Genomic DNA, 57,206 nt, shown 5'->3' with positions numbered 1-57,206 from the left:
AACTGCTCAAGGGCGAGCACAGCAAGAACGTCGGTCCCAACATCGACTCCTGGAGCGAATTCCAGCCGCTGGGCGTGGTCGCCGGCATCACGCCGTTCAACTTCCCGGCGATGGTACCGCTGTGGATGTATCCGATGGCCATCGCCTGCGGCAACACCTTCGTGCTCAAGCCCTCCGAACGCGACCCGACCTCGGCGCTCTATATCGCCGAGCTGGCGCTCGAGGCGGGGCTGCCCGCCGGTGTGCTCAACGTCGTCAATGGTGACAAGGAAGCCGTCGACACCCTACTCGACGATGCCCGCGTGCAGGCCGTCAGCTTCGTCGGCTCCACACCGATCGCCGAAACCATCTACCAGCGTGCCAGTGCCAACGGCAAGCGCTGCCAGGCCCTGGGCGGCGCCAAGAACCATGCCATCGTGATGCCCGATGCTGACATGGATAATGTGGTCAATTCCCTGACCGGGGCCGCCTTCGGCTCCTCCGGCGAACGCTGCATGGCGCTGTCGGTGGCCGTGGCCGTGGGCGACGAGGCGGCCGACGCCATGATCGGCAAGATGCAGGAGCAGATGACGTCCCTCAAGGTCGGCCCCTTCCACGACGCCGAGAACGACTTCGGCCCGGTGATCACCAGGGCCCATCAGGAGAAGGTCTGCGGCTATATCGACAGTGCCGAGCAGCAGGGCGCCAGGATCGTGGTCGATGGTCGTGGCGTGCAGGTACCCGGCCATGAGGACGGCTTCTACGTGGGCGGCACCCTGATCGACAACGTCACCCCCGAGATGACCTGCTACCAGGAAGAAATCTTCGGCCCGGTGCTGCTGGTGGTGCGCGTCGACTCCATGGAAGATGCCATGCAGTTGATCGACGATCACGAGTACGGCAATGGCACCTGCATCTACACCCGCGACGGTGAAGCGGCGCGTTACTTCAGCGACCGCATTCAGGTCGGCATGGTCGGCATCAATGTGCCGCTGCCGGTGCCGGTCTCCTACCACAGCTTCGGTGGCTGGAAGCGCTCGCTGTTCGGCTACCTCGCCGCCTACGGCCCGGATGCCGTGCGGTTCTACACCAAGCGCAAGACCGTTACCCAGCGCTGGCCATCGGCCGGGGTGCGAGAAGGCGCGCAGTTCTCCTTCCCGTCTTGATATGAGTACCGCTCCGCCTGTTGAGCGGGGCATTGTGACTCAGTCGTTGTCCTGATAACTGGCGCCGGCGCCTTCCCGCGAGGCGTCGGTGGCTTCCACCAGCATGCGGCTGGCCAGGTGCTTGAGGCGCGCCCAGACGGTTTCATCCACCTCGATGCCTTCCGTCAGGGATTGATGGCGGCTGGCCAGCAGGGTGGATTCGTCGTGGTGAGCCAGCAGGTCGTACCGATAGTCCGAGCGCATGGCCGGCAGCAAGTCGACATGGTTGGCCATGACAATGGTGATGGCATTGTTGGGTTCGTTCTCTTCCGGTATTTCCTGCACGGCATAGACGCGGATCTCCGGGACCGCACTGTTGGCGCGAAAGCCGACGACCTGTTCGGTCAGCGGTTGTTGGGCGTTGCGCCAGAAGGCGGTGACGTTCATGCCGCGTCCGGCCAGTCGTGCCAGGTAGCCCATGATCAACTGGCGGTTGTGACAGTGGCGAACCTTGATGACCGCCAAGCCGCGTGCCCGTGCCTTGGCGAAGCCGAGCTCCAGCGACAGGGTGGAACTGCGCAGCACGCTCTGGCCATGACCGTCGATGACCGCCAGGTCGCCATCCTGATAGAGCACGCTGGGCAGGTCATCGGGGTCATCCTCGAGCAGGAAGTCGAGGCCGCGACTGAGGGCGGCCAGGCCGCCGAGACCGAAACACTGCATCCAGGCGACCATGTCCGCCGCGTCGGCGGCGTCGCCTTCCTCGAAGCCCATGCCGATGAAGGCTTTGAGGCACAGGCCCTGCAGCTCGTTGTAGGATGCCTTCATGTTGGTTCCCCTGCAGAGTGGTCTATCCGTTTGCGGGCCCGTGTCAGCGGGCCATGGCGGTCTCTCCCGGTGACTCGGGTTCCAGCGGGAAGCTCCAGTCATCGAAGTCCTGGAGGTCGTGGGACTCGGCATTCAGCTCCTCGACCAGGGGAGCGCCCTGAAACAGGGTGATGCGCACCCAGCGGTCCGACTTGGGGTCGAAGCGGCTGGCGCCGAAGAACGACAGCTTGGTACGCAGCAGATGCATGGGCTTCATGTCGCGATGCCAGAGGTTGGCGCGAATCTCGCCGTAGGCCGTATCCACCATGGTCTGGATGCGACGCACGATATCCTTGTGACGCGGATGGGCGATCAGGAACTCGACCACCAGCGCCCGGGGGTTGGCCTCGAGAAACTCGCTCAACACGCCATGGGTGTGCTGTACCCGCGGGGCAATGGCCAGATGAAGCTCCTTCTCGGCACCCGGCTCCTGGTCGCGCACGCCCAGCCGGGGTTCTTCCTTTTCCACCGAGCGATACCAGAACCAGTAGCGGGCTTCCGGGGTCTTGAAGTCCTCGTTCAGGGCCCAGTCGTAGCGGGTCTCGATCAACTGCTTGAGTCGCACCAGGGGCATGTCCGGGGTCATTTCCAGGCGCTCGATGACGCCCATCTGGTCTTCCAGATAGTCGACCCGCTCCGGGTAGAGTTCGATCAGTAGCGTATGAATCAGCTCCTGGGTCTCGAACGGTAAAGTGCGAGCACTCCAGGCGGTCAGCTGTTGCCAGAGGTCGTCCTCCAGCGGCATTTCTTCGAGCCAGGCGATGACTTGCGGCAGGGCCGCCACGGTCTGTGCATTGCGCACGCCCTGTTCGGTGTCTTCGGTGACGGTCTGCTTGAAATGTCGCATGGCGCGCCGCGTCAGTACCAGGAGTCGCTGGCGCCGGTTTTCATCCGGGGCCTGGCGCAAGGCGGTCATCAGGGCGCTTTCGCGGCAGGTCACCCACTGCTGGACCAACTGCGGGTGATTGATCAGGAAGGGGGCCATGCCGAGCCCGGTGGAGTTGCCGATGCCCAGGTAGCGACGCAGTTCGCTGGCCAAGGGCACGGCGTCGCCGGGGGCCTGGTGACAGGCAATATGCTCGACCTGCTGAATGGAGAAATGACGCAGCAGGTAGACCGCCATCATCTGCGCCGAGAAGGGGCGATGGAAGTCGGCGTTGTTCTGCAGGCGCACGAAGTCGGCGATGCCGAACTTGCCATTGCCGTAGACGGCGGTGGTCCGGTAGAGATAGCCGACTCGCGTGATCTGGCCGGGGTCGGGCTGGCGGCCGCTGGACAGGGCGTCGACGAAATGCGCGAAATTGCGCAGGCTGCGATTGGCGCGTGACAGCACCAGCAGGCGCGGGTGCTGCCGGCCGGCTTCCTGCAGAGGCACATTGGCGGCCATTTGCTCGAGCAGCCCCTCGTCCACATCGCCTTCCACCAGGCCGAAGGTCACGTCCCAGGCCTGGGCGATAACCCGATCGGAGCGCTGTTCGGGCTCCAGGTGCTGGGAGAAGATCACGCCGTGGTAGCGGCCCTGAGGTGTCTGCAGACGGTAGATGGCCACGCCATGACCGGCTGCATCCAGATCGAAACGCGCGCAGCTCACCTGCCAGCGCTGGCGCGCCATCTGGCGCACCAGGCTGCGCACGAAGCTCAGACGGCTGGCATGCAGGCTGCCCAGACGCTCGAGTGTCATCGCTTCGTCGGCAGGGCGCAGCGCCACCGGGGTGGCGCCGTGAGTGGTGACGTCAAGCATGGTCATGGTCCAGCACGCGTCGAGTGGAAAGGCCCTGAGCCCTCGCCATGGCATAGGCGGCCTGTGGCCCGGTCCACAGGGAGGGCAGCAGTACCAGGGAGACGGGAATGGCGGTAAGCACGATGAACTGCTGCAGCACGCTGATCTGGCCGGCTCCCATGTACAGCAGGATGCCCGCCATGAGCGCCATGGCGATGCCCCAGAAAGCGCGTACCAGGGCATTGGGTTCATCATGCCCGGAGCCTACGACGGCAATCGCATAGCTCATGGAGTCGCCGGTGGTAGCCACGAAGATGGTCGTCAGCAGCAGAATCGCCAGGGCCATGACGGTACCACCGGGCAGGGCCTGGGCCACGGTCAGGGTGGCGACATCGAACTGGAAGTTGTTCAGTGCCTCGGTGAGGTCGATGGCGCCGGTGAGCTGGTAATGAATCCCCGAGCCGCCCAGCAGGGTGAACCAGACCGTGGTGGCGATCGGGGCCATGACCGCCACGGCCAGGATCATCTGGCGGATGGTGCGGCCACGCGAGATGCGCGCCACGAAGATGGCCATCAGCGGACCATAGCCGATGAACCAGGCGAAGAAGAACACTGTCCACCATTGCATCCACCAGGCCGGCGCGGTCTCGGCGGTCATGGTGGCCATGGTGAAGAAGGACGTCAGATAGGTACCGAAGCCCTGGGTGAAGGCATTGGTCAGGAAGAGTGTGGGCCCGAACACGAAGATGACCGCGGCGATGGCCAGGGCCAGGAAGACATTGAAGCGGCTGAGGATCTGGATGCCTCGCTGAATGCCGGTCATGGCCGAAGTGACATAGATCGTGGCCAGGGCGGCCAGCACGATCAACTGGGTGGCGAAGCCTTCCGCCATGCCGAACAGGTCATGCAGGCCGAAGCTGACCTGGGTGGCCAGAAAGCCGATGGGGCCGACGGTGCCGGCGACCACGGCGATCACGCACAGCGCATCGATCACGCCACCGAACCAGCCGCTCATGATGCGTTCGCCCAGCACCGGATAGAGCAGGGTGCGCGGCTGCAGCGGCTGCCCCTTGTCATAATGGGCATGGGCCAGCACCACGGCGGTCAGCGAGCCGAGCACGGCCCAGGCCAGAAAACCCCAGTGCATGAACGACTGGGCCAGGGCGCCGGCGACGGCCTCGGGGGTGCCGGCCTCGGTGGAGAAGGCCGGCGGCGTGACCACGAAGTGATAGACCGGCTCGCCGGCGGCGAAGAAGACGCCACCGCCGGCCAGCAGGGTACACATGATGATCGAGAGCCACTTGAAGGTGCTCAGTTCGGGCTTGTCGAGATTGCCGATCTTGGCGCTGGCCGCCGGCGCGAAGGCCACGCCCATGGCCACGAAGAAGGTGATCAGCAGCAGCAACTGGAAGTAGGCGCCCAGGGTACGCGCCGTCCAGGCGAAGCCGTTGCCGATGGCGTTGGCGACCATCTCGATGTCATACAGTGACAGGCCGACGAACAGCAGAATGAAGCCGATGCTGAGTGTCAGCACGATGGGGTCGCCCAGCCGGCATGGCGAGGCGGACGTGGTGTCGTGAGTCTTGGCGTTGTCTCGTGTCATCTTCGTTGCCCTTTGCTGTCGGGCCTGGGCCCTTGTTGTTGTCAGTCAAGCAGGCGATGTTCTGTGGTCGGAGCTGTCAGGCCACGGCCCCGGCCGTCGAGGCGGGGACCGCGGTACCTTGCAGCAGCTCCAGCCAGTTCTGCCCCATGATGCGATCGATCGATGCCTCATCGAAGCCACGCCGGCGCAGTCCGTCGATCAGGTTGGGGAAGTCGCGATTGTCGCGCAGCCAGGCCAGCGGCTCGGGCCAGCCGGCGTTGTGCTGGCTGCCTTCGCCGTAGTCCATGTCGCGCGACCAGCGGCCGTTGCGCATCCATTCCAGCACCGAGGTGGGTTGCCCCTGGCACAGGTCGGTGCCGATGCCGAGGTGCTCGATACCCATCAGGTCGGCGGTGCGCGCGATCATGTCGCAATAGTCCTCGAGGCTGCAGTCCGGCCCGTTCTTCAGGTGGAAGGGGTAGGCCGAAAAGCCGAGCAGGCCGCCCGACTCGGCAATCGCCTCGAGCACCCGGTCCGACTTGTTGCGCTTGGCGTCGCGAAAGAAGCTCGGGTTGGCGTGGGAGATGATGACCGGTTGCTCGGAGAGCTCCACGGCCTCCAGGGTCGAGCGTTCGGCACTGTGCGACATGTCGATGATCATGCCCACGCGGTTCATCTCGCGGATGACCTGGCGGCCGAAGCGGGTGATGCCGCTGTCGTCACTCTCGTAGCAGCCACAGGCCAGCAGGCTCTGGTTGTTGTAGGTCAGCTGCATGATCAGCAGCCCCAGGTCGCGCATCAGCGCGACCATGTCGATGTCATCCTCGATGGGCGAGCAGTTCTGGGCGCCGAAGAAGATACCCACCTTGCCCGCCTGACGCGCCCGCTCGATATCACCGGCCTCGCGGACCGGCATGATGAGGTCATCATGCGCCTCGAAGCGGCGGTTCCATTCGCCCATGCGCAGCAGGGTTTCCCGAATGTTCTCGTGGTACACCAGGGTCGCGTGGACGGCGTCCACACCGCCCTCGCGCATCTGCTCGAAAATTTCCCGCGACCAGTTGGAGTACTGCAGGCCGTCGATGATCAGTCTTTCCTGCGACATGTTGGCCTCCTCGGAGCGGTTTATTGCAGCTTGACGTAGCTGGTCTTGACCACGGTGTAGAACTCGCGGGCATAGCGACCCTGCTCGCGGGGGCCGAAGCTGGAGTTCTTGCGGCCGCCGAAGGGCACATGGTAGTCCGTGCCGGCGGTGGCCAGGTTGACCATCACACAACCGGTCTCGGCGCGGGCCTTGAAGTCGTTGGCCAGCTTGAGGGAGTCGGTGATGATGCCCGCGGTGAGGCCGAACTGGGTGTCATTCAGGGTGTTGATGGCCTCTTCGTAATCGCGCACCTTGATCACGCTGGCAATCGGCCCGAAGACTTCTTCACGATTGACCGCCATGTCATTGGTGGTCTCGGTGAACAGGGTCGGCGCCATGAAATAGCCGTCGGTGTCGCATTCGACGCGCTCGCCGCCGAAGGCCAGGTAGGCGCCATCCTGCTGAGCGCGGGATACCCAGGCCAGATTCGACTCCAACTGGCGGGCATCCACCGCCGGGCCCATCTGCACGCCGTCTTCCAGCGCATGGCCGACGCGAATGGTCTTCAATTTGGCGACCAGCTTCTCGACGAAAGCATCATGCACCGTCTCGGTGACGATCAGCCGCGAGGAGGCCGTGCACTTCTGCCCCGTGCCGGAATAGGCGCCGGCATAGGCGGCTTCTACGGCCAGGTCCAGATCGGCATCGTCGGCCACGATCAGGGCATTCTTGGAGCCCATCTCCAGCTGGCACTTGACCAGGTTGCCGGCAGTGGCGGCGGCCACGCGGCGGCCCACGTCCAGCGAGCCGGTAAAGCTCAGGGCGTGAATGTGGGGACTGGAGATCAGGGCATCGCCGACGCTGCTGCCGGCGCCCATCAGCAGATTGAAGGTACCGGCGGGCAGGGTCTGGCGGCTGATGATTTCGGTCAGTGCCCAGGCGCTGGCCGGCACCAGGTTGGCCGGCTTGAAGATCACCGCATTGCCGAACGCCAGGGCCGGCGCGATCTTCCATACGGCGGTGGCCATGGGAAAGTTCCAGGGGCTGATGATGCCGACGATGCCCACTGGCTCGCGGCGGGTATCCACCTCGATGCCCGGGCGTACGGAGTCGACCCGTTCGTCGATCTGGCGCAGCACCTCGGCCGCGTAGTAATGGAAGAACTGCCCGGAGCGGTAGACCTCGCCGACCCCCTCTGCGAGCGTCTTACCTTCCTCTCTGGCCAGCAGGCGACCCAGTTCATCCTTGCGCGCGATCAGCTCGTCGCCGATGGCCATCAGCACGCTGTAGCGCTGCTCCAGACCGCTCTGGCGCCACTCGGCCAGCCCTTGCTGTGCCGCGCTGATGGACTCGCCGACCTGCTCGACACTGGCCTGTGCATAGTGGCCGATGATGTCGGTAGTGTCGGACGGGTTAACGTTGGCAATGCTGTCTTGGCCTTCAATCCAGGCGTCGTTGATGAAGAGAGCGTGAAGGTGAGACATGGAAACCTCCTTATAGACGTTGCCGTCATGCTAAGGAAGTGCTCAAGATAAGAATAATCAATAATAAAAATATATTAATCAATTTTTCTTACCATGAGAGGTCATCATGCTGCCCGAGCTCAAGATTCAGCCCCTGCGCTATGTTCTGGCGATCATCGATACAGGTGGCTTCCACGCTGCTGCCCGTCAGTTGCATCGCACCCAGCCGGCCATTTCCATGGCGGTACGCGAACTCGAGCGGCAATTGGGCGAACCACTGTTCGAGAAAGGCAGCAAGGCCACTTTGACGCCCTTCGGTGACTATTGCCTGCCGCGCTTTCGTGAGCTGATTACCCAGCATGATCGCCTGAGTCGCGAGCTGGCCGCCCAGGTCCACCAGCAGGATGGACATGTCGACATGGCGGCGGTGCCGTCGGTGGCCAGCCGCCTGATGCCTCATCTTCTCAATGACTTCATCCAGCGCTACCCCGCCTTGAGGGTCAGTTTGCAAGACGGCAATGCGGATTTCGTGCGGCAATTGGTGGTGAGTGGTGATGTCGAGCTGGGGTTGACCAGCCTCTGGCAACAGGATGCCGAGCTTTCCTTCACGCCTCTGATGCGCGATTCCGTCGGGGTGGTATGTCGCGATGACCATCCATTGGCCGAGCGTCACAGTCTGAACTGGGAGGAGTTGCAAGGCCAGGTGCTGATTCGCAATGGTACTTCGCGCCTGCTGGAAGGTACCGAAGCGGAGCCTTTGTTATCGCAGAGCGCCTTCGATATTTCCAACATGATCTCGCTGACCGCTATGCTGGTCGCGGGCATTGGTATTACCACGCTGCCGCGTCTGGCATTTGCCGAGGAGTATGAGCGGCTGCGTTTCATCCCGCTGAAGGATCCTTGGGTCGAGCGCGAATTGGGCCTGTTGCGTCTTGGGAATCGCAGCTTGTCGCCAGCGGCCCAGGCCATGGAAGCCTTCGTTATCGAAACCCTTGGGGAGCGGCCGATCTCCGAGGTCGGTCGCTGAGTTTGGCCGTTCCTTGGCCTACAGCTATCGCATCGGACTCGAAGAGCGGATCGACGCCATAGCGTTGGCGTTCTGCGTTGTGCTTCAAGAGACGTTCGTTCTACATGATCGATGGTCGTCAGTCAGCCGGCCCGATCAGGTGCTTGACCTCCAGGTAGGCGGCAAGCCCCCAGGGGCCGAGTTCACGGCCGATGCCACTGTGCTTGAAACCGCCCCAGCCGGCTTCCGGCATCACCAGCTGTTCGCTGTTGAACCAGATGCTGCCGGCGCGCAGGGCGCGGCCGACTCGGCGGGCACGTTCGGTGTTGCCGGAAATGACGGTGGCGGCGAGTCCGAAGTCGGAGTCGTTGGCCAGTTCGATGGCGTCCGCTTCGCTCTCGACGCTGCGCGCGCAGAGTACCGGGCCGAAGATTTCCTCGCGCCACAGTCGGCTGTCGGTGGGTACGTCCCGATACAGTGTCGGCGCAATGAACTCGCCGTGATCCGGCAGGGTGCGATGCCGGGCGTCGCGTACCGCGACCAGTCCTTCCTCGGCGGCGATGGCCAGATAGGCTTCGACGCTCTGGCGCTGGCGGGCGCTGGTCATGGGCCCCATGTCGGTGTCGTCGCCCAGGGGGTCGCCCAGGCGGATGGCGTCGATGCGCCGACCCAGGGCGTCGTACAGGGCGTCGGCCAGCGAGTGGTGGACGATCAGTCGTGAGGTGGCCGAGCAGATCTGGCCGCTGTTGAAGTAGATGCCGGCCATCACCCAGTCGGCGGCCTGCTCCACCTCGGCGTCGTCGAGCACCAGGATCGGCGACTTGCCGCCGAGCTCCAGGGAAACGCCGCGAATGCCCTCGGCGGCGGCGTGCATCACCTTCTCGCCCACCGCGTTGCTGCCGGTGAAGGACAGCTTGTCGATGCCGGGATGCGCGGTGAGCGGGGCGCCGATGCCCTCGCCGTCGCCGTGTACCAGGTTGAGCACGCCGGCGGGCAGATCGATGGCCTCGGCGATCTCGGCCAGGGCCTGCTCGGGCAGCGGGGTGACTTCCGAGGGCTTGAAGACCACCGTGCAGCCGGCGGCCAGCGCCGGGGCGATCTTCCAGGCACTGGTCACCAGCGGGAAATTCCAGGGCGTGATCAGTCCGACCACGCCGGCCGGGTCTTCGTAGGTGCGTGCCGTGACGCCGTCCATGCCGTGTTCCACCAGGCGTCCCTGGCGCGCTTCCAGGGCCCGGGCCTGGCCGGCGTAGTAGCGATAGCAGGCGATGGCGTCGTCGAGGTCGATGGCGGTTTCGGCCAGCGCCTTGCCGTTGTTGGTGGACGAGAGCCGCATCAGCGCCTCGCGTCGCTGTTCCAGGTGTGTGGCCAAGGCCTCGAGATAGGGCGCGCGGCCATTGCCACCGAGTGCCTGCCAGGCCGGTTGGGCTCGCCGGGCGGCGGTCACCGCGGCGTCGACGTCGGCCGGGTCACCGGCGGTGACCTCGGCGATCTGCCGTTGGTGGTACGGATCGGTCACCGCCAGGCGGCGTTGGCCCTGGCTTTCGACCCACTGGTTGTCGATGAACTGCTTGGTCAGGCTTTGCATGGAAAAGCTCCGAATCCGGGATCAAGCGTGAACGATGGTGTCGGCCCAGGCGGCGGCGTCGACCTCGATCAGCAGGGGACCGTCGGCCGGCCGGGTGGCCAGGGCATGGGCCAGGTCGTCGGGGGTGACGACTCGCGTGGCGGCGCAGCCGAAGCCCGCCGCCAGCGTCTGGAAATCCGGTGCTCGAATATCCACCCCCAGTCGTTCGACGCCGGCATCGTCCATGAAACGACGAATCTCCTCATAGCCCTGGTTGTGCCAGAGCAGGATCACCAGCGGCAGCCGTTCTTCCACGGCGCAGGCCAGCTCGGGGAGGGTGAACATGATGCCGCCGTCGCCGACCAGTGCCACCACTGGCAGGTCGGGACGGGCGAGCTGTGCGCCCATCGCCGCCGGCAGGCCGTAGCCGAGGGTGCCGTAGCCGGTGGAGGCATTGAAAAAGCGCCGGGGCGCGGGCTGGGCAACCAGATGATTGGCGGCATAGGTGGTGGCGCAGGAATCGCCGACCAGGATCGCCTCGGGTAACGCCTCGGCCAGTGTGGCGAACAGCGGCACATAGTCGGCGAAGGCGGGATCCCGGGGCAGGTCGAGGGCATCCAGGGCGTCACGGGTACGCTCGGTGCCCAGGCGCTCGAGTCGTTCCGGGAAGTGAGGGGCCAGGGCGCTCAAGGCCAGGCTGGCGTCGGCGCAGATGGCCAGGCCGGCGTGCTGGTTGCGGGCCAGTTGCTCGGGGTCGATATCGATGCGGATCAGTCGGCCGGAGAGCTTGAATCCACCGTCGAACACCACGTCGTAGTCGGTTTCGCCGAGCTCGGTGCCGACGGCGAGTATCACATCGGCCTCGTTGGCCAGGCGGCGCACCGCCGGCAGCGAGGCATTGGCGCCGAGGTCCAGGGGATGGTCGTGGCCCAGCAGCCCCTTGGCGTTGATGGTGGTGACGGTGGGGGCATCGAGGCCCTCTACCAGGCGACGGGCCACGTCGGGAGCGTCTACGCAACCCCCGCCCAGCAGCACCAGGGGGCGTTCGGCCATGCGCAGCCAGGTGGCGGCTTCCCGGATGGCGGTGGCATCGGACGCCGGGGGTGTCGGGCGCAGGCGCTGCCAATGCGTGGGGGGTGTCACCGGGGCATCGAAGAGATCGATGGGGATCTCGATATGCACCGGGCCGGGCCGACGGCTCTCGAATACCGTGAAGGCCCGCGCCAGGGCTTCCGGCAGCCCCTCGGGGTCGAGCAGGGTATGGCTGAAGCGCGAGATGCCGGCCAGCAATTGCTGCTGGCTCGGCAGCTCGTGGAGCCGCCCCTGACCGCGCCCCAGGGTGTCGCGGCGATTGACGCTGGAGATCACCAGCATGGGCACTGAATCGGCCAGTGCCTGACCCATGGCGGTGGCGATGTTGGTCATCCCCGGTCCGGTGATGATGAAGCAGACCCCGGGCTTGCCGGTGGCCCGGGCATAGCCGTCGGCCATGAAGCCGGCGCCCTGCTCGTGGCGAGGCGTGATGTGGCGCAGGCCGCTGTCGTGCAGGCCGCGGTAGAGCTCCACGGTGTGCACGCCCGGGATGCCGAAGATGGTATCCACCTGGTAGGTGTCTCGCAGCAGGCGGATCAGCAATTCGGCGCAGGTCATGTCGTGTCGGTTGGCATCACTCATGAACAGGCTCCTCAGCCGACCAGCCAGTGGCCCATGACCACGATGATCGGCAGGGTGATGGCGGTACGCAGCAGGAAGATGACCACCAGCTCCCAGAGCTTGAGCGGAATCCTGGACTTCAGCAGCAGGGCGCCGATCTCGGACATGTAGATCAACTGGGTCAGCGACAGGCAGGCGATCACGAAGCGAGTCAGTTCGCTCTCGATGTCGCTGGCCAGCACCGCCGGCAGGAACATATCGGCGAAGCCCACCAGGGTGGCCGGCGCGGCGGCCGCGGCTTCGGGCACGCGCATCCACTCGAGGATCGGCACCATGGGATACGACAGCCAGGTGAACAGCGGCGTGAACTCGGCGAGCACCAGGGCCACCGTGCCGATGGCGATCACCAGCGGCAGCAGGCCGAAGAAGATGTCGGCGACATTGAATAGGGCCCGGCGCAGCAGTTGGCGCGCCCCCGGCGCCTTCTCCGCCCGGGCGACGGCCATGCCGAGGCTGTAGCGCAGCAGGCCGGCGGAGCCGGTACGTTCCTCGGCGATCTGGCAACCCGCCGGCTCGTAGTAGGTGTTCGGCTTGCGTGACAGCGGCGGAAGGCGCGGCACGATCACCGCGGCGACCAGGCCGGCCACCACGACCGTCAGGTAGAAGGGAATGAAAAGGTGGTTGATGCCGATGAAACTGGTTACCAGCAGGGCGAAGGCGATGGAGACGATCGAGAAGTTGGTAGCGATCACCGAGGCTTCACGCCGGTTGTAATAGCCCTGTTCGTATTGCTGGGTGGTGATCAGCACACCCACGGTGCCCGAGCCCATCCAGGACGCGGTGGCGTCGATGGCGCTGCGGCCCGGCAGGCCGAAAATCTTGCGAAAGGGCGTGCGGACCAGGCTGCCGATGAACTCCATGAAGCCGAAGTCGACCAGGAAAGGCAGCAGGAGGGCGGCAAAGAAGAAGAAGGTCAGCAGGACCGGCGCCAGGTCGTTGAGCATCACCCCGCCGGTGAAGGAAGCGGTGATCACTTCCGGCCCGACCTGGAAGAAGGTCATCAACGCGAAGAGGGCGCCCAGCAGGCGCATCGCCATCCACAGTGGCGCCACGTCGAACAGCTCCCCCAAGGCATTATCGCGGGCCCAACCGGGCTTGGCGAACTTGACCAGCAGGGTCAGCAGCGCCGAAGCGCACAGAACGACCGTGGCGATGGCCGGCAGGGCATCGCCGAGCATCGCCTTGAGGCCGTCGGCGAGCAGCCCCATGCCGATGTTGATGGTGTCGCCCGTCGAGAAGGGCACCAGGAACATGCCGATGCCGATCAAGGAGGGCACGAGGAACTTGAGCAGGCCGGCCTTGCCGATGGGGGCGCCGCCCGTCGCGGTATTCGGTGTGGAGTCGAGAGAGGAGGACATGGTGAAACCCTGTTTGGCGTTGTAATGGGATACCCGACCGATGAGCCGGGCAATAATGGTCGGGTGTCAGTCGCGGTGCTGGACGCCGGGCAGCACGCACAGCATTTCGTAGAGCAGGGTGGCGCCCATCAGTGCAGTGTTTCCGCTGGTGTCGTAGGGCGGCGCCACCTCGACCAGGTCGCCGCCGACCACGTTGAGTCCCTGGGCGCCGCGGACGATCTCCAGGCCCTGCTGGGCGGTCAGGCCGCCCATCTCCACGGTGCCGGTGCCCGGTGCCACCGAGGGGTCCAGGCCGTCGATGTCGAAGGAGATGTAGACCGGGCGGTCGCCCATCTGCTCGCGAACCTCGGCCATCAGGGGCGCCAGCGACTTGTACCAGCACTCCTCGGCGGTGATGACGCGGAAACCCTGGTCGCGGCACCAGTCGAAATCGTCGGCCGCATAGCCGGTGCCACGCAGGCCGATCTGGACGACGCGGTTGCTGTCCAGCAGACCCTCTTCCTGGGCACGACGGAAGGGGCAGCCGTGGGCGACCTCTTCGCCGAACATCTGCTCGTTGATGTCGGCGTGGGCGTCGATATGAATCAGTCCGACCGGGCCGTGCTTCCTGGCGATGGCGCGCAGCACGGGCCAGGTCAGGGTGTGGTCGCCGCCCAGGGTCAGCGGCACGCAGTCCTGGGCGAGCACGGCATCATAGTGGCGCGTGATGATGTCGAGGTTCTTGGGCAGGTTGAAGGTGTTGATCGGCACGTCGCCGATATCGGCCACCTGCAGGCTGTCGAAGGGCGCGGCGCGAGTCGCCATGTTGTAGGGGCGCAGCATGCGCGACTCGTCGCGGATCTGGCGCGGTCCCAGGCGAGTGCCGGGACGGTTCGAGGTGCCGATGTCCATGGGGATGCCCAGAAAGGCGGCATCGAGGCCGGTGGCGTCGTCCTGGGTGGGCAGGCGCATCATGGTGGAAGGGCCGCCGAAGCGCGGCATCTCGTTACCGCCGAGGGGCTGGTTGAAATCGCTCATGGTGGGCTTCCCGAGTCGTGGTGATTGTCACCCGAGTTCTAGCAGGAAGTGTGCCAGGATTTTATGTCCTGGTTTTTCAGGCGGTTATCGAATCTGTTGATTCAGTCGTGAATCGCTTTGGGCGACTGGATGATACACTTGTGGATCAACGATCCAGAAATGAATCGATACCATGAGCGAGCTCGACTCCCTGACCCTGCGCACCATCATCGAAACCGCCCACGATCACTTCTTCGTGGTCGAGGCCGATGGACGAATACGCGATGTCAGTCCGGCAGCGGCGGCGGTATACGGCATGTCCCGCGAGGACCTCTGCCGTACCACGGTCCAGGCGCTGGAAGCCGAGGGGGTGCTGCGTCCCTCGGTCAGCCTGGAGGTGATGCGCACCGGTGAGCCGGCTCAGGTGGCGCAGATAACCAGCACGGGGCGTCGGGTCATCGCCCAGGCGCACCCGGTGTTCGATGCCGGCAAGCTTGTCGCCGTGGTCAGTCGCTCGATGGACCTCACCGATCTGCAGCTGCTGCAGGAGGAATATGCGCTGTTGCAGCGGCGCTTCAACGAACACCTGAGGCGGGGTGGCGGTGAAGAGGCCGGCGCCGAGACCGAACTGGCGGACCTGGAGGCTCGAAGCGGCCTGATGCGCGAGGTCGCATTACTGCTCAAGCGGGTGGCGCCGACGGATGCCACGGTGTTGATGCTCGGCGAGTCGGGCGTCGGCAAGACCGCCTTTGCGCGGCAGCTGCATCGCTGGAGTCCACGGCAGGCGGGGCCCTTCGTCGATGTCAACTGCGGGGCGATCCCCGAGAGTCTGTTCGAATCCGAGATGTTCGGCTATCGGCAGGGGGCCTTCAGTGGCGCCGCGCCGGGCGGCAAGGCGGGACTGATGGAGCAGGCCGAGGGCGGCACCCTGTTCCTGGACGAGGTCGGTGAGTTGCCGTTGCCGATGCAGGCCAAGCTGCTCAAGGTGATCCAGGACGGCTTCATCACGCGACTCGGCGATACTCGAGCGAGGCGCGTCGACTTCCGCCTGGTGGTGGCCACCAACCAGGATCTGGCGCGTAGCGTCGAGGCCGGCCGCTTCCGGCTGGATCTCTATTATCGTCTCAACGTCATTCCCGTGACCTTGCCGCCGCTGCGGGAGCGCCGCGAGGATATTCCCGGGCTGGTCGAGCGCCACCTGCAGCGCCTCAACACGCGCTATGGCCGCGACAAGATCATCGCCCGGGATGCCTGGCAGATGCTGATGGGCCGGGAGTGGCCCGGCAACGTGCGCGAGCTCGAGAACTGGCTGGAACGGGCCTGGCTCTCGGCGGGGGAGGATGTGATCCGCCCCCGGGAAGAGGTCGGACAAGCGGGGGGCGTCGAGCGGGTCGTAGCGCCGGCGGAGGAGGCCCCTTCCGGACGCCGTGGCCTGGCCGAGGGGGAGACGCTTCAGAGCGCCCTGGCACGCACCGAGCGGGATATCCTGTCCGGACTCTGTCGCGAAGCGGGCTCGACCTATGCCATTGCCGAGCGCCTCGGCATCAGCCAGCCCAGCGTGGTGAGAAAGCTGCGGCGGCATGGGTTGCGCATCGAGCGTTCTCGTTGATAGGGGATTCTTGACCCGCCAATTTATCATGATAAATTGGCGGTGATGCTCGATCCCTGACCCAACAAGGACAACGACATGAGCCTACAAGAGCAGACGCTGCGCGAGCGCAAGCCGTGGTACCGGACCGTTCCGGATCCCATGGTGCTGATCTTCCTCATCCTGGTCGCCACCTATGTGCTGACCTTCTTCATTCCCGCCGGCGAGTTCGAGCGTGTCATGCGTGACGGCCGTACCGCCGTGGTGCCGGATTCCTTTCAGTATCTGAAGGATGTGGCGTCGATCCATCCCTTCGATATCTTCGTGGCGATTCCCAAGGGGCTGATTTCGGCCTCGCAGTATCTGTTCATCGTCTTCATCGCCGGCGGACTGTTTCACATCCTGCAAAAGAGCGGAGCCCTGGAGAACGCCATCGGGGTGGCCGTGCGCCGCGTCGGCGTCGAACGGCGCAACGTCATCATTACCGTGGGCACCTTCATCTATGGCTTCTTCGGGGTGGCCGTGGGCTTCGAGAACAATATTGCCCTGGTGCCCATTGCCGTGCTGATTGCCAGTGCCATCGGTTGCTCGAGCCTGGTGGGAACGGCCATGGCGGTGGGCGGTATTGGCGTCGGTTTCGCGCTGTCGCCGATCAACCCCTATACCGTGGGTGTGGCTCAGGGCATCGCCGAGCTGCCAACCTTCTCCGGTGCCTGGCTGCGCACCTTGCTGGTGGTGACGTCGCTGGCGCTGCTCTCGCTGTATATCTGCAAGCGCGTCACGCGCATGGACTTCGAAGAGTCGCCCCATGCCGAGGCGCTGAGCAAGCACCTGAGTGACTATCGCATGAGCCGGCGCGACTGGCTCACCCTGGGCGTGTTCGTCGGCGGCCTGGTGGCCATGCTGTTCGGTGTCTTCATGTCCGGCTGGTACATCAACGAGATCGCCGGCATCTTCCTGCTGCTGGCCATCGTCATCGGTGCCATCAATGGCCTCGGGGCCAATGGCATCGTCAAGCAGATGATGGAAGGCGCGGCCGGTGTGACCGCCGGCGCCCTGGTGATCGGCGTGGCGGCATCGATCCAGGTAATCCTCGAGCAGGCCCAGATTATCGATACTATCGTCAACTCGCTGAGCAGCCTGATCGAGGGGATCCCGATCATGTTCGCGGCGGTCATGGCGAGCGTGGTGCAGGGTGTGATCAACCTCTTCGTGCCTTCCGGCTCGGGGCAGGCACTGGTGACCATGCCGATCCTGGTGCCGGTGGCCGATCTGGTGGGCATGAGCCGTCAGTTGATGATCACCGCCTTCCAGGTCGGCGACGGCCTGACCAACCTGATCGTGCCGACCTCCGGCGGCACCCTGGCCATGCTGGCGCTGGGGCGGGTGTCCTATGCGCAGTGGCTCAAGGCCATCATGCCCTTCATGGCGCTGGTCTATCTGCTGTGCTGGGGCGGACTGATCATCGGTCACCTGACGGGCTACTGAGCATGACCTTGTCGCTGCTGCATGTGCATCCCGAGACCGGCACCGTGGCAAGCCTCGCCGCCACCGGCAGCGTGGCGGTGGGGGGCTACGTCAACCACTGCTGGCGGGGGCTCGGCGCCTGCGCCACTCAGGGCCTGGCGACCAACCCCTGGTATCCCGAAAGGGTGAAGCTCGGCCTGGAGAGGGGCCTGGCGGCCCAGGATGCCCTGAACGAGGTGGTCGCCGGGGACGCTGGTGCCTCGTACCGTCAGTGCCTGGTCATGGATGCCGCCGGCCGGCCGGCGCTGCACACCGGTAACGACAATCGCCCCGTGGTGGCTGCCGCGCGCTATCCCGGGGTGGCCGCCGCCGGCAACATGCTGGCCAATGACGGTGTGGCTGATGCCATGGTGGCGGCTTTCCTGGCGGCCACCTGTGACGATTCCGGCGCAGTGATGACGGGTGGCGAAGTGCCGCGTTTTCGCGAGACGCATGACGCCGAGCTGCTGGCGGCGCTGATCGATGCCCTGGAGGCGGGGCTGGCGGCCGGCGGCGATCATCGCGGCTGTCGATCCGCGGCCCTGCGCATCGAGTCCTTTGCCATGGCCCCGATCGACCTGCGCCTGGACTGGGTGGAGGCGGACCCCGTGGCCGAGCTGCGTGTCCTGGCTCGACGTGTCGAGGCCGAGAACTTCCAGGCGTTTCTGCGCTCACTGCCGCATCGTTGATCCCGACCGTCGGACGAGAACCGCCGCGCCCAGATCCGGAGTGATCGGGGCTGATCTGGAGAGTATATGTCGAAGCACGATCAAGGCGCCCCCCTGGGGCGCGAGTTACTGGCGTGGCTGGATGACGCCGCCACCCATTCCCTGCCCGGGCCGGGCGTGACGCGTCTGTTCTGCAGCGCGGAGCACCGTGCCGTACTCGAGCGGATCGCCGACTGGATGCGCGATGCCGGGCTCGAGCCGAGCCTGGACGCCTCGGGCAATCTGGTCGGCAGCAGCCCGCGGGCAAAGGCCGGGGAGCGGACGCTGATCCTGGGCTCCCATCAGGATACCGTCGTCGAGGGGGGCAAGTACGACGGCATGCTGGGCGTGGCGTTGCCGTTGATGGCGTTGAAGACGCTTCGCGAGCGAGGTATCGAGCTGCCCTATGGCGTCCAGGTGGTCGCCTTCGGCGATGAGGAAGGCACGCGCTTCCAGTCGACCCTGATCGGCAGCCGCGCCCTGGCGGGTACCTTTCAGCCGGAGAGCCTGGACGCCAGGGATGCCGATGGTGTGACCCTGGGCGAGGCGTTGTGCGACTTCGGCGGTGATCCCGACGCCATCCCGGCCCTGGCCCGCGATCCCGAGCGAGTGCTGGGCTTCTGCGAGGTGCACATCGAGCAGGGGCCGGTGCTGGAGCAGCGGGATCATGCCGTGGGCGTGGTGACGGCGCTGACCGGCATCGAGCGCCATCGGGTCACGCTCGCCGGCAAGGCGGGACATGCCGGAACCACCCCGATGCCGGGGCGGCGCGATGCCCTGGTTGGTGCCGCGGAGATGGTGGTGGAAGCCGACCGAGTGCTCAACGCCACCGAGCAACTGGTCGGGGTGGTCGGCAAGCTGGACGTGCGGCCCAACGCCGTGAACGTGATTCCCGCCGAAACGACCTTCACCCTGGAGTTGCGCTCACCCGACCCCGAGAGACGACGGGCCGGACGCGAGCAGCTGCTCGGCGCCTTCGCCGAGATCGCCGAGGCACGCGGGCTCGCGCTCGACATGCAGCAGACCTACAGCGCCGAGGCGGTGGACTGTGCCGACTGGATGATCGAGGCACTGGAAGCGGCCGGCGAGGCATGCGGTCAGCCCGCCGAACGACTGTTCAGCGGGGCCGGTCATGACGGCCTGGCGATGCACGACCTGACCGATATCGGGATGCTGTTCGTGCGTTGTCGCGATGGCCTGAGCCATCACCCCGACGAGGCCATCACCGCCGAGGATGCCGAGGCGGCCACCCGGGTGATGATGGCCTTCCTGCGCGGGCTCGCCGAGCGGGACTGACGCGCCTCACGCCTCGGACAGGAAATCCCGGCGAACCTGGGCTTCCTGAGCGTTCATCACCGCCTGGGCGGACAGCATGTGCTCGTGCATGATCCGCCTGGCCGCCTCGGCGTCGCCGGCTTCGATGGCATCCAGCACTTCGGCGTGGAAGCGGCAGCCGGTCTGGCCGAGATCATGCGTGGCGGGCTCGTAGAGCCGCCGATAGATGGTCAGGTCCGAGAGCACCTGAGTGGTGAAGCGGATGATGAAGCACAGCAGCGGGTTGTCGCCCGACAGCTCGGCGAGCATCAGGTGGAAGTTCAGCGAGTCGAGGTGCTGCTGGCGTTCCTCCTCGTCATCGCGAGCGGTGTCGGCATAACTTTCCAGGCTGGCGCGCAGCCTGGCCATGTCCTCCGGACCGACGCGACCGGCCAGCGACGCCGCCAGTTCCGGCTCCAGCGCCAGGCGGATCTGGTAGATATCGCGTATCGAGATGTCCTGGAAGAACAGGTAGTGGCTCAGCAGCGAGATCGCCCTGGTCTCGCTCATGGCCCGCACGAAGGCACCGCCGCCGGGGCCGGTGCGCGTCTCCACCAGCCCCTGGGCTTCCAGCACCCGAGTGCTCTCCCGCACGGTGCCCTTCGATACCTCCAGCCGCTCCATCAATTCCGCTTCACCGGGTAGCCGGTCGCCGGGCTTGAGCTGCTTCTCGACGATCCAGCGCTTGATGGTTTCCGCCACCTGATAGGGGCGCCGCTTGGTGGAACTACCTGCCATGAAGTCTGCCATCTGATGAACTTCGGGAAGCTAGAGGATAACAGAGCCGAGCGGGGCAGGGGGCACCCTGACCGAGGTGACGGCCATGTCGGGTCAAGGCTGAAGCGATGTCAGTATTTGAATAGGATTTTATGATTCACATGTAAGAATAAATATATTTTAACTAATCAAGTGCGGCTCATAAGGTGATCGACACAAGACAACAAGGAGATCCCTCCCATGACCGAGCCCGTTTTCGACAGAGAATACACCGATACGCTGGTGGTCGGTGGTGGTCAGGCCGGCGTGGCCATGAGCGAGCACCTGGGCAACCTCGGGGTGCCGCACCTGGTGCTGGAGCGTAATCGCATCGCCGAGGCCTGGCGCACCCGTCGCTGGGACTCGCTGGTGGCCAACGGGCCGGCCTGGCACGATCGCTTCCCGGGCCTGGCGTTCGACGATGTCGATGCCGATGATTTCGCGCCCAAGGAGCGGGTGGCGGCCTATTTCGAGGCCTATGCGCGCAAGATCGGCGCGCCCATCCGCACCGGCGTGGAGGTCAGCAAGGTCGAGCGCAACCAGGGCCGGCCGGGGTTCACCGTCGAGACCTCCCAGGGAATCATCGAGGCCCATCGCGTGGTGGCGGCCACCGGACCCTTCCAGCGCCCGGTGATCCCGCCGATCGCTCCCGACGACGATCGCCTCGAGCAGATCCATTCGTCCGAGTACCGCAACCCGCGGCAGTTGCCCGAGGGCGCCGTGCTGGTGGTGGGGGCCGGCTCCTCCGGGGTGCAGATCGCCGAGGAGCTCCAGCGCAGCGGCAAGTCGGTCTATCTCTCGGTGGGGCCCCACGACCGCCCGCCGCGCGCCTATCGCGGACGCGACTTCTGCTGGTGGCTGGGCGTGCTCGGCGAGTGGGATGCCGAGGTCATGAAGCCGGGCACCGAGCACGTCACCATCGCCGTGAGCGGCGCCGACGGCGGCAAGACGATCGACTTCCGCCGGCTGGCGCATCGGGGCATGACGCTGGTCGGCCGCACCCGGGCCTTCACGGACGGCGTGGCAACCTTCGAGGCCGATCTGGCCGACAACCTGGCCCGCGGCGATGCCAACTACCTGGCGATGCTGGACGCCGCGGACGACTACGCCGCCCGCAACGGCCTCGACCTGCCGGAAGAGCCCGAGGCACGGCGGATCCCGTCCGACCCGGCGTGTGTGACCGACCCGCTGCGCGAACTGGATCTGAAGGCGGCCGGCGTGACCGCGATCGTCTGGGCCACCGGCTTCTCGGTGGACTACGGCTGGCTCGCCGTCGACGCCTTCGACGAGCAGGGCAAGCCGCAGCATCAGCGCGGCGTCTCCAGCGAGCCGGGCGTCTACTTCGTGGGTCTGCCCTGGCTGTCACGGCGCGGCTCCAGCTTCATCTGGGGCGTCTGGCACGACGCCAAGCACATCGCCGACCACATTGCCACCCAGCGCAAGTACCTGGCCTACCACGAGGCGGCCAAGTGCCAGGACGCGCCCGGGGCAGCCGAGTCCTTCATCGACGCTACCGACGCAGCGAGGGTCAACTGATGCCGACGCACACCCGAATCCGCATGTTCAACACTCAGGAGACGTACCCCAACCAGGCGTTGGACAACGATCTCTGCCAGGCGGTGAAGGCGGGCAACACCGTCTACGTCCGCGGCCAGGTGGGCACCGACTTCGAGGGCCGGCTGGTCGGTCTCGGGGATCCGCGGGCCCAGGCCGAGCAGGCGATGAAGAACGTCAAGCAGCTGCTCGAGGAAGCCGGCTCCGAGCTCGGCCATATCGTCAAGACCACCACCTATATCACCGACCCGCGCTTCCGCGAGCCGGTCTATCGCGAGGTGGGCCACTGGCTCAAGGGCGTCTTCCCGATCTCCACCGGGCTGGTGGTGGCCGGCCTCGCCCAGCCCGAATGGCTGATGGAGATCGACGTCATCGCCGTGATCCCCGACGACGAGGAGAGCAACGCATGACCTTTTCCATCGCCGGCGTCTGCCGCCAGACCGGACAGTTCGGCACCGCCATCAGCTCCTCGAGCATCTGCGTGGCCAGCCGCTGTCCCTTCATCGCCCCCGGCAGGGGAGCGGTGCTGAGCCAGAACGTGACCAATCCCGAGCTCGGCCAACTGGGCGTGCGGTGGCTCGAGGAGGGGTTCGATGCCGAGAGCGTGCTGGCGCGTCTCCTCGAGCACGAGCCTCACCCCGAGTGGCGCCAGCTCCAGGTCCTCGACGCCGAGGGTCGCAGCGCGGTGCACAGCGGCGCCGAGACCCTTGGCATCCACGCCACCCGGCAGGGCCGGGACTGCGTGGCCGGCGGCAACATGCTCGCCGACGAGGCCGTCATCGACGCCATGGTCGTGGCCTTCGAGTCCCACGACGGCGAGCTGGCCGAACGCCTGCTGGCCGCCATGGACGCCGGCCTCGCCGCCGGCGGCGAGATGGGGCCGGTGTTCTCGGCGGGGCTCAAGGTCACCGACCGGGCCAGCTGGCCGGTGGTCGACCTGCGGGTCGACTGGCACATCGCCCCGCTCACCGAGCTGCGCATGGTCTGGGCGCACTACCTGCCCCAGCGCGACGCCTATGTGTTGCGGGCGGTGCGCCCCGACGACTCGCCGTCCTACGGCGTGCCGGGGGATGAGCGCTGATCGTCGTCCGCTGATGCCGGTCGGCGGCGGCCATGGCCCCATGGCCGCCGTCTTACCTCTTCCCTGACCATCCGGGGTTTCCTCATGTCCCAAGACAGCGTCATCGACCTGCTCGCCGAGCTGGTGGCCTTCGACACCACCAGCCATCGCTCCAACCTGCCGCTGATCGCCTTCATCGAGGCGTACCTGGCCCGCCACGGCGTGGCCTCGCGGCGGGTGACCGACGCGACCGGCGAGAAGGCCAACCTCTATGCCACCATCGGCCCGGTGGACCGCCCCGGCGTGATGCTCGCCGGGCACACCGACACCGTGCCGGTCACCGGCCAGGCCTGGCGTGTCGAGCCCTTCCGCCTGACGGCCGAGGGCGAGCGCCTCTACGGCCGCGGCACCGCCGACATGAAGGGCTTCCTGGCCGCGATGCTGGCCGCCGTGCCGGCCCTGGTCGAGGCGGACCTCGCCGTGCCCGTGCACCTGGCCTTCTCCCACGACGAGGAGGTGGGCTGCGTGGGCGTGCGCACCCTGCTCGCCGACCTGGCCCAGCAGCCGCTGCGCCCGGCGGCCTGCCTGGTCGGCGAGCCGACGTCCATGCGCCCGGCCACCGCCCACAAGGGCAAGCTCGCGGTGCGCCTCCACGTGCGCGGCAAGGCCTGCCATTCCGGCATGGCCCCCGAGGGCGTCAATGCCATTCATGCCGCCGCCCGGCTGGCCACCTGGGTCGAGGAGACGGCCGCCGCCAAGGCCATCCGCGGGCCCTTCGATGAGCGCTTCGCGATTCCCCATACCACCCTGCAGGTGGGCACCATCCAGGGCGGGGCGGCGCTCAACATCGTGCCCCAGGACTGTCGCCTGGACATCGAGATTCGCCACGTCGCCGGGGACGACCCCGAGGCACTGCTCGGCGAGCTGATGGCCGTCGCCGCCTCCCTGGAGGCCGAGATGCGCGAGACCTCCCCCGAGGCGGGCATCCGGCTGGAGCGCTTGAGCGAGTATCCCGGGCTGTCGATGGCCGACGACCACGCCCTGGTGGCCTTCATCCTGTCGCTGCTCGGCGCGAGCGAGCTGGAGCGCATCGGCTACGGCACCGAGGGCGGGCTCTTCCAGCGCGAGCTGGGCATCCCGACCCTGGTCTGCGGCCCCGGCAGCATGGCCCAGGGCCACCAGCCGGACGAGTTCGTGACCCGCGACCAGCTGGCGCGCTGCGAGGCCTTCCTGGCCCGGCTGATCGAGGCGCTCTCGGGACCCGAGGCGCGGCGACGCCTGGCCGCCGGCGAACTGCCGGTCGCCGCCCCGGCGTGAGTCGGTGCATCAGCTCCGAGCGAAAACGCTAACTGCGATAGCCCTGCCCAGGTCCTGCCGCCGGGACGCCCGGCCCCGGCAGCTGATATGCTGAATGCGATCGCCCCGCGCTCGTCGCGGGGTGGACCTCTTTCCCCGGCGGCGATGGCGAGTCGATGCGTCAATTCACCCTCAAGCAGCTGCGCTATTTCGTGGTGGCCGGCGAGCTGTCTAGCGTTACCCAGGCGGCGCGCAAGCTGCATGTCTCCCAGCCTTCGATCTCCGCGGCCATCCAGCAGATCGAGGAAGTCACCGGGCTGCAACTGTTCGTGCGCCATCACGCCCAGGGCCTGTCGTTGACGCCCTCGGGCAAGCAACTGATACAGCGCGCGCGCCAACTGCTGCGCGATGCCGAGGGCCTGGAGAAGTACGCGCTCTCGCTGGGCGAGGAGATCGGCGGGGAGCTGCGCCTGGTGGCCTTTCCCACCTTCGCGCCGGTGTTCCTGCCCCAGCTGCTGCGTCGCTTCGCCGACCGCCATCCCTCGGTGAGCCTCTACTGCGACGAGATGAACCAGGTGGATATCGTCCGCGGCCTCGGCCAGGGCGACTACGAGCTGGCCTTCACCTACGATCTCGAGGTGCCCGAGGAGATCGACTTCACGCCACTGTATCGCTTTCCCCCCTATGCCGTCGTGGCGGCCGATCATCCGCTGGGGCAACGCGAGAGCGTCTCCCTGGAGGAACTGGTGGCCTATCCCATGGTGCTGCTGGATTGGCCGCTGAGCCGCGAGTATTTCCTGTCGATCTTCACCCACCATGGCCTGTCGCCCGCCGTGGCCCACCGCGCCAAGTCCATGGACATGATGCGCGGGCTGGTGGCCAACGGCTTCGGCTTCTCGCTGTTCAACACCCCGCTGACCGCCCTCGAGGCCCTCGATGGTGGCGGTCTCAAGCCGTTGCGGCTGGTCGGCGAAGCGCGACCGCTGTCGATGGGCCTCGCCTGCCTGCGCGGGTTGCGGCTCAGCCCCGCGGCCGAGGCCATGCATCGCCTGGCCCGGGACCCCGAGGCCCGGGGCGAGGTCTTCGCGCGCCTCGGCGACGGCCAGGCCGAGCCGGCCGACGCCTGACCGTTCTACAGGGACGACTGCATCATGCATGACGCCTGCCAGGGAGGGCTTCCTGGTAGAGGCGCTTGGGCGCCTTGCATAGGAAATCATGATGCTGTTGTTCGAGTAATAATATTTTAATTAACCAAAAGGCCGGGGCTATCGTGACATCACGGTCGTGAGAGAGGCCGAGACGACCCCGACAACAATGACACTGACAACGGAGACCCTCCCGATGGCGGCACATGATCTGTCCTTCTGGCGAGACCTGCGCTCCCGGCTGACCCTGCCGGACGGGGCCTTCATCGACGGCCGGCGCGTCCAGGCCGGCGACACCCTGACCACCTGGAACCCGGCCACCGGCGAGGCGCTGACCGAGGTCGCGGCCTGCGGCGTCGACGACGTGGCACGCGCCGTGGCCGCGGCCCGGCGCAGCTTCGAGGCCGGCGACTGGTCGCGGGCCGCCCCGGCACACCGCAAGGCGGTGCTGCAGCGCCTGGCGGCGCTGATGATGGAGCACCAGGAAGAGCTCGCCCTGCTCGAGACCCTGGACACCGGCAAGCCGATCCGCGATGCCTTCGAGCTCGACATCCCCGGCGCGGCCGGCTGCTTCGGCTGGTATGCCGAGGCCACCGACAAGCTCTACGGCGAGGTGGCGCCCACCGACGGCGACAACCTGGCCACCATCACCCGCGAACCCGTCGGCGTGGTGGCGGCGGTGATCCCCTGGAACTTCCCCCTCGACATCACCGCCTGGAAGCTGGCCCCGGCGCTCGCCGCCGGCAACAGCGTGATCCTCAAGCCCGCCGAGCAGTCGCCGCTCACCGCCCTGCGCCTGGCCCAGCTGGCCACGCAGGCGGGCATCCCCGACGGCGTCTTCAACGTGCTGCCGGGCCATGGCCATGTCACCGGCGAGGCCCTGGGCCTGCACGCGGACGTGGACTGCCTGACCTTCACCGGCTCCACGGCCACCGGCAAGCGCTTCCTGGAGTACGCCTCCCGTTCGAACATGAAGCAGGTGTGGCTGGAGTGCGGCGGCAAGAGCCCCAATGTGGTCTTCGCCGACAGCGACCTGGACGCCGCGGCGAAAGCCGCGGTGCAGGGGATCTACTTCAACCAGGGCGAGGTGTGTTCGGCGAACTCGCGGATCCTGATCCAGCGCGACGCCAAGGACGCCTTCGTCGAGCGCTTCGTGGCCGCCGCCTCCGAGCTGGTGGTCGGCGACCCGCTGGACCCGGCCACCGACGTCGGCTCGCTGATCGACGCCGGCCACGCCGGCAAGGTGCGCGGCTACATCTCGCTGGGCCTGGAGGAGGGCGCCCGCCTGGCGCTGGGCGAGGCGCCCGGGGGCGAGGAGCGGGACGCCTTCGTGTCGCCGACGCTGTTCGAGGGCGTGACCCCTGAGATGACCATCGCCCGGGAAGAGATCTTCGGCCCGGTGGCGGTGCTGATCGAGTTCGCCGACGAGGACGAGGCGGTGGCCATCGCCAACGATTCCATCTACGGCCTGGCCGCCTCGGTGTGGACCGAGAACCTGTCGCGGGCGCACCGCATCTCGCGTCGTTTGCGGGCGGGCACCGTCTCGGTGAACACCGTGGACGCCATCGACTTCACCACGCCCTTCGGCGGCTACAAGCAGTCCGGCTTCGGCCGTGACCTGTCGCTGAATGCCCTGGACAAGTTCACCCAGCTCAAGACCACCTGGGTGCGCCTGTGAGTCGCCCCTGATTTCGCCCGCCGGTGCTTCGCCGGCGGGCGCCTGACCCGACAACAACAAGAGGGTGGATGACAATGCAAGATGCCATGTCCAAACCGGCGGCGGCCCCGGCCGCCAGCGGCAAGAAGGCCCGCGGCGTCCTGGGGCTCAAGTCCCTGATGGCCGTCGCGGTCGGCCTGGTGGTGTCCCAGGGCGTCATGGTGCTGATGCTCCAGGGCGTCGGGATCGCCGGACCCGCCTTTATCGTGCCGCTGGCGATCGCCTGGGTGCTGGCGCTGTGCTACGCGGCGTCCTTCTCCGAACTGGCCCTGCTGGTGCCCCGGGCGGGCAGCCTGAGCGCCTATACCGAGGTGGCCCTGGGGCACTTCCCGGCGATCCTCTCGGTGTTCTCGGGCTATGTGGTGGTGGCCATGTTCGCGCTGTCCGCCGAACTGCTGCTGGTCAACTTCCTGCTCGGCGTGCTCTACCCGGCGGTGGAGGGCACCCACTACGTGGCCTTCGGCATCCTCGGCGTGTTCACGGCGCTCAACCTGCTGGGCATCGATGTCTTCGCCAAGCTGCAGAACCTGCTGGCCTTCGCCATGGTGGTGGCCCTGACCCTGCTCGGCGTCAGCGCCCTGACCGGCGGCTTCGCCCCCCACGCCTTCCAGGCCACCGAGCTGGCCGCCGGCTTCAACCTGGGCGAGGGCGCCTTCACGCTGATCGCCCTGGCCATCTGGGGCTATGTGGGCGCCGAGTTCGTCTGCCCGCTGGTCGACGACGCGCGCCGCCCGGAACGCTACATCCCGCGCTCCATGTACCTGGGCCTGACGGTGATCTTCGCCGTCTTCGCCCTCTACTGCCTGGGCGCGCTCTTCTATCTTCCGCGCGATGTGCTGATGACCGCCGAGCTGCCGCACCTGGAGTATGCCTCCGCGACCTTCGGCGGCTCGGGCACCTTCCTGCTGGCCGTGGCGGCGATCACCGCCACCTGCAGCACGGTGAACACCTCGCTGGCCGCCGTGCCGCGCATGCTGCAGGGCATGGCCGAGCAGGGCCAGGCCTTCCCGGTGCTGGGCTGGAAGACCCGGTCCACCCGTGCGCCCTGGGTCGCCGTGCTGTTCACCGCCGGCGTCACCGGCCTGCCACTGCTGATCTGGGGCAACGATGCCGGCACCGTGGGCCTGCTGCTGATCTCCGCGGCCATCGCCTGGCTGATCGCCTATATCATCGCCCACGTCAACGTCATCGCGCTGCGCCTGCGCTATCCCGACGCCGCGCGCCCCTATCGCTCGCCCCACTATCCGCTGCCGCAGCTGATCGGCATCGCCGGCATGGTCTACGCCATCGTCTATGCCTCGCCGGCCCCGGAACTGACCGCGGAGATATTCACCAATGCCGGCGTGGTGCTGGGCCTCGTCAGCGTCGTCGCCGTGGCCTGGATCAAGCTGGTGATGAAGAAGCCGCTGTTCAAGCCCGAACCCCTGAACGAGATCGCCAAGCGCTGATATCCCGCGCGACAGGCAACCCCGGCGAGGCGCCTCGCGTGCCTCCCGACCCCGAAGGAGAACCACCATGACCAGTCAGAACGCGTCCGCCCAATTCGACAAGCAGGAAATCTGGCAGAAGGATCGCGACCACTTCATGCACCCCTGGACCGACTTCTCCACCTTCAAGGAGACCGGCTCCATGGTCTTTCACCAGGCCGACGGCGTCTCCCTCCAGGATGCCGACGGCAAGCGCTACCTGGACGGCATCGGCGGCCTGTGGTGCGTGAACATCGGCTACGGTCGCGACGAGATCGCCGACGCCGTCGCCGAACAGATCCGCGACATTCCCTACTTCTCGACCTTCGGCCACCACACCACGGCACCGGCCGCGCGCCTGGCCGCCAAGCTCGCCGACCTAGCGCCGGGCGACCTCAACCACGTCTTCTACGGCTGCGGCGGCTCGGTGGCCAACGACACCGCCGTGCGCATGATCCACTTCTACTTCAATCAGCTCGGCCAGACGAGCAAGAAGCAGATCATCTCGCGCAAGGACGGCTACCACGGCAGCACCTACATGGCGATGTCGATCACCGGGGTCGAGGTCGACCACATCGGCTTCGACATCGACCGGCAGCTGGTGCACCACATCGCCAGCCCCAACCCCTACCGCCGTCCGGAAGGCCAGAGTCTCGAGGCCTTCTGCGACGCCAAGGTCCAGGAGCTGGAGGACAAGATCCTCGAGCTGGGGCCGGACAACGTGGCCGCCTTCTTCGCCGAGCCGATCATGGGCGCCGGCGGCGTCATCGTGCCGCCCGAGGGCTACCACCGGAAGACCCTGGCGGTGTGCCGCAAGTACGACGTCCTCTACGTCTCCGACGAGGTGGTCACCGCCTTCGGCCGCCTGGGGCACATGTTCGCCTCCGAGGACGAGTTCGGCATCGTCCCGGACATCATCACCTGCGCCAAGGGCCTGACCTCCGGCTACCTGCCGCTGGGGGCGACCATCTTCTCGGATCGCATCTACGAGGTGATCAGCAAGCCCCAGGCCGACGGCGCCATCTTCACCCACGGCTTCACCTACTCCGGCCATCCGGTGAGCTGTGCCGCGGGCCTGAAGAACATCGAAATCATGGAGCGCGAGGGGCTGTGCGAGCACGTCGAGGACGTGGGCGACTACTTCGAGCGTCGCCTCCACGAACTCGAGGACCTCGAGATCGTGGGCGACGTGCGCGGCCGCAAGTTCATGATGTGTCTCGAGAACGTCGCCGACAAGGCGACCAGGGAGCTGATCGCCCCCGAGGCCAAGGTGGGCAACCGCATCGCCGACGAGTGCCAGAAGCGCGGCCTGATCGTGCGGCCGCTGGCGCACATGAACATCCTCTCCCCGACGCTGATCCTGACCCGCGAGCACGTCAACTTCGTGGTGGCGACCCTGCGCGAGAGCATCGAGGCCACGACCGCGTCGCTCAAGGCCGACGGCTACCTGCCGCGCTGATTCGACCGCTCGCCTCTCGTGAGGCGAGCGGTCACAACTTTCCCTCATGTTGTTCTCTATTCATTTTCATGAATAGAACGGAAAGGAGATCCCCATGAAAACAGGAATCGTGCTGGAAGAAGCCTATTTCTGGTATGACAGCCTTGGTCAGCCCTTCCCTCCCTTCAAGGCGGAGCCGGGCGCCAACTATGACCGTCCCGAGGTCAAAAGACGCTTCTATAACCTGCTGAAAAAGAGTGGAATTACCGACTCCCTGATGTCACTGACGCCCCGGCAGGCCGACGATGAGGATATTCTCCGGGTTCACTCCGAAGAGTACCTGAGGTGGCTGAAGCAGGAAAACAAAAAAAGCAGTGCCTATGCCGGACCCGGGGCCGTATTTTCTGGCGGCGACTTTGCGATCGCCAGGCTCTCGGCAGGGGGAACGATCGCAGCGGTACGTAGCGTCATCGAGGGGCAGGTGGGTAATGCCTTCGCCCTGGTTCGCCCGCCGGGCCATCATGCCGAGACCTCCAGGGGGGCTGGTTTCTGTGTGTTGAACAACGTCGCTATGGCGGCCCGTTATGCCCAGTTCGTCAGGAATTTCGCGCGGATTGCCATCGTCGATTGGGACGTGCATCACGGTAACGGCACCCAGGAGATATTCTGGAACGACCCCAGCGTTCTCACCTTGTCCATCCACCAGGACTACTACTTCCTCGAAGATGACTACGGGACAATGGAGCATCGAGGAGGTGGAGAGGGCCATGGCTACAACATCAATGTCCCGCTACCTCCGGGGGCCGGGAATAGTATCTATCAGTCGGTCTTCGGCCGAGTAGTGGAGCCGGCGATTAGGAATTTCGCGCCGGATATCATCATCGTGGCATCCGGGCTGGACGCGGGATGCTTCGACCCACTCGGGCGAATGACATTGACCCCGTCGGGCTTTAAATCGATGACCGAAAGGATGAGGAAGCTGGCTGAGGATGTCTGCGGTGGCCGGTTGGTCTTGTCCCAGGAAGGAGGCTACGACGCTGCCTCGACGCCTTACATGGGGCTGGCCGTTATCGAGGGCCTATCGGGCCTCGACGTGGGTGAGGAAACCCCCTTCGAGCAGTTCGGCGCGACGATGGGCTATGCCAACGAGGTGCTGCCGCACTATGACAAGGTCATCGGCGAAGCCGAAAGGCAGGCGAATGGCGTGAAATGACGGCCTGCCTTCTCTTACCCCAAGACGATACGAACAATAAAGGACAGACATCATGGTTTCCAAAACGAGTTCGTCCGTGACTAGTACAGAGCAGTTATCGAAACGTGACGACATTGCTGGCCATCCACAGGGGCTCGTGACGTTAGCGAGTACGGAGCTCTGGGAACGGCTGAGTTTCTACGGACTTCAGGTCATCCTTGCCTACTATATATATTATGCCGTCACCGATGGCGGTCTGGGGCTTTCCCGATCCGATGCACTTGCCATCATCGGGGCCTACGGCGGTGGCGTCTATCTTACTCAGCCTCTCGGTGCCTGGTTGGCCGATCGGGTTTTCCCAGTTCGTTACGTGGTGTTGGTGAGCGGTGGTTTGGTGATGGCTGGCCATATCACTATCGCCATCGCTCCGCAGTTGACGGGCCTGTTGCTCGGACTGGGGTTGATTGCACTAGGCACAGGCGGGCTATTTCCCAACGTCATCGCGATGATGGGCCAACTTTACGAAGACAAACCGTTGAAGCGAGACAGCGGGTTCTCGATCTTCTATACCGGCATCATGATCGGTGCCCTTGCCGGGCCACTCGTCACAGGTTTTCTTCAGGTTCGGTTCGGCTTTCATGTGGCGTTTTCCGCCGCGGCGGTGGGGATGGCGATAGGGTTACTAATCTATACCCTCAGGTGGATAACGTTACCGAAGAGTGCGGGCAGCGTACCCAATCCGCTGACAAACCGAGGAAAGATGAAAGCCTTGATCATTTTTTCTCTGGCCATCGTCGTGTGCACTTTACTTGTCAAGACCTCCATTGTCACCTTGGCCAACGTGAATGTCACCATTCTCACTGCGATAGCTATTGTCTCGATCGCTTGCTTTATCGTCATGCTCAAATCTAGGGCGACGGACAGAGTCGAGCGCCAAAAAGTCTACGCGTTCATACCCGTGTACATTGCCGCGATAATATTCTGGGTGATGGTCCTTCAGCTATTTACAACCTTCGCTGTTTATGCCGACACTCGCGTCGACTTGAACCTGGGTTTTATGACGATTCCGGCGGCCTATATCAGCACGTTTCAAGTCGTCGCAGGAATCCTGGCAGGTCCGTTTCTTGCCGCCGGCTGGCAAAAAATGGGCGTCAAGCAGCCCAGTACTGTCACCAAAATGGCGCTTGGCCTCACCGTTATGGCCGTTGCTTATGCCATCTTCTCTATCATACCGGTGTGGTACGACAACCTTGTCGGCCTCCTGCCCGTCATTCTCGGGATGGTAATATTCGGAATCGCCGAAGTGATCTTCGCTCCCATCACATTCTCGGCCGCTACCCAGCTGGCACCTCGCGCCTTCTACTCGCAGATGGCCTCCCTGTCGGGCCTGGTCATCGGCGCGGGGGCCAGCTTGTCCGGCTTCGTTGGCCAGCTTTACGATGCGTCCTACGAGTCGATGTTCTTTGCCGTGGTCGCGCTGTGCGTTCTAGCGACGGCCCTGATGCTTTTCGTGCTGCGCTCGTGGCTGCAGCGTTGTGGTCTGGAGTGAGACAGATGTTCCTTACCACAATATTGAGCTTGGCGAAAACAAGAATGTCATGACGCTGCAGATAGTAAAAGACCTCATGTTGTGACTCGAACCCATGGAAAGAGGTGAACGAATGAGGAGTGAGATAGTGCACGATCCACGCCCAGACATCCTCTTCTAGTTCGTGAAGATCGAGCCCCTCACCGCGAAGAGTCGGTTCTATCAGGTGCCTTACTGCAACTGGGGCGGCTATCGCGGCCTTTCGTCGGCGACGGAGAAGCGGCGGATCAAGGCCGGGGGCGGTTGGGGCGTTACCTTCACCGAGTAGTGTGAGATGCATCACACCTAGCAAATCTCGCCTCTCATCGAACTGTGACTGTGGGAGGACAATCGTATCCCACAGCTGCGTAAGATGTCCGAGAGGATGAAGGAGCACGGTACCCTGGCCGGTATCCAACTGGCCTATTCCGGCATCAACGTCCCGAACATCAACACCAAAGAGGTCCCTCTGGCCCATCGGCCTTGCCGGTCCGCACCTTCTCCAATGACTAGGTTCGGGCCCACTCGCTCGATAGGCAGGACATCCGCGACCTGCGGCCTGTGGGCGCGGCAAACGCTCGAAAGCCGCGGGGTCCGATATGATCTGCCTCTACGGTGCGCATGGCTGTGGTATCTTCCAGCATTTCCTGACACGAATACACAGGACTGCCGGCGAGCCTTCCGAGGCGGCCAATATCGGCGCCCAGTGCAGTGACAGCTCTGGTGGTGTCGGTCGCGAACCGGTCTACAAGTAACCCTCCCACAGGCGCTTTGTGATCGGCATGGCGCCTGGGTCATCAGTACAAAGGGCCCGGCGCAGGATGTCGGGTCATTTCAATTGGGGCTCAAAAGAGGCCGATCCTCGACCTTTCCTTTTATTCCCTCCCGGGGCAAGTCGCTTCGAATGAGAGTCGCCTGTGCTATCACGCCTTGTCGTGAGAGCCCCTCTTCTTGATCCATCACGGTCGGGGACGACGCCTCAGCACCAGCAGGCCCGATGCGAGGATCAGGCCCATGCCCAGCCAGGTCATTCCGTCGGGGACCTCATGGAACAGCAGGTAGCCCCAGAGGCTGGCAAACAGCAGATAGGTGTAATCGAAGGTGCCGATCAGTGCGGAGGGGGCGATCTGATAGGCCTTCGCCACACCGGTGTTCACGGCCACCATCAACAGAGCGTAGGCGACGATGATGAGGCGTTCATCGCGCCCGATGGGCTGCCAGGGGGCAAACAGGAAGGGCGACTGCTCGGCGAGGGATGAGGTGTCGGTGAAGGCGAGCAGGATGCTGATGCTGCCACCGGCCACCAGGAAGGCCAGGTTCAACCCCAGTGCCAGCGTCAGTGGATGTTCCTGCTGGCAGTAGCGTCTTGTCGCCACCATTGCCAGGGCATACAGCACTGCTGCCAGGAGCGGCAGTAGTGTCGCCGGCGCGAAGGCCTCGCCAGTGGGGCGGAGCACCACCACGACCCCGACGAAGCCACACAGGATGCCGCCCCATATGCTGGGAGAGAGGGATTCTCGGGCGCCCATGGAGGCCAGGATGGCGATGAACAGCGGCGTCGTGTAAATGGCGACGGCCGCCACCGACAGCGGTATCAAGGGCAGGGCCATATAGTAGGCCATCCACATCAGCAACAGCAGCAGGCTCCTGATGCCGACCCAGCGCCATGACGTGAGGGACAGGGGACGTGTTTTTCGCTGGGCGATGATCAGCCCGGCCAGGGTGGGCAACGAGACCGACGAGGCGAGGACATAGAGTTGCCACAGGGTGATGCTTGAGCTTAGATACTTGACCAGAGCGTCGGCCAGGGCGAGCAGGAAGACGGCTCCCACGATCAGGGTCACGCCTCGGGATGTGTTGTCTTCATGCGTATCATCTGCCGTCATCACGGGCTCTCCTGCTGGGATTCGACAAGGAGAGTGCCGATTTCCCGGTCAGGCTCTCAAACGATTTCTCGGCCCTTTCACATAAGGGAGCGTTATGGATTCGCCCACCAGACCTTTGCCCCCGCTCGCGACGCTACGACCTTTCGAGGCCGCTGCGAGACTCGAGAGCTTCACGCGTGCCGCCGCCGAGCTGCACCTGACGCAGGCAGCGATAAGCCGGCAGATACGACTGCTGGAAGAGGATCTGGGGGTGTCGCTCTTCGAGCGACGTCACCGCCGCGTCTTCCTGACCCGCGAAGGGCGCGAGTTCGGCCGGACGGTGTCGCAGGCCCTGGGCAGCATCGCCACCGATGCACGCGCGCTGAGGGGCGATATCGGCGATACGCAGGTGGTGTTGTTCTGCCAGCTGTGCGAAGCCTTCTATTGGCTCATGCCGCGTTTGGATGATTTCAACCGACGTCATCCCGAGCTGGATATCAAGCTGGCGACATCGACGCGTCCGATCACGGAATTCGGCGAGCCCTTTGACGTCGCCCTGCAGACCAGTGGGCGCCCCAGTGGCACCCATCAACTGGCATTGACGGCCGCGGACGAGATCTTTCCCGTCTGTAGTCCCGCCTATCTGGAAGGACCGGCGGGTTCATTGCGTCTCGATGACCTGCCTGGGCATCGGCTGTTGCACTATCGGGTCGAGCCGGCGGACTGGCTGGAATGGCCCGACTGGTTGCGGGCCGTGGGACGTGGCGATCTCGTGCTCGGGGAGGGCGTGGACTTCGACAGCTACCCGCTGCTGCTGCAGGCGTCGGTCGCCGGACAGGGAATCGCCCTGGGCTGGCGACGTACCACGCAACGCCTCATCGACAGTGGCGAACTGGTTCGGCCGGTCGTGGAAAGTCTGCCGCAGCGGGATGCCATCGCCATCTATACCCGTCGAGGAACATCGCGGCGTACCGCGTCCCGGGCGCTGCTGGCGTGGCTGGAAGAACGGCTGGCGGACGACAGGTTCCAGTCGTGAGGCGTCTCGCCCCGGAGGTGTGCGCTGTCTGGCTCGAAGCCGGGCTCAAGAAGGACATCAGGAAGGGCGTGAGTGGCGCCAGCGCCGGGCCTTCTTGACCAGCGTCGACTGGTCGATTCCAAGGGCGGCGGGGAGGCTTGAGCGCCAAGGCATCCAACGAAGCCTTCCCCTTCCCCCGTGCTGCCCGCCTTGGTAGGGCAGGCATGCGAGTATCCGCACGCCCACCTCATACCAAAGTTCGAGACTTTCGAGTCGCACTTTGCGGTCCTGGCTGCTGTAATAGCTTCTTGCTGACACGATTCACCTATCAGTCAGGCCGACATGATGGTCGGCGTCGTTTCGACTGTTGGATGAATCGATTCACTTATTCGTCAACGACCCTTGGAAAAGGACAACGACAATGACGCGTATCGTGCAATGGTCGATCACCGTGGCCCTGGCGGGCTTCCTGTTCGGCTTCGACACCGCGGTAATCTCGGGCGCCGACAAGCCGATCCAGGCCCTCTGGGGGCTCAGTGACCTCCAGCATGGCCTGCTGATCATGTCCATGGCGTTGTGGGGTACCGTGTTGGGTGCCATCTTCGGCAACTGGCCCACCGACAACCTCGGGCGCCGTGCCACCCTGATCATCATCGGGGTGTTCTACCTGGTATCCGCCCTGGGCTCCGCGATGGTCTCGGATCCGGTGCTGTTCGCCATCTTCCGCCTGTTGGGCGGTATCGGCGTGGGGATTTCCTCGGTGGCCGCACCCACCTATATCTCCGAGATCGCTCCGCCGAAGCATCGTGGCCTGCTGGTCGCCATGTATCAGTTCAACATCGTCTTCGGCATCCTGATGGCCTTCATCTCGAACTATCTCATCGGCAGCCTGGTCACCGAGGATGCCTGGCGCTGGATGCTCGGTATCGAGGCGGTACCCGCCCTGATCTACACCTTGATGATCACGCGCGTGCCGCGTAGCCCGCGCTGGCTGATTCTCAAGCGCAACGATGTCGCGGAGGCGACCCGCGTGCTGCGCCTGATCAACCCCGAGGCGGATACCGACGCGGAGATCGCGACGATTCGCGCTGCCGAGGATGAAGAGCGTACCGCGCACGCACGCTTCTTCTCGCGTCGCTATCGCCTGCCGATCCTGCTGGCTTTCCTGATCGCCTTCTTCAATCAGCTCTCCGGCATCAACTTCATCATCTACTATGCGCCCCGCGTACTCGAGGCGGCCGAGCTCGGCAGCCAGGCAGCGCTGTTGTCGACGGCCGGTATCGGGCTGGTCAATCTGGTCTTCACCATGATCGGCATGTCCCTGATCGACCGGTTCGGGCGGCGGACGCTGTTGTTCATCGGTTCAGCCGGCTATCTGCTGTCGCTGGTACTGATCTCGCGAGCCTTCTTCACCGATGCTTTGGGGGGGATCGAGGTACCGCTGCTGCTCGGCCTGTTCATTGCCGCTCATGCCATCAGCCAGGGCGCGGTGATCTGGGTGTTCATCGCCGAGGTCTTCCCCAACCATGTGCGCGCTCGTGGCCAGTCCTTCGGCAGTTCGGTGCATTGGGTCTTCGCGGCCTTGATCACTCTGGTCATGCCCTGGGTGCTGGGGTCCTTCAGCGGCGGCCCGGTTTTCGCCTTCTTTGCCGTCATGATGCTGCTGCAGCTGGTGTTCGTGCTGTTCCTGATGCCGGAAACGCGCAATGTCTCGCTCGAGGAACTGCAGCGGCATCTGGTCGGGGACGACGTCAAACTGCGCCGTGTGCATCTTTCCGGTGCTCGGGCACAGGCGGCAGTCTCCGGTAAGGGAGCATGACGTGAGGTGCCCGCCCCTGGCCTGGTCCTGCCATGGGGCGACCGGCAGTGTGGTATCAGGCTGCGCGGGCGGGCTTTCCGGGTGAACCGCCCGTATGTCGACGGTGTGACATGCGGGCAATAAAAAAACCGCCACCCGGGATGACCCGTAAGTGGCGGTTTTCATGAATCTTGTGGTCGGAGTAGCAGGATTCGAACCTACGACCTCTGCCTCCCGAAGGCAGCGCTCTACCAAGCTGAGCTATACTCCGATGTCGGGCCCGGTGGGCGACAACGGATGCGTATTATACGTAAACGAATATGCTGTGCAAGTCCTTGTGGCCAATGCGGGTCGTCGTGCCGACGCTCAGGTGCGGCGGTCCACCGCGCGGTGCGCGAGTTGCTCCATGCTGTCGCGGTAGGCGGAGGGTGACAGGACCTCGAGCTGGGCCAGGGCCTTGGCCGACATTTCCTCGGCGCGGCGCTGGGTGTAGTCCAGGGCACCGGTGTCGTGGACGATGGCGAGGACTTCGTCGAGTCGCTCGAGACCGCCCTGACGGATGGCCTGGCGCACCACCTTGGCCTGTTCGGGGGTACCGGCGACCATGGCCTGGATCAGCGGCAGGGTGGGCTTGCCCTCGGCCAGGTCATCGCCGACGTTCTTGCCCATGGTGTCGGCGTCGCCCCGGTAGTCGAGCAGGTCGTCGACGAGCTGGAAGGCGAGGCCGAGATAGCGGCCGTAGGCCTGCAGGGCGGCTTCCTGTTCCGGGGTGGCATCGGCGATGATGGCACCGCAGTGGGACGCCGCCTCGAACAGCATGGCGGTCTTGCCCTGGATGGTCTCGAAGTAGGCGGCCTCATCCACATCCGGGTTGCCGACGTTGGTCAGTTGCTGGACCTCGCCCTCGGCGATGGTGCAGGTGGCCGCCGAGAGGACGTCCATGATGCGCATGGAACCGACGCCGACCATCATCTGGAAGGAGCGCGAATAGAGGAAGTCGCCTACCAGCACCGAGGGGGCATTGCCCCAGGCGTCGTTGGCGGTGGCGCGCCCTCGTCGCATGTGCGACTCGTCGACCACGTCGTCATGCAGCAGTGTCGAGGTGTGCATGAATTCGATCAGGGTGGCCAATGCCACGTGCTGGTCGCCCTCGTATCCCAGGGAGCGCGCGGCCAGCAGCACCAGCAGGGGGCGCATGCGCTTGCCGCCGCTATCGACGATATACTGACCGATGGCTTCCACCAGCGGGATGCGCGAGGCGAGCTGGGTCTGGATGGTACGGTTGACGGCGGCAAAGTCTTCGGCCACCACCGCATGGATGGGCGTGTCGGGGGTGGTGAGCTGTGTCGGCGCGGTGGTGGCTGGCATGAAGGCGATATCGATGAGACGAAGTGGGCGGCCAGTGTTCGACCGAATTGTCGGCCATGCTATGGGCCCCCCCGAGGGGCGTCAAGCGTGCCAGTGCCTCCATGGGCCGGCTCATGGCGTCGGCCAGGCCCCCGGCCCTGTTGAATGCGTGTGCATTCGTCGCTATAATCCGCGACCCACTCATCTCGCTCCCTGTCAGATGGTGCCAAGAGGGGTGCCACTCGAAGCAGGTCGACGAAGAGCCAACCCTTGATGAGTCCTGGAGAGAGAAACATGTACGCAGTTATCAAGAGCGGTGGCAAGCAGTACCGCGTTCAGGAAGGCCAGACGCTCAAGCTGGAAAAGCTGGAAGTGCCGACCGGTGACACCATCGAGTTCGACGAGGTGCTGCTGGTGGGCAACGATGACGACGTCACGGTCGGTGCGCCGAACGTCGACGGAGCCAAGGTCTCTGCCGAGGTCGTCTCCCACGGTCGCGGAGAGAAGGTGAAGATCATCAAGTTCCGTCGCCGCAAGCACAGCATGACGCGCAAGGGCCACCGCCAGTGGTTCACCGAAGTCAAGATCACCGGGATCTCCGCGTAAGCGGTCAGTCCCCTGAACGAGCGAGGTATTTGCAATGGCTCACAAGAAGGCAGCGGGTTCCACCCGTAACGGTCGCGACAGCGAATCGAAGCGCCTTGGCGTCAAGCTCTTTGGCGGTCAGGCAGCAGTTCCGGGCAACATCATCGTCCGTCAGCGTGGCACCAAGTTCCACGCCGGTGCGGGCGTCGGTATTGGCAAGGACCACACCCTGTTCGCGCTGGAAGAGGGCCAGGTCAAGTTCGAGACCAAGGGTCCGAAGAACCGCAAGTTCGTGAGCATCGTCTCCGCCTGAGGCGACTCGAACTTCAGGGAGCCGGCCGGTCAGGGTGACAGCGCTTGGCTGGAAGTGTTCGCGCCGCGCACACTTCGCTATCCTGACCAGGTCAGGCTCCTCGCAGGAAGGCCCCGCCATGGCGGGGCCTTCTTGTATCATGGCGACATGAATCGCCGGGAGAATAGGTAATGCAGTTCGTCGACGAAGCTTCGATCATCGTGGAAGCCGGCAAGGGCGGTAATGGGTGCCTGAGCTTCCGCCGCGAAAAGTACGTGCCCAAGGGCGGCCCGGACGGCGGCGATGGTGGCCATGGCGGCAGCGTGCACCTGATCGGTGACGATGCCTTGAATACCCTCATCGATTTCAAGTATCAGCGCTTCTACAAGGCCCAGAATGGCCAGCCGGGGCAGGGGCGGCAGATGAGCGGTCGCGCCGGCGAGGATCTGCATGTCAAGGTGCCGGTGGGGACCACGGTGATCGACGAGGATACGCTCGAGGTGATCGCCGATGTGACCGAGGCCGGCCAGGTGGTGCTCGTCGCTCATGGCGGGCGTCGCGGGCTCGGCAACATCCACTTCAAGTCCTCGACCAACCGGGCGCCGCGCCGCACCACGCCGGGCACCGAAGGCGAGCGTCGCAACCTGCGCTTCGAAATGAAGGTGATGGCGGATGTCGGCCTGCTGGGAATGCCCAATGCCGGCAAGTCGACGCTGATTCGTTCAGTGTCGGCGGCCAAGCCCAAGGTGGCTAATTACCCGTTCACCACCCTGGTGCCCAACCTCGGCGTGGTGAAGCTCGGCCAGCATGAGCACTTCGTGATGGCCGACGTGCCGGGTCTGATCGAGGGGGCGTCGGATGGCGCCGGCCTGGGGCTGCGCTTTCTCAAGCACCTGACGCGCACCCGGCTGCTGCTGCATGTGCTCGATGTCGCGCCCTTCGATGAGACCGACCCGGTCGAGGCCGCCCAGGCCATCGCTCACGAGCTGGGACAGTTCTCCCCGGCGCTCGCCGAGCGTCCGCGCTGGCTGGTGCTCAACAAGCTCGACCTGCTGCCGGAGGAGGAACGCGATGCCGTGGTCGACGACATCATGACGCGTCTGGACTGGCAGGGGCCCGTTTTCCGCCTGTCGGCCATCAGCGGCGAGGGTACCGATGCCCTGGTGCAGGCCGTGCATCGTTGGCTGACCGAGCAACGTCAACTGGAAAACGAGGACGAAGACGCCGCCGAGCACGAGCGCGAGATGCGTCGTCGCATGGAAGACGAAGCAGTGGCGCGTACTGAGGCGCGCCTGGGTCGCAAGCGCAAGCGGGCCGACGAGGATGACGATGACTTCGATGATGATGATTATGATGTCGAAGTCGAGTATGCACCCTGATAGGAGCTCGAAGCTCGAAGCTCGAAGCTCGAAGCTCGAAGCTCGAAGCTCGTAGCTCGCGCCTCGCGTCTCGCAGCTCGGAACTCGTCGCCCGCAGCTCGGGACTCGCAGCTCGTATCTTGAAAACCGAGGAGCCGATGGACGATCTCGAACAGGTACCTGACCGCGAGGCGCTGAAGCGCATGCGGCGTGTGGTGGTGAAGATCGGCAGTGCCCTGTTGACCAACGACGGGCGGGGGCTCGACGAGCCGGCCATCGGTGGTTGGGTCGACGAGATTGCCGAGCTGCGCCGTCGCGGTATCGAGGTGGTGCTGGTGTCGTCCGGTGCCGTGGCGGCGGGCATGGTGCGCCTCGGGTGGCAGACCCGCCCTTCCGAGGTGCACGCCCTCCAGGCCGCCGCTGCGGTAGGGCAGAACGGCCTGACCGAATGTTACGAAGGCCACTTCGCCCGGCATGGGTTGACCACCGCGCAGGTGCTGCTGACCCATGACGACCTCTCCAACCGCAAGCGTTACCTCAATGCCCGCTCCGCGCTGCGCACCCTGGTCGATCTGGGGGTGGTGCCGGTGGTCAACGAGAACGATACCGTTGTCACCGACGAGATCCGTTTCGGTGACAACGATACCCTCGGCGCTCTGGTGGCCAACCTGCTGGAGGCCGATGCTCTGGTCATCCTGACCGACCAGGAGGGGCTCTTCGATGCCGATCCGCGCCACGACCCGAAGGCCCGCTTGATTACCGAGGGACGTGCCGATGATCCCCGGCTGGCCGAAGTGGCCGGTGGGGGTGGCGCCCTGGGGAGGGGGGGCATGTCGACCAAGGTGCGAGCGGCGCGTCTGGCGGCGCGTTCCGGGGCGGTCACGGTGATCGCCAGTGGGCGTCAGCATGACGTGCTGGGCCGACTCGTCGAGGGCGAGCGGCTGGGTACCCTGCTCATGCCCGAGCGTGCCCCCATGGCGGCGCGCAAGCGCTGGCTGGCGGGGCAGCTGCAGGTGCGCGGCAACCTGACCCTGGACGACGGGGCGGTGAAAGTGCTGCGCGACAGCGGCTCCAGCCTGCTGCCGGTGGGGGTGAAAGGCGTGTCGGGTGATTTCGTGCGCGGTGACATGGTGCTGTGTGTCGACGAGCAGGGCCGCCGGGTGGCCAAGGGGCTGGCCAACTATGGGGCCGATGAAGCCCGCTGCCTGCTGGGCCAGCCCAGTCATCGCATCGAGGCGATTCTCGGCTACATGGAGTCGCCGGAATTGATACACCGCGACAATCTGGTGGTTATCTGAGCGACAGGACGCGGCCCCTTGACTAGGCTGGCAAGACGTCGTACGGCGTGATAGGATGCGCCATCCTCTCAGACACGGCCCGTAAGCGACTACGCTGCATTGCGTGGTCGGTCAAATGGCCAGGCCGACGGGGATTTTTTATTTCCCTGTTGGATCAATATGTTATTGAATGCCGCCGAACATGGCGGTAACAACTTTCTCCAAGGAGACAGTCAGTGGCTAACAGCAAGCAAGCCCGCAAGCGCGCCCGTCAGGCAGAAGGCCGTCGTGTCCTGAAAGCCAGCCAGCGCAGCATGGTCCGCACCTATGTCAAGAACGTCATCAAGGCCATCAATGGCGGCGACCACGCCCAGGCGATGGATGCCTTCAAGCAGGCCCAGCCGGTCATCGACCGCATCGCCGACAAGGACGTGCTGTCCAAGAAGAAGGCCGCTCGCCTGAAGAGCCGTCTCAACAAGCGTATCAAGGCCCTGGCAGCGTAAGCACGCCGGATGCCCATGGGGGGTCGCGAACCAGTTCGCGAGTGCCCCATCGAAGAACCGGCTGCGGCCGGTTTTTTTGTGGCCACCCGCCGGGCCGTCGCGGTGCGACGTCGACAACCGCTCCCGGCGGTTTCTTGTGTCCGTTCCCGCTGGCCTGGAAAGGAATCGCACCGTGACCGATCGACAGGAACATCCCGAGCAGACGTCCGATGCCGCGCCGACGGTCGCCGATGAGGCGTCGCGCCAGGTGGCGCCTCGTCGAGGAGGGCTGATGCGCTCGGGCATGGTCGTCAGCAGCATGACCATGCTGTCGCGGGTGATGGGGCTGGCCAGGGACATGGTGATCGCCGCGCTGTTCGGTGCGGGGCAGGGGGCAGATGCCTTCTTTGTCGCCTTCAAGGTGCCCAATTTCCTGCGCCGGTTGTTCGCCGAGGGCGCCTTCAACCAGGCCTTCGTGCCGGTGCTCTCGGAGTATGCCACGCAGCGCACCCGGGACGAGGTGCGCGAGCTGCTCGACGCCGTGGCCGGCAGTCTCGCGGCGGTGCTGGTGCTGATCACCGCTCTGGCCATGCTGGCCGCGCCCTGGCTGGCCTGGGCCTTCGCGCCGGGGTTTGCGCGTGATCCCGAGAAACTGGCACTTACCGCGGACATGCTGCGCCTGACGTTCCCTTATCTGCTGCTGATCTCCCTGACGGCCTTCTCCGGCAGCGTGCTCAACACCTGGGGACGCTTCGCCGTGCCGGCCTTCACGCCGGTGCTGCTCAACCTGTCGTTGATCGGCGCGGCGGTGCTGCTCACGCCCCTGGTGAGCGAGCCCGCGATGGCACTGGCCTGGGGGGTGCTGATTGCCGGGGCGGCTCAACTGGTCTTTCAGGTGCCGTTTCTGGCCCGTCTCGGCGTGCTGCCACGGCCCTGGCCCAGCTTTGCTCACGAGGGGGTACGGCGCATTCTCAAGCTGATGGCGCCGGCGATGTTCGGCGTCTCGGTGGCACAGATCAATCTGCTGCTGGATACCGTGCTGGCCTCGTTGCTGGCGGCCGGCAGCGTTTCCTGGCTGTACTATTCCGACCGACTGGTGGAACTGCCGCTGGGGGTGTTCGGGGTGGCCATCGGCACGGTGATCCTGCCGGCGCTGTCCAAGCGCCACGCCGAGCAGTCTCCCGAGCATTTCGCGCGCATGCTCGATTGGGCGATTCGTGCCGTGCTGTTGCTGGGGCTGCCGGCGGCCCTGGCCCTGGTGGTGCTGGCCGAGCCGCTGTTGATCACCCTGTTCCATTATGGCGCCATGACCGACCATGACATCGACATGGCGGCCATGAGCCTGCGGGCCTATGCGGTGGGCCTGGTAGCCTTCATGCTGATCAAGGTGCTGGCACCGGGATTCTTTGCCCGTCAGGATACGAAGACGCCGGTCACGATCGGCATGATCGCCATGGCCGCCAACATGGTCTTCAACCTGATCCTGATCTGGCCGCTGGCGCATGCGGGGCTCGCGTTGGCCACGGCACTCTCGGCGTTTCTCAATGCCGGCTTGCTGGGGCGCCTGCTGTATCGGCGAGGGGTCCTGGTCTTTCAGGCAGGCTGGGGGCGCTATGCAGTGCAACTGCTCGGAGGTTGCGCGGTGATGGGCCTGACGCTCGCCTGGCTGGCGCCGGATTGGCATCGGTGGCTCGACTGGTCGTTGATGACTCGCGCGGGCTGGATGGCGGTCCTGGTGGTGAGCGGGGCGGCGGTGTATTTCGCCTGGCTGGCCGTCACTGGCGTACGGCTGCGCCACTTCCGAATGAAAAGCTGATGCTTGGGCCATGCCGGCGCGGCTGTCAAGGGGCGCCTGGTCCGTTATAATCGACCACTTTACTTTCTGCGCGAACAACGCCCATGCAAGTGATTCGAGGATTGCACAATCTGCGCGACGAGCATCATGGCTGCGTGGCCACCATCGGCAATTTCGATGGTGTTCATCGCGGCCATCAGGCGATTCTCGATCAATTGCTCGAACGCGCGCGTTCGTTATCGCTGCCGGTCACGGTGGTGGTCTTCGAGCCTCAGCCCAGGGAGTTCTTCGCCGGGGACCAGGCGCCGCCCCGCTTGACGCGGCTGCGTGACAAGGTGCGGCTGCTGGCCGAGCTCGGCGCCGATCGGGTGCTGTGCCTGCCCTTCAACGATGCCCTGCGCAGTCTGACGGCTCGGTCATTCATCGAGCGGGTACTGGTACAGGGACTGGGCGTGCGCCATCTGGTGGTGGGCGACGATTTTCGCTTCGGCTGCGACCGGCGCGGTGACTTCGAACTGTTGCAGGCGGTCGGCACCGGCTCGGGCTTCGATGTCGAGCATACCCGGACCTTCCTGCTGGATGGCGAACGTGTTTCCAGCACCCGTGTGCGCACCATGCTGGCATGTGGCAATTTCGATCAGGCCGCTCGCATGCTGGGACGACCTTACCGACTCGGCGGCCGGGTGGTGCGCGATCGCCAGCTCGGGCGAACCATCGGCGTGCCCACGGCCAATTTGCCGCAGCCACCCCACCCGCTGGCCCTGCAGGGCGTGTATGCCGTCAAGGCCGAATTGCCGGGAGGGCACCATGCCGAGGGGGTCGCCAATATCGGCTGGCGCCCCACGGTGGGGAGTCTTCGCCCGGTGCTCGAGGTCCATCTTTTCGACTTCGATGAGGACCTGTACGGCCAGCGATTGACGGTACTGCCCTGCGCCAAGCTGCGTGGCGAAATGAAATTCGATGGCCTCGAGGCCCTCAAGGCCCAGATCGGTGCCGACCAGGCCCGTGCGCGACGCTTCTTCGCCGAGACGGCGGCGACCGGAGATTCCCTACCTCTGGCATCGGCGCCGCTGGCGCGCGAGGCCGTGTTTTCCGACTCCTCGGCGGGGCTGCCCGCCGACCATGATGACGGCTGACCCCCAGGATATGAGCGACTACAAGCACACTCTGAATCTGCCACAAACCGAATTCCCGATGCGCGGCATGCTGCCCAAGCGCGAGCCCGCCCGGGTGGCCCAGTGGCAGGCGATGGATCTCTACCATCGCCTGCGCGAGGCGCGTCAGGGGCGCGAGTCCTTCGTGCTGCACGATGGCCCTCCCTATGCCAATGGCAGCATTCACATCGGTCATGCGCTCAACAAGATCCTCAAGGACATCATCGTCAAGTCCCGGAACCTGGCGGGCTTCGATGCCCCCTATGTGCCGGGCTGGGACTGTCATGGCCTGCCCATCGAACACAAGGTCGAGACGACCCATGGCAAGCACCTGGAGCCGGCTCAGGCCCGGGCGTTGTGCCGTGAGTATGCCGCCGAGCAGATCGAGGGGCAGCGCAAGAGCTTCATTCGCCTGGGGGTGATCGGCGACTGGGAGCGTCCTTATCGCACCATGGACTTTGCCAACGAGGCCGGCGAGATCCGTGCCCTGGCCGACCTGGTCGAGGGGGGCTACGTCTTCAAGGGACTCAAGCCGGTGAACTGGTGCTTCGATTGCGGCTCGGCCCTGGCCGAGGCGGAAGTGGAGTATGCCGACAAGCAGTCCGATGCCATCGACGTGGCGTTCCCCTGCGCCGAGGACGGCAAGCTGGCCGCCGCCTTCGGGTTGACCGAGCTGCCCAAGCCCGCCGCCGTGGTGATCTGGACGACCACACCCTGGACTATCCCTGCCAACCAGGCGCTCAACGTGCATCCCGAGTTCACCTATGCCCTGGTCGACGTGGGTGACCGGCTGTTGCTGCTGGCCGAGGAACTGGTGGAAAGCTGCCTGGAACGCTTCGGGCTCGAGGGCAACATCATCGCCACCGCTGCCGGCGAGCGGCTGGAGTTGATCGAGTTCGCGCACCCCTTCTACGAACGCCGTGCGCCGGTGTTCCTGGCGGATTACGTGGAGGTCGAGGAAGGCAGTACCGGTATCGTCCACTCGGCGCCGGTGCACGGGGTCGACGACTTCGAGTCGTGCCGCCGCTACGGCATCGAATTCGACGACTTCATCAGTGTCGTCAAGGGCGATGGCGTCTATGTGGACGACCTGCCCTTCTTTGGCGGGCAGTCGATCTGGAAGGCCAACCTCCAGATCGTCGCCAAGCTCGACGAGGTCGATGCCTTGCTGGCCCACCACTCGATCACGCATAGCTACATGCACTGCTGGCGCCACAAGACGCCGGTGATCTACCGGGCCACCGCCCAGTGGTTCGTGGGCATGGACGTGACCGGCGGCGATGGCCGTAGCCTGCGCGACAAGGCGCTGGCCGGCATCGAGGCGACGACCTTCACGCCCGCCTGGGGCAAGGCGCGCCTGCACTCGATGATCGCCAACCGCCCGGACTGGTGCATCTCGCGCCAGCGCAACTGGGGGGTGCCGATTCCCTTCTTCCTGCACCAGCAGACCGGCGAACTGCACCCACGCACCGTCGAGCTGATGGAGGAGGTCGCCAAGCGCGTCGAACGCGAGGGCATCGATGCCTGGTTCCGCCTGGAGGCGGCCGAGCTGCTGGGCGATGAGGCCAGCGAGTACGAGAAGGTCACCGATACTCTGGACGTGTGGTTCGATTCCGGTACCACGCATCGCCATGTGATGCGCGGCTCGCACCCGATGGGACACGACCAGGGACCGCGTGCCGACCTGTATCTCGAGGGCTCGGATCAGCACCGCGGGTGGTTCCATTCCTCGCTGCTCACCGGCTCGGCGATCGATGGCCATCCGCCGTACCGCCAGTTGCTCACCCACGGCTTTACCGTGGACGAGAAGGGGCACAAGCAGTCTAAGTCGAAGGGCAACGTGGTCGATCCCCAGGACGTGATGGACCAGTACGGCGCCGACATCCTGAGGCTGTGGGTCGCCTCGACCGATTATTCCGGCGAGATGGCGGTGTCCGACCAGATCCTCAAGCGCACCGCCGATGTCTATCGACGCATCCGCAATACCTCGCGCTTCCTGCTGGCCAACCTCAACGGCTTCGACCCCGAGCGCGATGCCCTGGCCTTCGATGACATGCTGGCCCTGGACCGCTGGGTGGTGGATCGTGCCGGCCAGTTGCAGGCGCGTATCCAGCAGGCATACGAGGAGTACCGCTTCCTCGATGTCTATCAGCAGGTGCATGGCTTCTGTGCCCGGGAGCTGGGCGGCTTCTACCTGGACGTGATCAAGGATCGCCAGTACACCACCCAGGTGGATTCGGTGGCCCGTCGCAGTGCCCAGACCGCGCTGTATCATGTCGTCCAGGCGCTTGTTCGCTGGATCGCGCCGATCCTCAGTTTCACCGCCGAGGAGATTCACGAGCATATCCCCGGCGCGCGTGGCGAGAGCATCCTGCTCGAGGAGTACTATGATGGCCTGGGCGCCTTGAGCGACGAGGCCGAGCTGGGACGCGAATTCTGGGAGCGGGTGCTCAACGTCAAGCAGGCCGTCAACAAGTGCCTGGAAGACGCCCGCAACGCCAAGGTCATCAAGGGCAACCTGGCCGCCGAAGTGACGCTCTACGTGAATGACGAATTGCGCGAGACCCTGAGCCGTCTCGGCGACGAGCTGCGCTTCGTGATGCTGACCAGCGAAGTGCACCTGGCGTCGCTGGCGGATGGCGGCGATGCCGAGGCGACCGAGCTCGAAGGGCTCAAGGTGGCCGTCGCGGCCAGCGAATACCGCAAGTGCGAGCGCTGCTGGCACCACCGCGAGGATGTCGGTCAGCATGCCGGTCACGAGGACCTGTGCGGTCGTTGCATCAGCAACCTGCCGGACGGTCCCGGCGAGACTCGTCACTATGCGTGAGGTGGGCAGCATGCCCGAACATGACACCAGGCAGGGCGCCGAGGTGGCGCCCATGCGGCAGCCGTTGCGCTGGCTGTGGCTCGCCGCGGCGATCATCGTCGTCGATCTGGGCACCAAGGCGCTGGCCTCCAGCCTGCTGGAGTACGCCAGGCCGCTCGAGGTGCTGCCGTTCTTCAACCTGACGCTGTTGCACAATACCGGCGCGGCGTTCAGCTTCCTGGCCGGTCACCCCGGCTGGCAGCGCTGGTTCTTCGCGGCCATCGCCGTGGCGGCGACGGTGGGGCTGACCATCTGGATGCGGCGTCTGCGCGCCGACGAGAAGATGCTCGGCGCCTCGCTCGCCCTGGTCATCGGCGGGGCCTTGGGCAACCTGTACGACCGACTGGTACATGGCTATGTGGTGGACTTCCTGTCCTTCCATCTCGCCGGCTGGTATTACCCGGCCTTCAATGTGGCAGACATCGGCATCACCCTGGGCGCCATCGGGCTGATCGTCGAGTCGCTGTTCGGCGAACGTCGCCGAGCCCGTCGACGGCGCTGAGACACCATCTTCGAGAGAGCATCCATGAGCGATCAACAAGCGAACGGCCATCGCATCGACGAGGGCATGCAGGTGACCCTGCATTTCACCCTCAAGCTGGAGGATGGCACCGTGGTCGATTCCACCCGGGACAAGCAGCCGGCCACCTTCCAGGTCGGCGACGGCAATCTGCCGCCCGGTTTCGAGCACCCCATCAAGGGGCTCGCTGCCGGCGAGAATGGCAGCTACGAGATTTCCCCCGAGCACGCCTTCGGCCAGCACAACCCCCAGAACGTGCAGATGATCGCCCGGGATGATTTCAGTGACGAGACGCCCGAAACGGGCATGGTGATGTCCTTTGCCGATGTCGGCGGAGGCGAGTTGCCGGGGGTCATCAAGGAGGTCGGCGAAAAGCAGGTCGAGGTGGATTTCAATCACCCCCTGGCCGGGCGTACCCTGACCTTCGAGGTGGAGGTGATCGATGTGAAGCCGGCCACCACCCACTAGAGAAAACCCTGATTTCCTGCTGCGCTCGATATCCTGGCCGCCGGCGGTGCTCGTCATCCTCATGTAGCAGGCTACACTCCGGTGACTGCGCTCCGGCGGTGACCAGCCTATCTTCGCTCGCTACGGAACTCAGCGTTTTCTAGTTCAAACAAGCTCGAGAGGTGCTCAAGCACCGAGGCTAGGCAACCATGCAAATCAAGCTGGCCAATCCCCGCGGTTTCTGCGCCGGTGTCGATCGTGCCATCGAGATCGTCAATCGGGCACTGGATGTGTTCGGCCCGCCGATCTACGTGCGCCACGAGGTGGTGCACAACCGTTTCGTGGTCGACAGCCTGCGCGAGCGGGGCGCGATCTTCGTCGAGGAACTGCATGAGGTGCCCGACGACGTGATCGTCATCTTCTCGGCGCACGGCGTCTCCCGTGCCGTGCAGCAGGAGGCCGAGCGTCGTGGCCTGCGGGTCTTCGATGCGACCTGCCCGCTGGTCACCAAGGTGCACATGGAAGTGCTGCGCTATGCCCGGCGCGGCCAGGAGTGCGTCCTCATCGGCCACCAGGGCCATCCCGAGGTGGAAGGTACCATGGGGCGTTATGACACCTCCCGGGGAGGCCGGATCTACCTGGTGGAGGACGAGAAGGACGTGGCGCGCCTCGAGGTGCAGGATCCGAGCCAGTTGGCCTTCGTCACCCAGACGACCCTGTCGATGGACGACACCGCCCGGGTGATCGATGCCCTGCGCGACAAGTTCCCGGAGATCCAGGGGCCGCGCAAGGATGACATCTGCTACGCCACTCAGAATCGTCAGGATGCCGTCCGGGAGCTGGCGGCCGGGAGCGATCTGCTGCTGGTGGTGGGCAGCCCCAACAGTTCGAACTCCAATCGTCTGCGCGAGCTTTCCGAGCGGGTCGGCACGCCGGCCTATCTGATCGACAATGCCGAGCAGATCGATGCCACCTGGCTGGAAAACGTCGAGACGGTGGGGGTGACCGCCGGTGCCAGTGCGCCGGAGGTGCTGGTCCAGGGGGTGATCGAGCGATTGCGTGTCCTGGGGGCCGAGGTGCCGGAAGAGCTCGATGGACGTGCCGAGACGATTACCTTCTCCATGCCCGCCGAGCTTCGCGAGCGGGTGATCGCCAGCGAATAGCGCATTCGGTCGAGTACCAGTATCGATTCGTGAAGCCGGGCCTCGTCGCCCGGCTTTTTCGTGCCATGTGGCTCCGAGCGAGATCTCTAGGGAGCAAGCCGGCGTTGATAATGCGTCGGTGGAGTGTTCTCGGGGCGCTACCGGATGTCGGTGCCCTGGTCCATATTGGGGGCAGGACATCACGCCGAGGCAAGGGACATGTGCCACTCGCAGGCGCGGAAAATGCGCCGCCCCGAGGTCTGTCGCGGACAGGCCGGTTTCACGCTACTCGAATCGATGATCGTGGTGGCGATCATCGCCATCCTCGCCGGGATCGCCTATCCGCGCTATCGGGATGCCCTGGGCGAAGCGCGAGTCGCCGATGGCCGGGCGGCGCTCATGACGCTGGCGGGACGCCTGGAGCGCTGTCGCACCCGTACGCATTCCTATGACACCTGCACAGACCTGCCGAGACGCTCGGAGGCCGGGCATTATCGTCTTGCCGTCACCCTGTCGCCGACCGATTATCGACTGACGGCCACGCATGAGGGCGAGGCCGTCGGGACGGCGTGTCGCATTCTGACGCTCGACTCGACGGGGCGGGCGATGCCGGAGGCGTGCTGGTAGGCCGGCGCGTAATGAGTCGATGAGCATGACGATGGCGCGATCCCAGCAAGCCTTCACCCTGCTGGAAGCCCTGGTGGCGCTGCTGGTGCTTTCGTTGGGGCTGCTGGGGATGGCCACGGTGCAGCTCGAGTCCCTGCGAGGCGCGCATGTCGGCTATCAACGCAGCCTGGCCTCGCTGGCGGCGCAGGATGCCGTCGAGTTGCTGTGGTCGCGCCTCGAGGCCGGTCATTGTCCTGGCCTGGGCGCCGAGGAGGCGGACTGGGAGGCCAGATGGCGTGCCCGGATTCCCGGCCTGGAGGGCCGTGTCGCGTCGGGGGGCGAAGCCTGTCGCTATGTGGTGACCCTGGAATGGCCGGCGTCGCGCCTGGCGGATGAGGGCGAGACATCCTTCGTCTACACCACTCGACTACCCGGTGAATCCCCATGATCGCGGGACGCACCATCGAGCGCGGGGTGTCGCTGGTCGAGCTGCTGGTGGCACTGGCGATCGGCATGCTCGTCCTGCTGGGCGCGGGGCGCCTGTATCTGGGCGGGGTCGAGAACCTGATCCGAGTGGACGACCTGGGCGAGCGCCAGGAAGCCGTGTCTCTCGGGGCGCTTTTCCTGTTGCGCGATATTCGACGCGGAGGCGTCGAGCCGGGGCGTTACACCCTGGTCGAGGCCGCCAGTGGCGAGGGTTGTGCCCTCCACGACAGCGTGGCGGGGGAGCCGCTGGTGGATGGCCTGGCGGCGACGGCCGGGAGCTGCGCGGCGAGCGAACCGTTACGGGGGGACGTGGGCGGACGGAGCGGATTGTATCGGATCACCTTGCGGGCGCTGGAAGTATCGGAGCCCCTGGTGCTTCATGCCATGGATCGCGAGGCGGCGGTAAGGCGTGCCGGGGCGCCTGCACCATGAAAATCGGTGTCATGCGAGAGGAGGCCGTGCGGCAGGCAGGGATGGCCTTGCCGATCGTTCTGGTGCTGCTCGCCATGGCGGTGATGCTGGGCGTGGCCGGGCTGCGCTCGTCGCTGACCGCGGAACGCCTGGCGGGTAATCTCAAGGCATCGGTTCAAGCCGGGATGGCGGCGGAAGCCGCTGCTTCCACGGGGTGGGCGGCCTTGGATGGACCCGATGACATCACCGTCGAGCAGTCGCGCGGGGCGCTCGAGGCGATGACCTGGAGCGAGTTCATCGATCCTTCTCGCTTCCAGGGCGAGACGGTCGTGCTCGATGATTGTGCGGCACCTCTGCGTTGTGCCTATCGCTATGTCGAGGAGGGCGCTCGGCATCGCCTCATCGTGGCCATGGGTGTGGTGATGGAAGGCGACGAGCGTGTGCTGGCTTCGAGTGAACCGGTATTGGTCGCGGTCGTCTTCTCGCGCCTCGCCGAACTGTTTTCCCGCTATGCCCTGCTGGCCGACGGCGAGGTCCTGACCGGGGAGGAGGCCGCGACCGAAGGCCGAGTGCATGCCAATGCACCCCGCGATGAAGCGGATCGCGTCGCCATGCCCGAGGTCGATGTCTCGCCACCGGAAGCGGCCGAGACGCTGACGCTGGAAACCGATGAAAATGGCCAGCCGTATTGCCGCTTCGAAGCGAGCGGCGATCTCGCCGGGCGCGTCTATCATTGTGCGGGACGTCTGGAAATCGGGGAGGCGGCTCGCTTTCACAACGCGACCCTCATCGCCCGGGATGATGTCCACCTGTACGGCGAGGCTGGACAAGAGGCAACGGTCGACGTGGCCGTGCTGTCGGGCGGCGATATCGACATCGAAACGCCGGGGACGCTTCGGGGCTGGTTCATGTCGGCGGGCGATACGGATCTGGCAGTCGGCGTGACGCTGGAGGGGGCCATCCTTGCGCACGGCAACATTCACCAGCCGAGCGGGACGGTCGTTCGCCACCTTCGCGGCGATCCGGTGCTACCTCATGCGCCCAGGGAGAAACGCCTGTTGAGTTGGGGACTGTGAGTCGCTAGCAGATTGATGGCGTGTCATCGATGACTCGAACTCTTCCGAAGTTGCTGACGATCACCGAGGCACCCTCGCCGCGTCGGCCACAGAGGCGAAAGGTGCCATTGTGTCCCGTGGCGCGTCCCGTAGGCTGGTAGCGCACGGGGCGATGATCGAGTCGATAGGTGATGGCCGCCACCTGGCCTTCGCCGCGCCGTCCGAGAAGGGTACGTTGGTTCGGTGGCTGATCGATCTCGTTCTGGAGAATGCTCAATGGCGCGGTCCAGTCGCCGATGCAGCGCCGGCCTTCCTGGCTGGGGCAGACGGTGATGACCGTGCGCCGTGCGATGGCGGTATTACGGGCCGTCGCCAGGGCATCCTTGAGCCGCATGACGTCCGTGGCCACTTCGTTGCGAGCCATGACGCCATCGAGTCCGGGCACGGCCCAGGCGATGACGAATGTCAGAATGCCCATCACCACACACAGTTCGAGAAGCGTCAGTCCGGCCTGACGCGGCTTTGCCAGTCGATTCGGTGTGCCGGTATGGTAAGTCTCCGTGATGCGGTCCGGTCGCATGCGATCTCCCGCCGAGTGCTTCCCCGAGCCAGGCCGTGGGTGCTATCAAGTTAGCCGGATGTCGCGTCCTTTCCGTAAGCGAACTCGGACAAGTCTCGTGAGTGATTTTCTTGTTGTCGGCGGTGGCGTCATCGGCATGATGACGACCCTGCAACTGGCCGATGCCGGTCATTCGGTCACCCTCGTCGAACGTGGCCAGTGCGGCCGCGAGGCCTCCTGGGCCGGCGGCGGCATCGTGTCGCCCCTCTATCCATGGCGCTACAGCGCGCCAATCTCCCGCCTCTCCGCCTGGTCGGAGGGGCGTTATCCGGAACTCTCGCTGCGTTTGCTGGAAGAGACGGGGGTGGACCCCGAGTATCGCCAGAAGGGCCTGCTGTACCTGCGTGTCGACGACGAGCCGGCCGCCATGGCCTGGGCGCGGGAGGTCGGCAAGCCGCTCGAGCGGGTCTCCGGGGGCTTCCTGTACGGCAAGGAGCCCGAAGCGGCACCCGGTTGCGAGGAGGCGCTGTGGATGCCGACCCTCGGCAGCATTCGCAACCCGCGCCTGGCTCGGGCGCTGCGCACACGCCTGGACGACATGCCGCGGGTCACGCTGTGCGAGCATTGCGAGGTAACGGGGTTGCGCGAGCAGGGCGGGCGCATCGTCGCGGTCGAGACGACAGCCGGGGAACTGCAGGGCGACCATATCGTGGTGTGTGGCGGTGCCTGGGCCGCGTCGGTGCTGGCGACGGTCGGGGTTGATCTGCCGGTACGGCCGGTGAAGGGCCAGATGATCCTGTTCAAGGCGTCGCCCGGGCTGGTGCGGCGCGTGGTGCTGATGGACGGTCGCTATGTCATCCCTCGGGCCGATGGCCAGGTACTGGCTGGTTCGACACTGGAAGAGGCGGGGTTCGACAAGTCGCTTTCCGAATCGGCGAAGGCGTCGTTATGGTCCTCGGCGACACGCATCGTGCCGGCGCTCGCCGACTGTGAGGTAGCGCATCATTGGGCAGGGTTGCGTCCGGGGTCACCGGATGGCGTGCCGTTCATCGGCGCCGTGCCGGGCATTGCCAACCTGCACGTGAATGCGGGCCATTATCGCAACGGGCTGGTATTGGCGCCGGCCTCGACGCACCTGCTGGTCGATGAACTGCTGGGGCGCGAGCCCATCGTGGATCCGGCACCCTATCGATTGGACGGCGGTCGGCTGGAAGACAACCAGAGGGGGCCTTCCAGAGGCTGAATCAGTCGCCCGAGGTATCCTCGGCGAGAAACTTGTCGCGGTGGTCCGGGGAGCAGAACCATTCGCCCTTTTCGCGCAGGGCATCGTTTTCCGGCAGGTGTACCTTGCACCAGGCGCAGCGCACCATCGGATTGGCCGGTGATGCGTCCTGCTCGTCGGCGTCCCGGTCGCGCTTCCACTGACGGTACATGCGATATAGCTTGAGGCCGGCGAAGAACAGCACGGCGAAAATGATCAGACGGATCAGCAAGAGGTTCATCCTTTGGGCGGCTCCCTGAGTGAGGGCTTTCGGGGCGGTCGTCTTTGCGAGTCGGCCGCCCTTGCGGGACAATGTCGGTATCGATGGATTCTCGAGAGATTTCTACGCCCATGCAAGACCTGACGTTGGTGATGGCCCAGTTGGACCCGCTGGTGGGGGATATCCCCGGCAATACCGAACGGGCCATCGAGACAGTACGCGAGGCACGCATCGAGCATGGTGCCGATATCGTGGTGCTGCCCGAACTCTTTCTGACCGGCTATCCCCCCGAGGATCTGCTGTTGCGCCCCTCTCTGGAGACACGGCTGCGTCATGCACGGGCGCGAATGGCCGAGAAGATGGCGCGTGACGTGATGGTGATCGTCGGCTATCCGGGACGTCGCGAAGGGCGCAACTGGAACCTGGCCGGTGTGCTCTACGATGGTGAGTGGATCGGCGAGTACGCCAAGCAGGCGCTGCCCAACTACGAAGTGTTCGATGAGCAACGCTACTTCGCGGTGGGCGATGCGCCCCTGGTGATCGAACACAAGGGCGCCAGGCTCGGTGTACTGATCTGCGAGGACATCTGGGAAGAGGCTCCCGTCCAGAAGGCGCGTGAGGCCGGTGCGGAGATTCTGGTGACCCTCAATGCGTCGCCTTTCCACCAGGACAAGCCCTCCGAACGCCTGGCCCTGCTCGAGAAGCGGGCTCGGGAAGTCGGCCTGCCGGTCGTCTATGTCAACCAGATCGGTGGCCAGGATGAACTGGTGTTCGATGGTGGCTCGGCCTGTGTCGGCGCCGATGGCGAACTGCGCGTGCAGGCACCGCACTGGGCGGTCGGCTTGATGCCGGTGCAGTTCGTGCGCGAGCAGGGCACTTGGGTGCCGAGTGCCGGGGAGGTCGACGAAGAGGTCAGTGCCGAGGAGAACCTCTATTGCGCGCTGGTCACCGGGTTGCGCGACTACGTCAACAAGAGCGGTTTCAAGGGCGTGGTGCTGGGGCTTTCCGGCGGTATCGATTCGGCCCTTTCCCTGGCCATCGCGGTGGATGCCCTGGGGCCTCAGCGGGTCCATGCGGTGATGATGCCCTACCACTACACCGCCGATATCTCGAAGGAAGACGCCGCCGAGCAGGCGCGCATGCTGAGTGTCGAGTATGAGGTGCTGCCCATCGAGTCGATGGTGGAAACCTTCATGGAGACACTGGCCGACAGCTTCGCCGGTACCGAACGGGATACCACCGAGGAGAACCTGCAGTCACGCTGTCGCGGCGTGCTGCTGATGGCGCTCTCCAACAAGAAGGGTCTCATGGTCCTGTCGACCGGCAACAAGAGCGAGATGGCGGTGGGCTATGCCACCCTCTATGGCGACATGGTGGGTGGCTACAACGCCATCAAGGACGTCTACAAGACCTGGGTCTATCGACTGGCTCGCTGGCGCAACACCCAGGAGCCGGCGATTCCCGAGCGCGTCATCGAGCGGCCGCCTTCCGCCGAGCTGGCCCCGGATCAGCAGGATTCCGACTCCTTGCCCGACTACGACACCCTGGACGCTATCCTGGTGCGTTACATCGAGGGTGACATGAGTGCCGAGGCCATCATCGACGCCGGATTCGACCATGACGATGTCTACAAGGTGGTGCGCCTGGTCGACCGCTGCGAGTACAAGCGCCGTCAGGCGCCGGTGGGTGTCCGCGTGACTCGCCGTGGCTTTGGCCGCGACCGGCGCTATCCCATCGTCAACGGCTGGCAGCCGGGGGAATGAGGCCGGAAACTTGAAGAACGCGGCTTCGCCCGGAGCTATAAGTCGTAAGCTTGAAGCTGGAAGAAAACTCGACCGGACTTCGTCCGGAGCCTGAAGTCATAAGCTTGAAGCTGGAA

50 protein-coding genes and 1 tRNA gene (1 of these 51 running past the window's edge) are annotated in these 57,206 nt (G+C 65.2%); 36 read left to right on the top strand and 15 right to left on the bottom strand.

The window, feature by feature from the left end; all coding sequences use genetic code 11:
- On the top strand, nt 1-1,145 hold the 3' portion of the coding sequence (locus LU493_RS11730; RefSeq protein WP_275287987.1) for a CoA-acylating methylmalonate-semialdehyde dehydrogenase. It extends 346 nt beyond the left edge of the window; 1,145 of the gene's 1,491 nt are visible here — the last part of the coding sequence; the start codon falls outside the window, past its left edge; the stop codon is at nt 1,143-1,145.
- 39 nt (nt 1,146-1,184) lie between these two features.
- On the opposite strand, the gene LU493_RS11725 is transcribed toward LU493_RS11730, so the two are convergent.
- From LU493_RS11725 to LU493_RS11705, 5 genes are all read right to left on the bottom strand, one after another.
- Complete coding sequence (locus LU493_RS11725) at nt 1,185-1,952, bottom strand: DUF3726 domain-containing protein (RefSeq protein ID WP_275287986.1); 768 nt, start codon at nt 1,950-1,952, stop codon at nt 1,185-1,187.
- Nucleotides 1,953-1,995: 43 nt separating this feature from the next.
- Entirely contained in the window at nt 1,996-3,732 is a 1,737-nt protein-coding gene (locus tag LU493_RS11720; RefSeq protein WP_275287985.1) for a hypothetical protein, read from the bottom strand.
- Entirely contained in the window at nt 3,725-5,314 is a 1,590-nt protein-coding gene (locus LU493_RS11715) for a BCCT family transporter (RefSeq protein WP_275287984.1), read from the bottom strand. The genes LU493_RS11720 and LU493_RS11715 overlap by 8 nt, the downstream gene beginning before the upstream one ends.
- Nucleotides 5,315-5,390: 76 nt before the next feature.
- The gene (locus LU493_RS11710) at nt 5,391-6,398 is read right to left on the bottom strand and encodes a dipeptidase (protein ID WP_275287983.1); all 1,008 of its coding nucleotides are present in this window, start codon (nt 6,396-6,398) and stop codon (nt 5,391-5,393) included.
- Nucleotides 6,399-6,418: 20 nt separating this feature from the next.
- A complete protein-coding gene (locus tag LU493_RS11705) occupies nt 6,419-7,861 on the bottom strand; it encodes an aldehyde dehydrogenase family protein (protein ID WP_275287982.1) in 1,443 nt (480 codons plus the stop codon).
- A gap of 106 nt (nt 7,862-7,967) precedes the next feature.
- Here LU493_RS11705 and LU493_RS11700 point away from each other — a divergent pair, with 106 nt between their 5' ends.
- Nucleotides 7,968-8,867, top strand: coding sequence for a LysR family transcriptional regulator (locus LU493_RS11700; RefSeq protein ID WP_275287981.1), 900 nt, complete (start codon nt 7,968-7,970; stop codon nt 8,865-8,867).
- A 118-nt stretch (nt 8,868-8,985) separates the two neighbouring features.
- On the opposite strand, the gene LU493_RS11695 is transcribed toward LU493_RS11700, so the two are convergent.
- The 4 genes from LU493_RS11695 to speB all read right to left on the bottom strand — a co-directional run bounded on the left by LU493_RS11695 (nt 8,986) and on the right by speB (nt 14,501).
- Nucleotides 8,986-10,434, bottom strand: a complete 1,449-nt coding sequence (locus LU493_RS11695) for an aldehyde dehydrogenase family protein (RefSeq protein WP_275287980.1) — start codon at nt 10,432-10,434, stop codon at nt 8,986-8,988.
- Nucleotides 10,435-10,455: 21 nt separating this feature from the next.
- Nucleotides 10,456-12,087: a 5-guanidino-2-oxopentanoate decarboxylase gene (locus LU493_RS11690; protein ID WP_275287979.1), complete on the bottom strand. Its 1,632-nt coding sequence runs from the start codon at nt 12,085-12,087 to the stop codon at nt 10,456-10,458.
- An 11-nt stretch (nt 12,088-12,098) separates the two neighbouring features.
- A complete protein-coding gene (locus LU493_RS11685) occupies nt 12,099-13,484 on the bottom strand; it encodes a YjiH family protein (protein WP_275287978.1) in 1,386 nt (461 codons plus the stop codon).
- Between the two features lie 66 nt (nt 13,485-13,550).
- Nucleotides 13,551-14,501 carry an agmatinase gene (speB, locus tag LU493_RS11680; protein ID WP_275287977.1) on the bottom strand — a complete coding sequence of 317 codons (951 nt, stop codon included), beginning with the start codon at nt 14,499-14,501 and terminating at the stop codon, nt 13,551-13,553.
- A gap of 172 nt (nt 14,502-14,673) precedes the next feature.
- On the opposite strand from speB, the gene LU493_RS11675 reads away from it, so the two are divergent.
- From LU493_RS11675 to LU493_RS11660, 4 genes are all read left to right on the top strand, one after another.
- Complete coding sequence (locus LU493_RS11675; RefSeq protein WP_275287976.1) at nt 14,674-16,089, top strand: sigma-54 interaction domain-containing protein; 1,416 nt, start codon at nt 14,674-14,676, stop codon at nt 16,087-16,089.
- A gap of 78 nt (nt 16,090-16,167) precedes the next feature.
- The gene (locus LU493_RS11670) at nt 16,168-17,556 is read left to right on the top strand and encodes a YfcC family protein (protein ID WP_275287975.1); all 1,389 of its coding nucleotides are present in this window, start codon (nt 16,168-16,170) and stop codon (nt 17,554-17,556) included.
- Between the two features lie 2 nt (nt 17,557-17,558).
- Complete coding sequence (locus tag LU493_RS11665) at nt 17,559-18,263, top strand: DUF1028 domain-containing protein (protein ID WP_275287974.1); 705 nt, start codon at nt 17,559-17,561, stop codon at nt 18,261-18,263.
- Nucleotides 18,264-18,329: 66 nt separating this feature from the next.
- On the top strand, nt 18,330-19,577 hold the full coding sequence (locus tag LU493_RS11660; RefSeq protein ID WP_275287973.1) for a M20 family metallo-hydrolase: 1,248 nt from the start codon (nt 18,330-18,332) through the stop codon (nt 19,575-19,577).
- A gap of 6 nt (nt 19,578-19,583) precedes the next feature.
- Here LU493_RS11660 and LU493_RS11655 read toward each other — a convergent pair whose 3' ends face one another.
- Entirely contained in the window at nt 19,584-20,333 is a 750-nt protein-coding gene (locus tag LU493_RS11655) for a FadR/GntR family transcriptional regulator (protein WP_275287972.1), read from the bottom strand.
- A gap of 219 nt (nt 20,334-20,552) precedes the next feature.
- Between LU493_RS11655 and LU493_RS11650 the strand changes: the two genes are divergently transcribed.
- The 11 genes from LU493_RS11650 (at nt 20,553) to LU493_RS11600 (ending at nt 33,541) form a co-directional block, all read left to right on the top strand.
- The gene (locus LU493_RS11650) at nt 20,553-21,887 is read left to right on the top strand and encodes a flavin-containing monooxygenase (RefSeq protein ID WP_275287971.1); all 1,335 of its coding nucleotides are present in this window, start codon (nt 20,553-20,555) and stop codon (nt 21,885-21,887) included.
- Nucleotides 21,887-22,315, top strand: coding sequence for a RidA family protein (locus LU493_RS11645; protein ID WP_275287970.1), 429 nt, complete (start codon nt 21,887-21,889; stop codon nt 22,313-22,315). Before LU493_RS11650 ends, LU493_RS11645 begins: the two co-directional genes overlap by 1 nt.
- The gene (locus LU493_RS11640; protein ID WP_275287969.1) at nt 22,312-22,986 is read left to right on the top strand and encodes a DUF1028 domain-containing protein; all 675 of its coding nucleotides are present in this window, start codon (nt 22,312-22,314) and stop codon (nt 22,984-22,986) included. The genes LU493_RS11645 and LU493_RS11640 overlap by 4 nt, the downstream gene beginning before the upstream one ends.
- Nucleotides 22,987-23,070: 84 nt before the next feature.
- The gene (argE, locus tag LU493_RS11635; RefSeq protein WP_275287968.1) at nt 23,071-24,282 is read left to right on the top strand and encodes an acetylornithine deacetylase; all 1,212 of its coding nucleotides are present in this window, start codon (nt 23,071-23,073) and stop codon (nt 24,280-24,282) included.
- 155 nt (nt 24,283-24,437) lie between these two features.
- Nucleotides 24,438-25,388: a LysR family transcriptional regulator gene (locus LU493_RS11630; RefSeq protein ID WP_275287967.1), complete on the top strand. Its 951-nt coding sequence runs from the start codon at nt 24,438-24,440 to the stop codon at nt 25,386-25,388.
- Between the two features lie 214 nt (nt 25,389-25,602).
- On the top strand, nt 25,603-27,084 hold the full coding sequence (locus LU493_RS11625; RefSeq protein ID WP_275287966.1) for an aldehyde dehydrogenase: 1,482 nt from the start codon (nt 25,603-25,605) through the stop codon (nt 27,082-27,084).
- 68 nt (nt 27,085-27,152) lie between these two features.
- On the top strand, nt 27,153-28,571 hold the full coding sequence (locus tag LU493_RS11620) for an APC family permease (protein WP_275287965.1): 1,419 nt from the start codon (nt 27,153-27,155) through the stop codon (nt 28,569-28,571).
- A 67-nt stretch (nt 28,572-28,638) separates the two neighbouring features.
- On the top strand, nt 28,639-30,048 hold the full coding sequence (locus LU493_RS11615) for an aminotransferase (protein WP_275287964.1): 1,410 nt from the start codon (nt 28,639-28,641) through the stop codon (nt 30,046-30,048).
- A gap of 94 nt (nt 30,049-30,142) precedes the next feature.
- Entirely contained in the window at nt 30,143-31,240 is a 1,098-nt protein-coding gene (locus LU493_RS11610) for a class II histone deacetylase (protein WP_275287963.1), read from the top strand.
- 76 nt (nt 31,241-31,316) lie between these two features.
- A complete protein-coding gene (locus LU493_RS11605; RefSeq protein WP_275287962.1) occupies nt 31,317-32,768 on the top strand; it encodes a peptide MFS transporter in 1,452 nt (483 codons plus the stop codon).
- Nucleotides 32,769-33,385: 617 nt separating this feature from the next.
- Nucleotides 33,386-33,541: a hypothetical protein gene (locus tag LU493_RS11600; RefSeq protein ID WP_275287961.1), complete on the top strand. Its 156-nt coding sequence runs from the start codon at nt 33,386-33,388 to the stop codon at nt 33,539-33,541.
- A gap of 204 nt (nt 33,542-33,745) precedes the next feature.
- On the opposite strand, the gene LU493_RS11595 is transcribed toward LU493_RS11600, so the two are convergent.
- Entirely contained in the window at nt 33,746-34,672 is a 927-nt protein-coding gene (locus LU493_RS11595) for a DMT family transporter (protein WP_275287960.1), read from the bottom strand.
- A gap of 94 nt (nt 34,673-34,766) precedes the next feature.
- On the opposite strand from LU493_RS11595, the gene LU493_RS11590 reads away from it, so the two are divergent.
- Together LU493_RS11590 and LU493_RS11585 are read left to right on the top strand one after the other, a co-directional pair.
- The gene (locus LU493_RS11590; protein ID WP_275287959.1) at nt 34,767-35,687 is read left to right on the top strand and encodes a LysR substrate-binding domain-containing protein; all 921 of its coding nucleotides are present in this window, start codon (nt 34,767-34,769) and stop codon (nt 35,685-35,687) included.
- A gap of 400 nt (nt 35,688-36,087) precedes the next feature.
- Nucleotides 36,088-37,485, top strand: coding sequence for a sugar porter family MFS transporter (locus tag LU493_RS11585; RefSeq protein ID WP_275287958.1), 1,398 nt, complete (start codon nt 36,088-36,090; stop codon nt 37,483-37,485).
- Nucleotides 37,486-37,658: 173 nt separating this feature from the next.
- Here LU493_RS11585 and LU493_RS11580 read toward each other — a convergent pair.
- Together LU493_RS11580 and ispB are read right to left on the bottom strand one after the other, a co-directional pair.
- Nucleotides 37,659-37,735: transfer RNA gene (locus tag LU493_RS11580), tRNA-Pro, on the bottom strand.
- 95 nt (nt 37,736-37,830) lie between these two features.
- A complete protein-coding gene (gene ispB, locus LU493_RS11575; RefSeq protein WP_275287957.1) occupies nt 37,831-38,832 on the bottom strand; it encodes an octaprenyl diphosphate synthase in 1,002 nt (333 codons plus the stop codon).
- A 273-nt stretch (nt 38,833-39,105) separates the two neighbouring features.
- Here ispB and rplU point away from each other — a divergent pair, with 273 nt between their 5' ends.
- The 15 genes from rplU (at nt 39,106) to LU493_RS11500 (ending at nt 53,308) form a co-directional block, all read left to right on the top strand.
- Nucleotides 39,106-39,417: a 50S ribosomal protein L21 gene (gene rplU, locus LU493_RS11570; protein WP_013331065.1), complete on the top strand. Its 312-nt coding sequence runs from the start codon at nt 39,106-39,108 to the stop codon at nt 39,415-39,417.
- 34 nt (nt 39,418-39,451) lie between these two features.
- The gene (gene rpmA, locus LU493_RS11565; RefSeq protein ID WP_141320707.1) at nt 39,452-39,709 is read left to right on the top strand and encodes a 50S ribosomal protein L27; all 258 of its coding nucleotides are present in this window, start codon (nt 39,452-39,454) and stop codon (nt 39,707-39,709) included.
- A 170-nt stretch (nt 39,710-39,879) separates the two neighbouring features.
- Nucleotides 39,880-41,067 (top strand): Obg family GTPase CgtA, encoded by a 1,188-nt coding sequence (cgtA, locus tag LU493_RS11560; RefSeq protein ID WP_275287956.1) that lies wholly within the window; start codon nt 39,880-39,882, stop codon nt 41,065-41,067.
- A gap of 137 nt (nt 41,068-41,204) precedes the next feature.
- Entirely contained in the window at nt 41,205-42,344 is a 1,140-nt protein-coding gene (gene proB, locus LU493_RS11555) for a glutamate 5-kinase (RefSeq protein WP_275287955.1), read from the top strand.
- Nucleotides 42,345-42,559: 215 nt separating this feature from the next.
- The gene (rpsT, locus tag LU493_RS11550) at nt 42,560-42,826 is read left to right on the top strand and encodes a 30S ribosomal protein S20 (RefSeq protein WP_275287954.1); all 267 of its coding nucleotides are present in this window, start codon (nt 42,560-42,562) and stop codon (nt 42,824-42,826) included.
- Between the two features lie 271 nt (nt 42,827-43,097).
- Nucleotides 43,098-44,621 carry a murein biosynthesis integral membrane protein MurJ gene (gene murJ, locus LU493_RS11545; RefSeq protein ID WP_275288034.1) on the top strand — a complete coding sequence of 508 codons (1,524 nt, stop codon included), beginning with the start codon at nt 43,098-43,100 and terminating at the stop codon, nt 44,619-44,621.
- Nucleotides 44,622-44,704: 83 nt separating this feature from the next.
- Nucleotides 44,705-45,736: a bifunctional riboflavin kinase/FAD synthetase gene (ribF, locus tag LU493_RS11540; protein ID WP_275287953.1), complete on the top strand. Its 1,032-nt coding sequence runs from the start codon at nt 44,705-44,707 to the stop codon at nt 45,734-45,736.
- A 10-nt stretch (nt 45,737-45,746) separates the two neighbouring features.
- Nucleotides 45,747-48,581 (top strand): isoleucine--tRNA ligase, encoded by a 2,835-nt coding sequence (ileS, locus tag LU493_RS11535; RefSeq protein ID WP_275287952.1) that lies wholly within the window; start codon nt 45,747-45,749, stop codon nt 48,579-48,581.
- 10 nt (nt 48,582-48,591) lie between these two features.
- Complete coding sequence (gene lspA, locus LU493_RS11530) at nt 48,592-49,122, top strand: signal peptidase II (RefSeq protein ID WP_275287951.1); 531 nt, start codon at nt 48,592-48,594, stop codon at nt 49,120-49,122.
- Between the two features lie 24 nt (nt 49,123-49,146).
- Nucleotides 49,147-49,608: an FKBP-type peptidyl-prolyl cis-trans isomerase gene (gene fkpB / locus LU493_RS11525; RefSeq protein ID WP_275287950.1), complete on the top strand. Its 462-nt coding sequence runs from the start codon at nt 49,147-49,149 to the stop codon at nt 49,606-49,608.
- A gap of 188 nt (nt 49,609-49,796) precedes the next feature.
- Nucleotides 49,797-50,750 carry a 4-hydroxy-3-methylbut-2-enyl diphosphate reductase gene (gene ispH / locus LU493_RS11520; protein WP_275287949.1) on the top strand — a complete coding sequence of 318 codons (954 nt, stop codon included), beginning with the start codon at nt 49,797-49,799 and terminating at the stop codon, nt 50,748-50,750.
- 222 nt (nt 50,751-50,972) lie between these two features.
- A complete protein-coding gene (locus tag LU493_RS11515) occupies nt 50,973-51,356 on the top strand; it encodes a type IV pilin protein (protein WP_275287948.1) in 384 nt (127 codons plus the stop codon).
- 25 nt (nt 51,357-51,381) lie between these two features.
- Nucleotides 51,382-51,783, top strand: coding sequence for a prepilin-type N-terminal cleavage/methylation domain-containing protein (locus LU493_RS11510; RefSeq protein ID WP_275287947.1), 402 nt, complete (start codon nt 51,382-51,384; stop codon nt 51,781-51,783).
- Entirely contained in the window at nt 51,780-52,253 is a 474-nt protein-coding gene (locus LU493_RS11505) for a PilW family protein (RefSeq protein WP_275287946.1), read from the top strand. The genes LU493_RS11510 and LU493_RS11505 overlap by 4 nt, the downstream gene beginning before the upstream one ends.
- A complete protein-coding gene (locus LU493_RS11500) occupies nt 52,250-53,308 on the top strand; it encodes a pilus assembly PilX family protein (protein ID WP_275287945.1) in 1,059 nt (352 codons plus the stop codon). The genes LU493_RS11505 and LU493_RS11500 overlap by 4 nt, the downstream gene beginning before the upstream one ends.
- Nucleotides 53,309-53,312: 4 nt before the next feature.
- Here LU493_RS11500 and LU493_RS11495 read toward each other — a convergent pair whose 3' ends face one another.
- Nucleotides 53,313-53,867, bottom strand: coding sequence for a GspH/FimT family pseudopilin (locus LU493_RS11495; RefSeq protein ID WP_275287944.1), 555 nt, complete (start codon nt 53,865-53,867; stop codon nt 53,313-53,315).
- A 97-nt stretch (nt 53,868-53,964) separates the two neighbouring features.
- Here LU493_RS11495 and thiO point away from each other — a divergent pair, with 97 nt between their 5' ends.
- Nucleotides 53,965-55,089, top strand: coding sequence for a glycine oxidase ThiO (gene thiO, locus LU493_RS11490; RefSeq protein WP_275287943.1), 1,125 nt, complete (start codon nt 53,965-53,967; stop codon nt 55,087-55,089).
- Between the two features lies 1 nt (nt 55,090).
- Here the strand turns inward: thiO and LU493_RS11485 are convergent, their stop codons facing one another.
- Nucleotides 55,091-55,348 (bottom strand): PP0621 family protein, encoded by a 258-nt coding sequence (locus LU493_RS11485; RefSeq protein WP_275287942.1) that lies wholly within the window; start codon nt 55,346-55,348, stop codon nt 55,091-55,093.
- 110 nt (nt 55,349-55,458) lie between these two features.
- Here LU493_RS11485 and LU493_RS11480 point away from each other — a divergent pair, with 110 nt between their 5' ends.
- Nucleotides 55,459-57,090, top strand: coding sequence for an NAD+ synthase (locus LU493_RS11480; protein ID WP_275287941.1), 1,632 nt, complete (start codon nt 55,459-55,461; stop codon nt 57,088-57,090).
- Nucleotides 57,091-57,206 lie beyond the last annotated feature (116 nt).

It is taken from the genome of Halomonas elongata, assembly GCF_029081005.1.
Taxonomy (GTDB): domain Bacteria; phylum Pseudomonadota; class Gammaproteobacteria; order Pseudomonadales; family Halomonadaceae; genus Halomonas; species Halomonas elongata_B.
Note: the sequence above shows the minus strand (reverse complement) of the source record. Positions and strands in the feature narration are given on the sequence as shown.

What these genes read in the sequence shown, in the direction of transcription:
- LU493_RS11725 (WP_275287986.1), bottom strand. Translation starts at nt 1,952, where the DNA reads ATGAAGGCATCCTACAACGAGCTGCAGGGCCTGTGCCTCAAAGCCTTC.
- LU493_RS11720 (WP_275287985.1), bottom strand. Translation starts at nt 3,732, where the DNA reads ATGCTTGACGTCACCACTCACGGCGCCACCCCGGTGGCGCTGCGCCCT.
- LU493_RS11715 (WP_275287984.1), bottom strand. Translation starts at nt 5,314, where the DNA reads ATGACACGAGACAACGCCAAGACTCACGACACCACGTCCGCCTCGCCA.
- LU493_RS11710 (WP_275287983.1), bottom strand. Translation starts at nt 6,398, where the DNA reads ATGTCGCAGGAAAGACTGATCATCGACGGCCTGCAGTACTCCAACTGG.
- LU493_RS11705 (WP_275287982.1), bottom strand. Translation starts at nt 7,861, where the DNA reads ATGTCTCACCTTCACGCTCTCTTCATCAACGACGCCTGGATTGAAGGC.
- LU493_RS11700 (WP_275287981.1), top strand. Translation starts at nt 7,968, where the DNA reads ATGCTGCCCGAGCTCAAGATTCAGCCCCTGCGCTATGTTCTGGCGATC.
- LU493_RS11695 (WP_275287980.1), bottom strand. Translation starts at nt 10,434, where the DNA reads ATGCAAAGCCTGACCAAGCAGTTCATCGACAACCAGTGGGTCGAAAGC.
- LU493_RS11690 (WP_275287979.1), bottom strand. Translation starts at nt 12,087, where the DNA reads ATGAGTGATGCCAACCGACACGACATGACCTGCGCCGAATTGCTGATC.
- LU493_RS11685 (WP_275287978.1), bottom strand. Translation starts at nt 13,484, where the DNA reads ATGTCCTCCTCTCTCGACTCCACACCGAATACCGCGACGGGCGGCGCC.
- speB (WP_275287977.1), bottom strand. Translation starts at nt 14,501, where the DNA reads ATGAGCGATTTCAACCAGCCCCTCGGCGGTAACGAGATGCCGCGCTTC.
- LU493_RS11675 (WP_275287976.1), top strand. Translation starts at nt 14,674, where the DNA reads ATGAGCGAGCTCGACTCCCTGACCCTGCGCACCATCATCGAAACCGCC.
- LU493_RS11670 (WP_275287975.1), top strand. Translation starts at nt 16,168, where the DNA reads ATGAGCCTACAAGAGCAGACGCTGCGCGAGCGCAAGCCGTGGTACCGG.
- LU493_RS11665 (WP_275287974.1), top strand. Translation starts at nt 17,559, where the DNA reads ATGACCTTGTCGCTGCTGCATGTGCATCCCGAGACCGGCACCGTGGCA.
- LU493_RS11660 (WP_275287973.1), top strand. Translation starts at nt 18,330, where the DNA reads ATGTCGAAGCACGATCAAGGCGCCCCCCTGGGGCGCGAGTTACTGGCG.
- LU493_RS11655 (WP_275287972.1), bottom strand. Translation starts at nt 20,333, where the DNA reads ATGGCAGGTAGTTCCACCAAGCGGCGCCCCTATCAGGTGGCGGAAACC.
- LU493_RS11650 (WP_275287971.1), top strand. Translation starts at nt 20,553, where the DNA reads ATGACCGAGCCCGTTTTCGACAGAGAATACACCGATACGCTGGTGGTC.
- LU493_RS11645 (WP_275287970.1), top strand. Translation starts at nt 21,887, where the DNA reads ATGCCGACGCACACCCGAATCCGCATGTTCAACACTCAGGAGACGTAC.
- LU493_RS11640 (WP_275287969.1), top strand. Translation starts at nt 22,312, where the DNA reads ATGACCTTTTCCATCGCCGGCGTCTGCCGCCAGACCGGACAGTTCGGC.
- argE (WP_275287968.1), top strand. Translation starts at nt 23,071, where the DNA reads ATGTCCCAAGACAGCGTCATCGACCTGCTCGCCGAGCTGGTGGCCTTC.
- LU493_RS11630 (WP_275287967.1), top strand. Translation starts at nt 24,438, where the DNA reads ATGCGTCAATTCACCCTCAAGCAGCTGCGCTATTTCGTGGTGGCCGGC.
- LU493_RS11625 (WP_275287966.1), top strand. Translation starts at nt 25,603, where the DNA reads ATGGCGGCACATGATCTGTCCTTCTGGCGAGACCTGCGCTCCCGGCTG.
- LU493_RS11620 (WP_275287965.1), top strand. Translation starts at nt 27,153, where the DNA reads ATGACAATGCAAGATGCCATGTCCAAACCGGCGGCGGCCCCGGCCGCC.
- LU493_RS11615 (WP_275287964.1), top strand. Translation starts at nt 28,639, where the DNA reads ATGACCAGTCAGAACGCGTCCGCCCAATTCGACAAGCAGGAAATCTGG.
- LU493_RS11610 (WP_275287963.1), top strand. Translation starts at nt 30,143, where the DNA reads ATGAAAACAGGAATCGTGCTGGAAGAAGCCTATTTCTGGTATGACAGC.
- LU493_RS11600 (WP_275287961.1), top strand. Translation starts at nt 33,386, where the DNA reads ATGATCTGCCTCTACGGTGCGCATGGCTGTGGTATCTTCCAGCATTTC.
- LU493_RS11595 (WP_275287960.1), bottom strand. Translation starts at nt 34,672, where the DNA reads ATGACGGCAGATGATACGCATGAAGACAACACATCCCGAGGCGTGACC.
- LU493_RS11590 (WP_275287959.1), top strand. Translation starts at nt 34,767, where the DNA reads ATGGATTCGCCCACCAGACCTTTGCCCCCGCTCGCGACGCTACGACCT.
- LU493_RS11585 (WP_275287958.1), top strand. Translation starts at nt 36,088, where the DNA reads ATGACGCGTATCGTGCAATGGTCGATCACCGTGGCCCTGGCGGGCTTC.
- ispB (WP_275287957.1), bottom strand. Translation starts at nt 38,832, where the DNA reads ATGCCAGCCACCACCGCGCCGACACAGCTCACCACCCCCGACACGCCC.
- rplU (WP_013331065.1), top strand. Translation starts at nt 39,106, where the DNA reads ATGTACGCAGTTATCAAGAGCGGTGGCAAGCAGTACCGCGTTCAGGAA.
- rpmA (WP_141320707.1), top strand. Translation starts at nt 39,452, where the DNA reads ATGGCTCACAAGAAGGCAGCGGGTTCCACCCGTAACGGTCGCGACAGC.
- cgtA (WP_275287956.1), top strand. Translation starts at nt 39,880, where the DNA reads ATGCAGTTCGTCGACGAAGCTTCGATCATCGTGGAAGCCGGCAAGGGC.
- proB (WP_275287955.1), top strand. Translation starts at nt 41,205, where the DNA reads ATGGACGATCTCGAACAGGTACCTGACCGCGAGGCGCTGAAGCGCATG.
- murJ (WP_275288034.1), top strand. Translation starts at nt 43,098, where the DNA reads ATGCGCTCGGGCATGGTCGTCAGCAGCATGACCATGCTGTCGCGGGTG.
- ribF (WP_275287953.1), top strand. Translation starts at nt 44,705, where the DNA reads ATGCAAGTGATTCGAGGATTGCACAATCTGCGCGACGAGCATCATGGC.
- ileS (WP_275287952.1), top strand. Translation starts at nt 45,747, where the DNA reads ATGAGCGACTACAAGCACACTCTGAATCTGCCACAAACCGAATTCCCG.
- lspA (WP_275287951.1), top strand. Translation starts at nt 48,592, where the DNA reads ATGCCCGAACATGACACCAGGCAGGGCGCCGAGGTGGCGCCCATGCGG.
- fkpB (WP_275287950.1), top strand. Translation starts at nt 49,147, where the DNA reads ATGAGCGATCAACAAGCGAACGGCCATCGCATCGACGAGGGCATGCAG.
- ispH (WP_275287949.1), top strand. Translation starts at nt 49,797, where the DNA reads ATGCAAATCAAGCTGGCCAATCCCCGCGGTTTCTGCGCCGGTGTCGAT.
- LU493_RS11515 (WP_275287948.1), top strand. Translation starts at nt 50,973, where the DNA reads ATGCGCCGCCCCGAGGTCTGTCGCGGACAGGCCGGTTTCACGCTACTC.
- LU493_RS11510 (WP_275287947.1), top strand. Translation starts at nt 51,382, where the DNA reads ATGACGATGGCGCGATCCCAGCAAGCCTTCACCCTGCTGGAAGCCCTG.
- LU493_RS11505 (WP_275287946.1), top strand. Translation starts at nt 51,780, where the DNA reads ATGATCGCGGGACGCACCATCGAGCGCGGGGTGTCGCTGGTCGAGCTG.
- LU493_RS11500 (WP_275287945.1), top strand. Translation starts at nt 52,250, where the DNA reads ATGAAAATCGGTGTCATGCGAGAGGAGGCCGTGCGGCAGGCAGGGATG.
- LU493_RS11495 (WP_275287944.1), bottom strand. Translation starts at nt 53,867, where the DNA reads ATGCGACCGGACCGCATCACGGAGACTTACCATACCGGCACACCGAAT.
- LU493_RS11485 (WP_275287942.1), bottom strand. Translation starts at nt 55,348, where the DNA reads ATGAACCTCTTGCTGATCCGTCTGATCATTTTCGCCGTGCTGTTCTTC.
- LU493_RS11480 (WP_275287941.1), top strand. Translation starts at nt 55,459, where the DNA reads ATGCAAGACCTGACGTTGGTGATGGCCCAGTTGGACCCGCTGGTGGGG.